We start from the raw sequence: 57671 nt of genomic DNA, 5'->3' as shown, positions 1-57671 counted from the left end.
CTCGGCGAGCAGGGCGACCACCAGGCTCGAGTCGATGCCGCCCGAGAGCAGCACCCCCACCGGTACGTCGGCGACCATGCGCCGCTCGACCGCCGTTCGCAGGCTCTGGATGACCGCATCCTGCCAGTCGCGCTCGGAGTAGTCGGCACGCGAACCGTCTCGGCTGAAGTCGGGGCGCCAGTAGACGTGCTCGCGGCTCTCGCCACTCGGCTCGATGACGCGCACCGTGGCGGGCGGGAGCTTCCGCACGCCCCGCAGGATGGTCAGCGGTGCCGGAACCACCGAGTGGAACGTCATGTAGTACGCGAGCGCCTCGCGGTCGATGGTGGTGTCGGTGCCGCCGCCCGCGATCAGCGCGGGCAGGCTCGAGGCGAACCTGATGCGGTCTCGCGTCTCGTCGAGGTAGAGCGGCTTGATGCCCAGGCGGTCGCGGGCGAGCATCAGGCGGCCGCTCTCGCGCTCGACGATGGCGAAGGCGAACATGCCGAGAAAGTGGTCGACGCAGTCGGTGCCCCACTCGGCGTACGCCTTGCCGATGACCTCGGTGTCGGAGGTCGAGAAGAACGAATAGCCCTTGCCCTCGAGCTCGCTGCGCAGGTCTTTGTAGTTGTAGATGCAGCCATTGAACGCCACCGTGAGCCCGAGCGCCGAATCGACCATCGGCTGCGAACCGGCCGGGCTGAGGTCGATGATCGAGAGGCGGCGATGGCTGAGCGCCACCGGCCCGTGCGCCCAGAAGCCGTCGCCGTCAGGCCCGCGGTGCACCATGCAGGCGTTCATGCGGGCGACGGCGCCGAGATCGGCGCTGCGGCCGTCGAGGCGGTATTCGCCGGCGAGTCCGCACATGTCAGGCCTCCGTCACGTTCTCGACCGGACCGGTGCGCAGGTGACCACCCGATTCGTGGGCGCCCGAATCGGGGGAGAGAATCCAGGTGTCTTTCGCGCCGCCGCCCTGCGACGAGTTGACGACCATGCTGCCCGCGGGCGCTACGCGGGTCAGGGCCAGGTCGCCGACGACGGCGTCGTCGGGGCCGGTGCCGCGCACATAGACGAAGGCGCGCAGATCGACATGGCGCGGCTCGAGGGCGGTGCCGTCGAACGTGGGCAGCGAAGACAGCGCCACGAGTTCCTGCGCCACCCACACCTCGGGGTTGGCCGCGATCTCGGTTCTGCGCTCGGCGACCTCGGCGGCCGGGGCCGACGGACCGATGAGCACCCCGCGACCGCCCTGCCCGTCTACCGGCTTCGTGACGAGTTCGCCGACGCGTTCGAGCACGGTTCGGCGTTCGCTCGGATCGCTGGTGCGGTACGTGGGCACCGACTCGAGAAGCGGCCGCTCGTCGAGGTAGTAGGCGATCAGGTCGGGAATGTTGCAGTACATCGCCTTGTCGTCGGCGATCCCGTTTCCGGGAGCGTTGGCCAGAAAGACCCCGCCCTGGCCCGCGACCTGCATGATCTGCTGCCCGATCGGCCGGCCGGCGCTGTCGGTGAGGTCGACCAGCTCGGGGTCGAGCCTCAGGTAGAGGGCGTGGATGACCGTTCCGGTGGCCTTCTCGACCACCTCAGGTACATCTCCGGAGCCCTCCGCGGGCCGCACCTCGAGGTCGTCGGCCGAGACGAGCAGGAGTCCGGCGCCCTCGGCGAGACGGGAGTGCTCGAACCACGCCGAACTTGCCGGCCCGCTCGAGAGCAGCGCGGCCGTCGCGGTCGATCCGGGCTCGTGGCGGGTGGCCGCGGCACCGGCAAGCAGGGTCTCGCGCAGGGTGGCGAGGGCCGCGTGCGGGTCGAGCAGCCCTGCCGGCCGGGGCAGCTCGGGCACCGTGGCATCCATCAGCCGCCGAGCGGCCATGGCGTAGGCGGCGCCGCTCGGCGCGCGAACGTTGTCTTCGAGCACCCGCCAGCCGCCGAATTCGTTGCGCACGAGATCGAACCCCATCACGGCGGCGCGCACGGTGCCCGGGGCGATCGAGGTGGCCTCGTCGCGCCAGCCGGGCGCCCTGGCGATGGTGGCGGGCAGGATTCCGTCGGCGACCACGCGCTGCTCACCGTAGATGTCTTGCAGAAAGGCCTCGATGGCCCGGGCGCGCTGGGCGAGCCCCGTCTTCAGCTCGGCCCACTGATAGGCGCTGATCAGGCGCGGAAACAGATCGACGTCGAAGTTCTGCGCCTCGCCGTTGACCCCGAACGTGAGGCCCTCGTCGTCGGTGAAGCCGGTGCGGGCCTCTTCGCGCTCGGTGAGCTCGGCGGCGGGGAGCGCCCGGTAGTAGTCGATGACGTCGTGGTAGGCCGGGCGCGGCACCGAGCTGGGCCCGACGGCCTCGTCGCCGGCCCGGGTGCGGTACGAGCGCATGGCCGAGACGGCGCGGGCGGTGCCCGAGGCGGGGCCGTGCGTCTCCTGCACCACGAGCTCGACCACGTCGCGCAGCTCACCTCGTTCGGCGAAGGCGGCGCGCTGGCGGTCGGCGGAGTTTCCGCGCGCGAGGGTCATCTCGCTCAGCTCGCGCACCTCGTCGTAGTCGCCGAGCTCTTCGAGCTGCGGCCGCAGCCGAGACACGAGGTCGCGCACGGCCCAGGCCGCCGGCACAGGCTTGGGGTGCGAGGTCTGGTCGAGCAGGTGCCCCGAGAGCCCGCCGCGCGCGGCCTGCCACATGGCGGCGCGGTGCAGGGGAGCCCGCAGCGTGACGCCCGGCCGGCCGGCCTCGATGTCGAGCTCGGCGGCGCGCACCGAGGCACGAAAGAGCCCGGCGATCAGAATGGCGTCGTCGACCACCGGGCAGGCGTCGCAGACGCGCAGTTCGAGGGTGGGTTCGTGGGCAGACGGCCGCACATCGAAGTAGGCCATTTTGGCGTCGGCGATGACGCCGCTCGCGATGAGGTCGGAGAGCAGCTCGTCATATTCGGCGGCCGAGGCGAGCTCGCCGGTCGCACCGGCACTGGGCCAGCGCTGCCAGATGGTGGTACGGATGCTCGCGTATCCGGTGTCGTGACCGTTCAGAAACGGCGAGCTCGCTGAGAGAGCCAACAGAATCGGCAGGTCGCGTGACACGCGGCCGGCGATCTGCACCGCGAGGTCGCGGTCAGAGACGCCGACGTGAATCTGGGTGCCGCAGATCAGTTGCTCGTCGACCAGCAGGCGGTACTGCTCCTGCATGCGGCGGTAGCGGCCGGTCGCGGTCAGCTCGAAGTCGGCGAAGTCGGAGTGCGGCGCGGTGCCGACGGCGGCGACCCCCAGACCGAACCGCGCGGCCTCGTCGATCAGCCCGCTGCGCAGGCGCACCAGCTCGTGGCGGAGGCCCGACAGGGTGGAGGTGACGGCGGTGTTCGTCTCGACCGTCGTGCGCTGGATCTCGGCCGAATAGCTGCTCTCGGGCAGCCGGGCGAGCAGTTGTGGTGCACGGGCCGAGAGCTTTCCACTCTCGAGATCGATGAGATGCAATTCTTCTTCTGCACCGAGGGTCAACTCCGCACTCATTTTTTCAACCTACTGCCGGGGGCCGCGCTTCGCGGGCAAATCGGGCAAATCCATGGGGAGTTGACAAGAGTTAACACAACCGACACAGATTGGCGGTGCAGACTGGGCAGATGTTCGGGGTGCGGCGATGAGACGTTTCGCATGAGCGCCCACGAGCTCAGCCTGGCCGATGGGCGCCGACTCGCCTACTACCGCTTCGGCGCCGAGAACGGCACGATCGTGATCAACTGCCACGGCGGGTTGGTGAGCGGGCTCGACGTGGGGCTGGCCGATGCGGCGGCGCGGGCAGCCGGAATCACGATCATCTCGCCCAACCGCCCCGGCATCGGGCACAGCAGCCGCAAGGCCGGTCACGGCATTCTGAGCTGGGCGCGCACCGACCTCGTCGAGCTCGTCGATGCGCTCGGCGTCGACCGGTTCGCCGTGATGGGCTGGTCGGAGGGCGGCCAGTACGCCCTCGCCGCCGGTTTCGCGCTGTCGTCGAGAGTGAGCCGCGTCGCGGTGATCGCCGGGGCGCTTCCGCTCGACGACGCGGGGGCGTTCGGCGAGCTCAACACGACCGACCGGCGGCTGTCGGGGCTGTCGCGCCGGGCTCCGCTGCTGGCTCGCGGCTACTTCGTGGCCAGCCGGATGCTCGCCGGCGCCTCACCGCACGTGGTGGCCCGGGTGGCGGCCCGTACCATGGCCCCCGTCGACGCGCGCATCGTCGAAGACCACCACGGCTGGTTCGCCCAGTGCGTGGTCGACGCGGCCATCAACGCGCCGGGAGCAGTCGACGAGTATGCGGCGTTCGTGGCGCCGTGGGGCTTCGAGCTCGAACAGGTCGGGGTGCCCGTCGATCTCTATCAGGGCTCGGCTGACACCCTGGTTCCGCCGCACTGGGCGCGCACGATGGCCGACCGGCTGCCCGACGCGGTGCTGCACGAATACCCGGGTGAGGGGCACTTCATCGCGGTGACGCGGCGCGCCGAGGTGATGGGCGCGCTCGTGCCGGCCGCCCCCTAGGGCGTTCAGTACGAGTACGAATGCGTGGTCGCCGCGGCCGCGCCGATGATCACGACGATGAAGACCACGTAGGCGATGATCGCGAGCAGAATCAGCGCGGTCAGCGAGTAGCCGATGATCGTGCCGGCGAGCGCCATGCCGTGGCCCTGCTCACCCGTGCGCTTGATCTGACTGAGCGCGATGTGGCCGAGCACGATTCCGCCGATGGGAAGGATGAACGACACGACCAGTGCGATGATGGCGAACACGTTCGTGGGCGGTGCGGCGGGGTAGGGGTTCTGGCCGTACTGCGCCGGGGGGTACTGGGCGGGCTGCTGGTACGGGGCGGGCTGCTGGTACGGGCCCGGCTGCTGGTACTGCCCCGGCTGCTGGTACGGGCCGCCGGCTGGATACTGGCCCGGCTGCTGGTACGGGCCGTCGGCTGGATACTGGCCCGGCTGCCCTGGTGCAGAGCTTCCCGGCTGCCCGGCCGTCGGATACGGTGTGGTGGGTTGGTACTGCGCCGGCTGGGCGGGGGGCTGCTGGTCTGCGTACGGGGTGGGGTCACTCATGGAATGGATGCTCCTTCGCGCTGCGCCGAAGCCCGCAGCGGTTCGCGGGCCGTAGCGAAATACTATTGCGAAGGAGGAGGCCGCATGGCATCGAGGTTGTTCATCGGGCGCATCACCACGATGGTCGACGGTGCCCCGGCGCCGGAAGCAGTGCTGGTCACCGGCGACCGCATCGCCGCGGTCGGCCCGGCCGACGAGCTGCGCATGCTCGCGCCCGACGGCACCGACATCGTCGAGCTGGGTGCGAACTGCCTGATGCCCGGCCTGATCGAGCCCCACGGGCATCCGACCGCCGCCGCCGTTCTGCTGAGCGACGACGTGCTCGACATCAGACCGGTGACGCTCGCCACGGCCGACGAGGTGATGGCGGCGCTCGCGACCGCTGTGGCCCAGTCGCCCGGTGGGGTGCTGGCGAACGGCTGGGATCCGCTGCTGCAGAAGGGGCTGGTCACGCCGACCATCCAGAGTCTCGACGCACTGGCCGGCTCGACGCCGCTCGTCGTGCTGCACAACTCGGGGCATTCGGTGTACTTCAACACGGCAGCGGCGCGGGCGGCGGGTGTCACCGACGAGACAGCCGACCCGGCCGGCGCGAGCTTCGAGCACGACGAGAACGGTCATCTCACCGGGCTGGGCCTCGAGTCGGGCGCGGTGTTCCTGGTCTGTGCGCCGGTGCTGCAGCGCGCAGAGGCCGACTTCGTGCGTGTGTTCGGCGACGAGGTCGGGCGCATCAACGCGGCCGGCGTCACCACCATCGCCGACCTGTCATGGCAGGCCGCCACGCGCGTCGGGCTCGAGGCACTGCAGGCCGAGCATCCGCTCACCGTACGCCTGCGTCTCTACGAGATGTCGGCGCCGGGAGCGCATGCCACGGTGCCCCGCGAGAACGGCGACGACCTCGTCAAACAGATCGGCGTGAAGACCTGGGCCGACGGGTCACCGTGGGTAGGCAACATCGCCACGTCGTTCCCGTACCTCGACACCAAGGCGACCCGGGTGATGGGCCTCGAGCCGGGGCACCGCGGCGGCCTCAACTTCGATCGGCAGCAGATTGTGGTGATCGCCCGGCAGTACGCCCCAGACGGCTGGCAGCTCGCCTGCCACGCGCACGGCGACCTGGCGATCGATGCGACGCTGGATGCCTGGCAGCAGGTCATCGACGAGAACGGTCTGCGCGACCACCGCTTTCGCCTCGAACACGTGGGCGCCATGACCGCAGCGCAGTTCGAGCGGGCGGCGCGGCTCGGGGTGAGCGTCAGCGTGTTCACCGACCACCTCTACTACTGGGGAGACGTGCTGGTCGACGATCTGTTCGGGCCCGAGCACGGCGGCCGCTGGGCCGACACGGCGAGCGCACTGGCGGCCGGGCTCGAGCCGACGTTCCACAACGACGGAACGGTGACGCCGCTCGAGCCGTTCCGCAACATGGCCGTGGCGATGACGCGTCAGAGCCGCAGCGGGCGCGTGGTCGGCGGCGCAGACGAAGCGGGCGGTCGTGCAGCGGTCGCGGTGGGCATCGGCATCGACGACGCGCTGCGGGCGCACACGACGTGGGCCGCGAAGCAGCTGTTCGCCGAAGACATCGTGGGCAGCATCGAAGTGGGCAAGTACGCCGACCTGATCGTCATCGACCGTGACCCCTACGCGGTGACGCCCGACGAGCTGGCCACCACCCGAGTGCTCGCGACCTACTTCGCCGGCGACCTCGTCACGCCCGCCTGAGCGTTTCGGCGAGTGTCAGACCGGTCGCTCGACCGTCTCGAAGGCCTGCCACATCGTGGCGTAGCGGCCGCCCTGCTCGAGGAGGTCGTCGTGCGAACCCACCTCGGCGATGCGGCCGTCGTGCAGCACCGCGATGCGGTCGGCCGCGCGGGCAGTCTGCAGGCGGTGCGCGATGACGATGGTCGTGCGGCCCTCGGAGACCCGCTGCATGGCGGCCGACACCCGCGCCTCGGTGGCGAGGTCGAGGTTAGAGGTCGCCTCGTCGAGCAGCAGAATGGCCGGGTCGACCAGCTGGGCCCGGGCGAGGGCGATCAGCTGGCGCTGGCCGGCCGACAGCGAGCGCCCGCGCTCGGTGAGTTCGTGCCCGTACCCACCGGGCAACTGCGCTACGAATTCGTCGGCGCCGACCGCTCGCGCGGCGGCCTCGACCTCGGCGTCGGTGGCGGTGGGGCGACCGTAGGCGATGTTCTCGTGCACGGTTCCGGTGAAGAGAAACGCCTCCTGCGGAACGTAGCCGAGCTGGCTGCGGAACGCCACGAGATCGAGGCCGCGAACATCCCGGCCGTCGATGAGAACCTGGCCCTCATCGACGTCGTAGAACCGGGCGAGCAGCTTCATCACGGTCGACTTTCCGGCGCCGGTCTCGCCGACGAGTGCCAGGGTCTCGCGCGGCGCGATGTGCAGGTCGATGCCCCGGAGGGCCTCGGGCGGTTTCGTGAAGGCGGCGTCTTCGCTCACGATCGGGCGGGCATCCGACGGCCCGAGCGCCGGCGTCGAACGACCACCGGGTCGTTCGAGGGGGGCCGACGGATAGGCGAAGCGCACGTTCGCCAGGGTCAGCGCCCCCTGCAGCCGGCCCGGGTCGACCGGATGCTCGGCCTCGGGTGTCAACGTCTTCAGCGCCATCAGGTCAGAGATGCGGCCGACCGAGACCCTCGTCTGCTGCCACGAGTCGAACACCTGCGACAGCTGCTGAATGGGCGAGAAGAACATGTCGATGTACAGGATGAACGCGATGAGCGCACCCGACGAGAGCTGGCCCGAGGCGATCAGCCCTGCGCCCACGCCGAGCACGATCACGTCGGCCACCCCGGAGAGGAACTGAACGAACGGAAAGTAGGTCGCCACCAGTCGCTGCGCCGCCACCCGCGATTCGAGATAGCTGCGGCCGAGCCCGTGGAACCTGGCCTTCGTCGCGGTCTCGTGCACGAAGGCCTGCGACTCGCGCACGCCCGACAGGCTCTCCTGGAAGTCGGCGTTCACGATCGCGATGCGCTCACGCGATACGTCGTAGAGCCGTGACGACCGATGCCGGAACCAGACGGTCGCGATGGCCAGCGGCACCACCACGGTGAGCGTGCAGAGCCCGAGCTCGAAGTTCACCGTCAGCAGCGCTGCCCCCACACCGACGAAGGTGACCACCGAGACCAGTGCCGACAGCAGCCCGTTCTGAATGAGCGACTCGAACTGGTCGACGTCGGTGGTCATGCGGGTCATCACCCGGCCGGCCATCTCGCGCTCGTAGTAGTCGAGCGACAGGCGCTGCAGCTGCGCCCAGATGCGGATGCGCAGCGACAGCATCACGCGCTGGGCGATGCGGCCCGTCACGAACGTCGACGCCACCTGGTCGAACAGGTCGGCGAGCGTCACCAGCAGATACAGAGCGGATGCCCCGAAGAGCACTGCCGCCGAGCCAGCCTGCACGCCGCTGTCGATGCCCGTCTTGACGAGCACCGGGCCGAGCAGGCCGGCGACAGCGTCGATCACCACCAGCACGAGGCCGACGGCGAGCGGGCGGCGAAACTCCTTCAGCAGCCGGGGCAGGCTGAACCTCGGGTCGTGCGCCGTCTCGTGCGCCACGTCGATGACGGGCACGTCACGCAGGGGTTCGAGTCGCGCGACGGCCTCGAGCAGTTCGGGCGTGGGCGCGAGGAACGACGCCATTCCGCGGCTGGTACCGCGGGCCCCACCGCGGCCCCCGAGCCCGGCGCCGAGGCTGCCCGGCGGCGTCGTGGTTCGCGGGCGCGCGGAATCGGCGCCGGCCGTGGCGCCGGCCCGCGGTGCGTCGTGCGACGCCCGTTGCTCGGGCTCGCCGACGGCGAACTCCCACTGCGCCTCAGCCACCGAGGTGCCGTCGGCTGTGAGGTCGGCCAGCACCTCGATGCGGCCGTCGGCCACGGCGGCCAGCGTGTCGTCGTCGAGGCCCGAGAGAAGGCCGCGGTAGGCGGAGTTGCGCTCGCGCAGCTCGTCGTGGCTGCCCTGGTCGGCCACGCGGCCGCCCGCGATGAAGGCGACACGGTCGGCGAGGTGCAGCGTCGACTCGCGGTGCGCGATCACCAGCACCGTGCGCCCGGCGAGGGTTTCGCGCAGCCCGCTGTGGATCAGTTCCTCGGTGGTGGCGTCGATGGCACTAGTGGCGTCGTCGAGAATCAGAATCGCCGGGTCGCAGAGAATCGCCCGGGCGAGCGCGATGCGCTGCCGCTGGCCGCCCGAGAGGCTGAGCCCGCGCTCGCCGACGACGGTGTCGTAGCCGCGCGGCAGCCGGGCGATGAAGGCGTCGGCCTGGGCGATGCGCGCGGCCGCCTCGATCTCGGCGTCGCTCGCGTCGGGCCGGCCGTAGGCGATGTTCGAACGCACCGAGTCGGAGAACAGAAAGCTCTCTTCGAAGACCACTCCGATTCGCCCACGCAGTGAGCCGAGCGTCGCCGCACGCACGTCGACGCCGTCGACCCTGACGCTGCCCCGTTCGGGTTCGTAGAAGCGCGAGACGAGGGCCGCGATGGTCGACTTGCCGCTGCCGCTCGCCCCCACCAGGGCCAGCCGTTCGCCGGGCGCCACGTGCAGGTCGAAGCCGTCGAGCACCGGATGCCCGGGGGAGTACCCGAAGGTCACCGCGTCGAAGTCGATGCCGCTGCCGCCCCGGTTGCGGGTGGCGGCGGGCCGGGTGACCGGGCCGGTCGCGTGCCCGGGGGTAGCGTCGGGCGAGGTCGCGTCGGCGGCGTCGAGGTCGATCGCGTCGGGAGCGTCGACGATTGCGGGCTCGCGGTCGAGCAGCTGGAAGATGCGCTCGATGCCCACCCGGGCCTGCTGGCCGATCGTGAGCACTCCGGCGAGCATGCGGGCCGGAGCCATGAGCTGCGCGACGTAGGCCGAGAAGGCGAGGAACGTACCGAGACTGAGCTGCCCGTTCAGCGCCAGCCAGCCGCCGAACGCCAGCACCGCGACCTGCGCCAGCACCGGCACGGCCTCGAGCAGCGGCTGGTACCGCGACTGGATGCGCACCGCGCGCATCTGCGAACCGTAGAGGGTGCTCGCCACGCCGACCATGCGGTCGACCTCGTGCTTCTCCCGACCGAACGCCTTCACCACGCGCACACCGTTGACGTCTTCGTCGACGATCTCGGCCACCTCGCCCTCGTGCTGCTGGGCATCCCACGTCGCCGGAAAGACGCGGCTGCGCAGACGGTATGAGATCAGCACGAGCAGAGGAGTGACGACCAGCGCCACCAGGGCGAGTGGCCACGACAGCACGAACATCACCACGAGCGAGAGCACCATCAGAATGACGTTGCCGCTCATCAGGGGCAGCATGTTCAGCAGGCTCTGCACGAGCGTCGAGTCTGAATTCGCCCGCGAGACGATCTGGCCGGTCGACATGCGGCCGAGGCTCGTGAAGTCCATGGACTGCAGGTGGTCGTGCATGTCGTTGCGAAGGTCGTTCTGCACCTCGAGGGCGACCTCGCCCCCGCGGTACCGGCGAACGTAGGCGAAGCCGAACACCGCGGCCGACAGGGCGAGCAGCAGCCCGAGCCAGGGCAGCAGGGGGGCATCCTGAACCAGAATCACGTTGTCGACGATCTGGCGCGCCACCAGCGGAATCACGACCTGGCATGCGCTGCCGAGCAGTGCGGCGCCGAGCGACAGGTAGAGGCTGCGCCGGTGTCGCAGCATGTACTGCCAGAGGCGCCGCGGCCAGCCGGGTTCGGCGGGTGGGGCGGGCTCGGCAGACATCGATCAAGTCTACGTCGGTCGTCAGGCCGACGAACGGCTTCGCGAGAACTGCGGATGCCCCGCGAAACCTGCACGAAATAGACGTGTGGCTTCATGGGAGCATGACCCCGCTCATTCTCGGCATCTTCCAGTACATCGGCCCCAACGGAACCGTCGGTTCGGCGTGGCAGCACCCCGCAGACACCTCGGCCGACTTTCTGAAGATCAGCCACTGGACGACCCTCGCGCGCACCTTCGACCAGGCCGGGCTCGACTTTCTGTTTCTCGCCGACAGCTACGGCTACCCGGCGCTGAACGGCGAACTCCTCGAAGCATCGGTGCGTGAAGGGCGCGGCATACCGCACGGCGACCCGATGCCGATCGTGACCGCGATGGCGGCGGTCACCGAGAAGCTCGGCTTCATTCTCACCACGTCGACCACCGTCGAAGCGCCTGCCGCCAATGCGCGCCGGTTCGCCACGCTCGACCACTTCACCGACGGCCGCATCGGCTGGAACATCGTCACCGGGTCGTCGGGTGCCACAGCCGCCGCGTTGATGGGCAAAGAGCTCATCTCGCACGACCTGCGCTACGACATGGCCGACGAATACGTCGACGTCAACCTCGCGCTCTGGGAGGGGTCGTGGGCTGACGACGCGCTGGTGCTCGACAAGGCGGCCGCTGTCTATGCCGACCCCGCGGGGGTGCGCCTGGTGCACTACGAGGGCCGGTACTTCGCCACCGACGGGCTGCTGAACGTACCGCCGTCGCCGCAGCGCACCCCGCTTCTGGTGCAGGCCGGGGCATCCGGTCGCGGGCGCCGGTTCGCCGGCCGCAATGCCGAGGCAGTGTTTCTCGCCGGGGGCGACCCGGCCGTCGTGCGTGCGAACATCGAGGGCATCCGCGCCGCCGCGATCGCCGAGGGGCGCGGTGCCGAGGCGATCAAGATGCTCGTGGGTGCCCTGTTCATCACGGCTCCGACTCATGACGAGGCGGTCTCGAAGTACGACGAGATGCTCGCCATGTCGACCCCCGAGGGTGCCGCGGCCATCTACGCGGGCAACACCGGAATCGACCTGCTCGCACTCGACCCCGATCTGCCGTTGCAGCAGCTCAACACCGAGATGGGCCAGAGCAACCTCGAGCGCTACCTCGGTTCTGACGGTCGGCCGGCGCCGCTGGTTCGCGACATTCTCGAGAACTTCAGAACCACGGGCATCAACGGCAGTGTGTTCGTCGGTTCGCCCGACGAGGTCGTCGACCAGGCCGAGGCGTTCATCGCCGAGACCGGAGCCGACGGGTTTCTGCTGCAACCCCACCTCACGCCGCAGACCTACGACGACTTCATCGGGCTCATCCTGCCGGTCATGCGGGCCCGTGGGCTCGCGAAGCCGGCACTCGAGGCCGAGACGCTGCGCGAACGGATGTTCGGGGCGGGCCCGCACCTGCCGCCCGACCACCACGGACGGCGCTTCGCCTTCGGCGCCTGACGCCGTCGGCCCCGGCTGGCCGCGGCGGCCGCCACCCCCGTGCAGGCACTCTCGGTCACCCCCTGCCGCGCCGCATCTCACATACCCCCGCGAAGTGGGGGTGAGGGCAACCACGAATTCACCCGGATGCTGCGTGTTCGCTGATAGGGTTTCGGCAACCGGAGCATGTGCTCTCCTCCCCTTTCAGCAAGAAGGACTTCCATGACGACAGCCAGGCCCCGGCGTGCCCAGACGTTCCGACGATTCGGGGGAGCCGCGGCCATCGTGTCGGCGGTCGCCCTGGCGACATTCGTGAGCGTTCCCGCCGCCATGGCGGCGTCGGCCGCACCGGCGGCCGCTGCACTGCCCACCGCCGGCTTGAACTACGTGGCGATCGGCGACTCGTACTCGTCGGGGCTCGGCGTCGACCCGCAGACCGATCAGCCGGTCGCGGGGTGCGGCCAGTCGTCGAACAACTACCCGCACCAGGTGGCGGCCGCGCTCGGCATGAACCTCACCGACGTGACGTGTGCTGGGGCGCAGGCGTCGAACGTGACCACCGACCCCCAGCAGACCTACAACCCCGACGGCACCCCGCTGGCGGTCGCTCCCGTGCAGCTCGACAGCCTCTCGGCCGACACCGACGTCGTCACGATCACCGTGGGCGGCAACGGACTGAAGTTCACCCAGATCGCCCTCGCCTGCGCCGCAGCCACGGCCGACGGCCCACTGCTCTTCAACAACCCGCCTGCGCCCGCCCCGCCGAACACGACCTGCGAGCCGAGCGTGTCGGCGCTGTTGACCCCGGCCTTCCAGGCTCTCGCGAAGTCGCTCGCCGACACCTACGCGGCGGTTGCGCAGGCTGCCCCGAACGCCAAGATCTTCGTGCTCGGCTACCCGAGCATCGCGCCCGACGTCATTCCGCCCGCCGGCTGCTTCTCGTCGGTGCTCACGCCGAACTCCTTCCCGTTCACCACCGCCGACACGCCCTTCCTGCACGGTGTCGAGACGAACCTCGACAACCTGGTGCAGAAGACCGCGGCCGGCGCCGGCTTCACCTACGTACCCACGTTCGCCGACTCGATCGGGCACAGCGCGTGCGCTGCGCCTGCCGACCAGTACGTGAACGGCGTGTTCGTCTCCTTCGTGACCGACCCCACCACCCACGAGACGGTTCCGCTGATCGATGAGAAGTCGCTGCACCCGAACGCCAGCGGCGTCGACTTCATGGCGGCCGAACTCGAGCCGCAGATCGAGGCCGCCTTCCCGGTCATCGACACGCCCACGCCCACCCCGACCCCGTCGGTCACGGCCACGCCCACGGTGAGCCCCACCGACACCCCCGCGCCCACCTCGTCGGCCACGGCCACGGCGGTTCCGGCAGCGCTCGCCTCCACCGGCCTATCCGAGCCGTTCATCGCGGGAGCAGGTGTGCTGGCGCTGCTCTTCCTCGGGGCGGGCATCAGCGTGGCGATCGTGCAGCGCAGGCTGGCGGCGGGCCGGCGCTGAGGTCGCGCTGAAGTCGGCGCGAACGTCGGCGCAGAAGTCGGCTCTGCCCGAGAGTCACACCCCGAAGGCTAGGCGCCGACCGCCGTGGCCCGGCCGCCCACGGCCTTGGCGCGGCGCAGACGCCGGGCCTTCGCGGCTGTGAGCACGAGCCCGGTGAGCACACCCAGCGTGGCGCCGATGGTGTTCGAGACGATGTCGCGCACGTCAGACACCCGGCCCGGAAGGAACAGCTGCGCCGTCTCGATGCCCACCGTCATGACGAAGCCCACGATGATGGCCAGCCACCACTGCCGCCGCCCGAACAGCAGCAGCAGAAACAGGCCGATGGGAAAGAACATCGCGACGTTGGCGGTGAATTCGACGCGGTCGTAGGTGATCCAGTCGAGGGAGGCGTGCCGGCCGAAGAACCGCAGCAGCTGATGCAGCAGGCCTTCAGACTTGTTGTCGAGCGGCTGTGGGCCGAGCGTCACCCAGCCCACGACGGCGAGGTAGCCGAACGTGAAGAGGCTGAGCAGCGGATGCCGACGGAACATGCATCAAGAATGCCCGAATCGGCTGGGGCTTGGGTGAATGCCCGCTGTGGGCATCCGTCGCCTCTGCGGGCTGCCCTACCCGCCGCTCGTCGGGTCTGGGGTGGGCGTCGGGGTCGCGGTGCTCGCCGGCGTGGCGGCGGTGTAGGTGTCGCTCACGAACGACTCGAACGCGGCCGAGTCGGTGGGGCTGCCGGTGTAGCTCTTGCCGTCGATGAGTACCAGCGGAACCGTGGTGAGAGCGGCGACGTCGGAGTTCGGAACGCTCGCCTTCGCCCGCGCGGTGGCGTCGCTCACCCAGTTGTCGAAGTCGTTCGAGGTGATGCACTTCGACACCGCGGCGTCGGTGACGCCGGCCTTGGTGACGAGCGCCACCAGGTCGTCGTCACTCAACCCGGCGCTCGCGATCGTCGCCTGGTCGGCGATGAGCGCGTTGTGCACCGCGAGCACCTGGTCTGGCTCGGAGTTCGCCACGCAGGCGACCGCGTTGGCGGCCCGGGTCGAGGCATCGTTGCCATCGGTGCTGTCGAGTGCGACCGGGTGGATCTCGAGGGTGGCATAGCCCTGGCCCACCCAGCCCTGCACGTTCGAGGCGTTCGTCGTCTCGAAGCTGGCCACGTCGGCGTTGGCGTAGTCGACGTACTCCACGACGCTGAGCACGCCGTTCGACGTGTCGAGCACGGTCGGGGTGGGCGACTGGCCGACCTGCAGCGCCGCCGAGGTCGCTGCCGTGGTGGTGGCGGTGCCCGACTCGGCAGAGCCCGAGAAGACGATGCCGTCGCTCGCCATGTTGGCGGGGCCGACGAGGCCGGCGCGCACGGTGTTCACGATGACTAGGGCCGCGATGGCGAGCAGGGCGACGCCGGCGGTGATGAGGCTGGTGCGCAGAATGATCGTGTTGCGCTTCTTGCGCTTGCGTTCTTCTTCGCGCTTCAGGCGGGCGAACTCACGCTGCAGGGCCTGGCGTTCTTTCTTCGGCAGGCCGCGCAACTGCTCTTCGTACACATCGACCCGCACGAATGCTCCTCATGATCACAACTGGCGTTTCCAACCTCCGACCGTAGGGCCAAAGTCTATGAATCAGCTGCGGGCGCGGTTGCGGCGCAGAATCACGACGACCGAGCCGGCCACGAGGATGGCCCCGGCCAGCAGGTAGAGCAGCTGCGCGCGGTGCACGGTCGTGAAGCACGCAGCGACCATCAACAGGTAGTCGGCCACCAGCAGGCCCGCCCACGCCGTGAGCAGCCGGTCGAGTCGCGGAACACTGCGCACGAACTGCCCGAAGCGCGCCCCCGCCGCGCGCCGCATACGCAGCACGTACACCAGGATGATCACGCCGGAGACGAGGGCGACCCCGCCGAGGAAGTCGCTCCAGATGACGCCGTACGCCGGCGATCCATCGGGCTCGCTCGCACTCGAGAACGCCACCGTCACCACGGCGAATGCCACCCACAGAATGAAGTGGATGTGCCGCAGTGCGACGGCCGCCACCGCTCGCAGATTGCGCACCGCCACCTCGGAGTCGGGGTCGGTCGACAGGATGTCGACGAACCCTGCGGCCGCGCTGCCGGCCCTGCCGCGGCGCAGCATGACGAGTGACAGGTTGTTGCGGGCGGCGGCGTGCCCGGGCTCGAGGCGCAGGGCAGAGCGGAACGACGACTCGGCGTTCGCCCAGTCGTTCTGGGCGAGGGCGACGTTGCCGGCCGTGAGGTGGGCGTCGGGTTCGAGGGGGGCCAACCGGGTCGCCTCGCGGGCGGCGTGCTGCGATTCGGGGGTGATGCGCTTCGCCGCGATGTCGACCTGCGCCACCTGGGCGTGCGTGACCCAGAGCTGCGGCGCGATGGCCTGCGCGTTGGCCGCAGCGGCGCGCGCCTCGGGGTGGTGCCCCAGCTTCGAGTACGACAACGCCACGAGGCGCCAGGCCCACTCGTTGTCGGGGGTCAGGGCCGCGGCGTGCTGGGCGGCGTCGAGCGCGCGGGCGGCGTCGCCCGACACGAGGTGCGCCTGGCTGGCGAGGCAGAGCCCGCGCTCGTCGTCGGGGTGCGAAGCCAGGTGGGGCGCGAGCGCGGCCAGGGCGTCGGCCGGTTTGCCGAGCGAGAGGTAGGTGCGCGCGTGGGTGAGTGCGGCATCCTCGTGCTTCGCCGCGTCGCTCGTCACAGGCGTTTGGCTTTCTTCAGGTAGGCCTTCAGTTCGGCGTAGGTGCCGTCGTCGTCACCGAACAGCACCACGTTGCGGGCGCTGTCGAGCCAGCTCGACGTCGAGGGCGTGACCTCGGCCAGGGCGTCTGTGACGTCTCTCATCGAGATCATGCGCACGACACCGGTGTTGGCGCTGTCGATCAGGGCTCGCTCTGCCGCCACCTCGCACACGTAGGCGATGTCGGCGCCCGAGAGGCCGGCGGATGCCCTGGCCAGCGGCTGCAGCTCGATTCCCTCGACGGGGCGGTGCTGCAGGTGGTAGCGGAAGATCGATTCGCGGGCCTCGAGGTCGGGCGGCAGCACCAGCACCGTGCGGTCGAAGCGGCCGGGGCGGCGCAGGGCCGGATCGACATCCCACGGCTGGTTGGTCGCGGCGAGCACGAAGACGCCCTCGTTCTGGTCGGCGACCCCGTCGAGCTCGGTGAGCAGCTGGTTGACGGTGCCGCGCAGAGCGCTGTTGCGCGTTTGGCTGCGGCGCTGGCCGAGCGCGTCGATCTCGTCGAAGAAGATCACGCACGGGGCTTCCCGCCGGGCCAGCTCGAACGCCTCATGCACGTTCTGCTCGCTGTTGCCGAGCATCGGGTCGAGAATGTCGGCGAGGCCGATGGTCAGGAAGTGGGCGCCGAGCTCGCCGGCGATCGCCCGGGCGATGAAGGTCTTGCCACAGCCGGGCGGGCCGTACATGAGCAGGCCGCCCTTCAGGCTCTTGGCGTACAGCTTGCGCAGGTCGGGGTTTCGCAGCGGCGCGAGGAAGGCGGCGTTCAGCCGGTCTTTGACGCTCTTCATGCCGCCGACGTCGGCCAGGGTGATCACCGAACGCTCGATGTCGAAGGCAGAGCCGGGGGCTGTGGTGGGGGTGGAGTCGACGAACATCGGCTGGGCGAGTTCGTGCACGTCGCTCTCGGCCGCGCTCCAGTCGAACTCGGGTTCGGGGGTGACGGCAGCGGCGCCGGGGGTGGCGGCAGCGGGCTCGGCTGAGGTGGGGGGCGCCGGGGTGTCGGCGGCGGGCTCGGCAGGGTGGGGCACAGCAGGGTGGGGCACCACCGGGGGTTCGCTCGGTGGTGCGGCCGCGACGGGCTCGGCCGCGACGGGCTCGGCCGCGAGAGGCTCGGCGGTGGCCGGGGCGGCGAAGGCGTCGTTCATGAGCTGCCGGGCATCCGTGTTCGCCGGTGCCAGCTGCAGGATGCTCGCCGCCTGGCTGATCGCCTCGGCGGTCGCGCCGGCCTTCAGCAGCAACTGGCCGAGCAGCAGCCGCAGGTGGATGTCGTCGGGCGTGGCCTCGACCGCGCGACGGAGGGAGCTGATCAGTGGCTCATCCATGGCGGGCACATCCATGCAGTGAGTTTAGTGCGCCGAACCTGACGCTGAGCTCGGCGTTCACCCAGTGGGGGCGAGCGACTCCAGCAGGTCGTTCGAGGGCACGAAGAAGGTGGTGCCGGTGACCGCGGTCGAGAAGTCGAGAATGCGGTCGTAGTCGCCCACCGGGTCGCCGATGAACATGCGCCGCAGCATGTGGTCGATGACCCACAGGTTCTTCGCGTAGCCGATGAAGTAGGTGCCGAACTCGCCCTGGCCGGGCCGGCCGAACGGCATGTTGTCTCGCAGGATGTCGTGCTCGACGCCCTGCTCGTCGACGATGGTGTTCAGCGCCTTGTGCGACTTGCGGGGCGCGTCGTCGTCGTCGAGTTCGACGTTGTCGGCCTTGGTGCGGCCGATGACCGCCTCCTGCTGCTCGGTGCTGAGGGTCGCCCACGCGGTGAGGTCGTGCAGGTACTTCTGCACGACGACGTAGCTGCCGCCGGCGAACTCGGGGTCTTCGTCGCCGATCAGTGCGGCATCCAGCATCGCCGACCCCGTGGGGTTCTCGGTGCCGTCGACGAAGCCGAGCAGGTCGCGCGAGTCGAAGTAGCGAAAACCCTGCACCTCGTCGACGACCGTGACGGCCGTGCTGAGCTTGCCGAGCAGCAGCCGCTCGAGCTCGAAGCACTGGTCGGCGCGCTCGGCGCGAATGTGGAACAACAGGTCGCCCGGCGTCGACACCGCTGTGTGCCTGAATCCCGGAATGGCGTGGAAGCGATCGAGCTGGGCCGGCTTCGACGCCTGCCCGAACCGGGCCCACGCGGCCGCGCCGATGCCGACGTTGCACGAGAGGTGCCCGGCGAGGTCGCGAAAGCCCACCGTTCGAACGAGCCCGCCGATGTCGCTGATCACGTCGCGCACCGTATCGACCGCACCGGCTTCGTCGTTGATGGTCACCACGAGAAAGATCGCGGCCCGCGACAGCGGTGCGTTGACGCTCTGCGGCTCGATCGGCGCACGGCCCCACGTCTGGTCATCCATGCCCACACGTTACCGTGTCGCCAGACCAGGTCGCCAAGACCGTCGTGGCCCGCCGAGGGCCAGGCTCCGGATGCTCAGCGAGCGATCGCCCGCACCGAGTTGTTGCGCGCGTCGTGCGTCAGCTCTGCCAGCCCGAGGGCCTCGAGCAGCGGCGGCAGATACATGCCGAACCGGCCCCGGTAGCCGGCGCGCAGCCCGTACCAGCCGCCGAGTGGGTTCTCGGCGGAACGGCCCCAGGCTTCGACGCTGCCGTCGGCCGCCTTCTTCTGCTCGTCGGCCGCCCCGAGCGGCACCCAGTCGCCGCGTTCGAGCAGCCAGGCGTGCAGGTCGTCGACGGCGCGGGCGTCGTAGGTGAGCTTCGTGCTGCCGACCTGGCACACCAGTATCGGTGGCACGGCTTCGTCATCGCGGTACATCGCGTAGCTCGACGAACCGGGCGCCGTGGTGAGTCGCCAGGGATCTTCTCGGGTTCCGGCGCCGTCGCTCATGCCTGCAGTATGGCATCGGCCGCGATGCGGCGGAAGTACCCGGGCTACAGGGTGGCGATGGCGCTCGAGTCGAGCGCGGCGAGCAGCGCCGCCACGTCGTCGTAGACCTCGATCGCACCGGCGTCACGCAGCTCGGCAGCACCGATGCCACCGCTCTTCACGGCAATGCAGCGCACACCGGCCTTCGACGCAGCCTCGATGTCCCACACCGTGTCGCCGACCATGATGGCGCTGCCCGGTTCGACGCCGGCCTTCTGCAGGGCGACCGTCACCACGTCGGGTTCGGGCTTTGCCGTCTCGACGTCGTCGGCAGAGGTGACCGCATAGAGCGCATCTTCGCTGTCGAGCGCCGCACGGAGCTTCTTCAGCTCGTCTTCGGGCGCCGAAGTGGCGAGTACGACCCGCACGCCGCGGGCGGCGACGGCCTGCAGCAGGGCACGGGCATCCTGGAACGGCCGCAGCTCATCGGCCAGCGAGGAGTACCGCTCGCTGTGGCCATCGCTCGCCTTCTCGCCCAGACGGTCTTTCTCGTTGCCCAACAGGGCGTCAAGGAGTTTCGACGAATCCATGCCGATACCGGCATGAATACGCCAGTCGTCGACCGGATGCCCGAGGTCGGCCAGCGCGAGGCTCCACGCGTGCACGTGCAGGTAATTCGAATCGACGAGCGTGCCGTCGATGTCGAAGAGAACGGCAGTGGGCGCGCCCTCGCCGGCTACGATACGTTCCCCACAGCGATGGGTGGCACCGTCTCGGAGAAGCTCTGGATGGCGTGCTCGAAGTCGGCGTAGTACAGCAGGTTGCGGGTCGACGACAGCTTCATGACCTCGTAGAAGCCGCCCGTCTTCTCCACATAGCCCAGAACGCATTCGGCGTTCGTCTCGGGGATGCGTCGATCGCAGATGCGCCACTCGTGGTCGGAGAGGATCGAGATGCGGATGTCGCTCGCGTGCGGTTCGTCGAGGGGCCAGCGGTTCGCCGCAGACGGAGTCGACAGGGAGCGGAGCGACGGTGCTCCGGCAGAAGCAGGGGGAGTGAGTTCGATGGTCACATCAACCTCCTTGGTTTGGTGCTTGTTATCAGGCAACCATCGGCGGTGCAGAGCGGCAAGGGCTTGACAAGGTGGCTGGCAAGGGGCTGGCAGGCGGCTGCAAACGAGACATACTGATGCCATGAGCGAGGTCGATGTCGTAGTGGTGGGCGCGGGGCCCAATGGGTTGGCGGCGGCCGTCACGATGGCCCGCGCCGGCCTGTCGGTGCGGGTCTACGAGCGGGCCGACACGGCGGGCGGGGGAGCCCGCACGGCCGAACTGACGCTGCCCGGGTACCTGCACGATGTGTGCTCTGCCGTGCATCCGATGGCCCTCGCATCAGAGTTCTTCCGCCGGTTCCAGCTGGCCTCGCGCATCGAGCTGCGTACGCCCGAACTGGCCTACGGGCATCCGCTCGACGGCGGCCGGGCCGGCCTGGCCTACCAGAGCCTCGACGAGACCGCCCGGGCGCTCGGCGTCGACGGGCCGGCATGGAGGCGGCTGTTCGAGCCGCTGGTGACGCACTGGCGCGAGCTGGCGCAGTTCACCGGAACGTCGCTGCTGCGCATTCCGCGGCACCCGACGCTGGCCGCCGGTTTCGGCCTGCGTGCCTTCGAGCAGGGCAGCCCGCTGTGGAGCCTGCGGTTCGAGAGCGACGTGGCGCCGGCCCTGCTGAGCGGGGTGCAGGCGCACTCGATCCTGCCGTTGCCGGGCCTCGCGCCGGCCGCCGCCGGGCTGGTGCTCGGCACCTACGCCCACGCCCTCGGCTGGCCGGTTCCGGTGGGCGGCAGCCAGGCGATCGTGAACGCGATGGTGGATGATCTGCTGGCCCACGGCGGCGAACTGGTCACCGGCACCGAGGTCACCTCGCTCGACGAACTGCCGACCTCGCGCGCGGTGCTGCTCGACGTGGCGCCCAAGGCCCTGCTCAGCATCGCAGGCGACCGCATTCCGGCCCGCTACGCCCGGGCCCTCGGGCGCTTCAGGTACGGCAACGCGGTGGCGAAGCTCGACCTGGCATTGAGCGACCCGGTGCCGTGGGCCAACCCCGAGCTGCGCACGGCGGGAACCGTGCACGTGGGCGGCACGCACGCCCAGATCGCGCGCAGCGAGGCCATGGTGGCGTCGGGCCGCCACGCCACTCGGCCGTACGTTCTCGTGGCGCAGCCGACGGTGGTCGACCCGTCGCGAGCGCCGGAGGGCAATCACACCCTCTGGGCGTACACGCACGTTCCGGCGCGCAGTGACGTCGACCAGAGCGAGACGATCATCGCGCAGATCGAACGGTTCGCCCCCGGCTTTCGCGACACGATCATCGCCACCAGCGGCCAGACCGCGGTTGAGGAGGAGCTGGGCAACCCCAACTACGTGGGCGGCGACATCTCGGCCGGGGCGGCGACCTTCCGCCAGCTGCTGCGGCGGCCGACGCTGTCGCGCTACCCGTGGCAGACCCCGATCGCGGGCGTGTACCTCTGCTCGTCGTCGACGCCGCCCGGGCCAGGGGTGCACGGGCTCGGCGGGTGGCACGCGGCCCGTCGCGCGCTCGCGGTCGAGTTCGGCATCCGCCGGGCGCCCGACCTGCGGCCCGGGCGTTGAGGCGGCTTCTAGACTGAGGGCATGACAGATGGCGTGACCCGCACCGCTCCCGTTCGCCGCCCCGCCCCCACCCGCACCATCGTTCTCGCCGCCGTGATCGACGTCGTGCTCGTGCTGGTGTTCGTGCTGATCGGGCGCAGCAGCCACAGCGAGGGGTTCAGCCTCGGCGGCACGCTCGTGACCTTCTGGCCCTTCCTCGTCGGGCTGATCGTGGGCTGGCTGGCGACCAGGGCGTGGCGCTACCCGCTGCGGGTCGTGCTGCCGGGCATCCCGGTGTGGCTGTTCACCGTGGTGGTCGGAATGTTCCTGCGGGTACTGAGCCTTCAGGGTGTCGAGGTGAGCTTCGTCATCGTGGCCCTCATCGTGCTGGGCGTCTTCCTGCTGGGCTGGCGGCTGATCGCACAGGCGGTCACGCGGCGATCGGGGCGTAAGAGCGGCTCTGGCTCGGCCGGTTCGGGGTCGGCCAGTTCGGGGTCGGCCGGTTCTGGCTCGGCCGGCGCAGGCGCGAGCGGCGGCGGGGTCGCCCGGTGAGCGCATTCGACGCACTGCTGCCGAAGATCGGCGTCAACATCACCCAGTTCTCGCTCATCCATGCCCTGATGGCCGGGTTCTACGACGGTGTCTTCCCGGCGCCGCAGGTGCTGGCGAAGGGCGACTTCGGCCTCGGCTGCGGGCATGCGCTCAACGGCGAGCTGGTGTTCGTCGACGGCCAGATCTTCCGCTGCACCTCTGACGGGTCGGTGAGCCCGGCCGACGAGAGCGAGCTGATTCCGTTCGCCGAGGTGGTGAACTTCGACCCGAGCATCCGCGTGCCCATCGGAGCAGCCGAGGGCGCGCCGGCCGCGTTCGACGGTGGGCCAGACGGCTCGCCTGTCACCCGAGACCAATTCGAGAGCCTCGTCGGCGGCATCATGCCGAGCCCGAACATGTTCTACGCCATCAGGGTCGACGGCGTGTTCGACCGGATGCGCGTGCGCGAGCCGATTCGGCAGCACCACCCGTTCCGGCCCCTCGTCGAGGTCATGCAGACGCAGAACGAGAGCGAACTCGGCCGAACCTCCGGCTCGCTGGTCGGATTCTGGGCGCCCCAGATCTACCAGGGCGTGAGCGTCGCCGGTTTTCACCTGCACTACCTCGACGACGACCGCGCCGTGGGCGGCCACAGCCTCGAGTACTCGATCGAGTCGGCCACGCTGTCGATGCAGGCGATCTCGAGCCTGACCCTGCGGCTGCCGCACACCGACGAGTTCGCGACGGCCGACTTCACGCAGGCCGACGCCGACCTGGCCATCCGCCGAGTCGAGAGCTCGCGCTCGTAGCGCGCGCTGGGCCCCCGTGCTCGGGCGTCACCAGGCCGAGGGCTTGTAGTCCTTCAAGAAGACCCCGCTGAGGTCTTCGCCGGCCTCGCCGCGCACGATCGGGTCGTACACCCGTGCCGCGCCGTCGACCAGGTCGAGCGGCGCGTGAAAGCCCTCTTCGGCCAGCCGCACCTTCGTCGGGTGCGGGCGCTCGTCGGTGATCCACCCCGTGTCGACGCTCGTCATCAGAATGCCGTCGGTCAGCATCTCCTTGCCGCTGGTGCGGGTGAGCATGTTGAGCGCGGCCTTCGCCATGTTGGTGTGCGGATGCCCGGGGCCCTTGTACCCGCGGGCGAACACGCCCTCCATGGCCGACACATTGACGATGTAGCTCCGGCCCGATGCCGCCGCGCTCGCCGCGGCCGCCATCACGGGCCGCAGGCGTGACACCAGCAGGAAGGGTGCCGTCGTGTTGCACAGCTGCACCTCGAGCATCTCGAGCGGGTCGACGTCTTGCACCGCCTGCGTCCAGCTGTTCTCGTGGTGAGTGTCGGGTACGAGCCCTCCGGCGTCGATCGCGGTTCCGGCCGCGAGGCGCTCGAGCGACGACGACCCGGCCGCCATCGCGAGCCCCGAGAGCTCGTCGGCGCTCAGCTCGTCGGGGGAGAGTCCGGCGTCGAGCAGCGCCGCGTCGAGCAGTGCTGAGCCCACCAGTTCGGTGTTCGCATTGACGTTCGACTGCGCGAGATCCGGCCGTGCAGCGCGCCTCAGCAGCGGGTGCGCCGCAACGGACGCAGCCAGGGCCTGGGGATGAGGATCGTCGGTGTGCCCGAACGTGATCATCTCCGGCAGCGGCCCGTCGGGTAGCGGGGCCAGCTCTGCCTCGGCCAGCGGAGCGTACGAACCGGGAGAGCGTTTCACGGTCTGCGCCGCGTTGTTGATGAGGATGTCGAGCGGCCCCGCCTCGGCCACCGTCTCGGCCAGCCCGATCACCTGGGCCGGGTCACGCAGGTCGATGCCGACGATGCGCAGCCGGTGCAGCCACTCGGCCGCGTCGGGCAGGCTCGAGAACCGGCGCACTGCGTCGCGGGGAAAGCGCGTGGTGATGGTGGTGTGCGCCCCGTCGCGCAGCAGCCGCAGGGCGATGTACATGCCGATTTTGGCGCGGCCCCCGGTGAGCAGGGCGCGCTTGCCGGTGAGGTCGGTGCGGGCATCCCGTTTCTGGTGGCTCGTCGCCGCGCAGTCGGGGCAGAGCTGGTGATAGAACGCGTCGACCTGCGTGTAGTGCTGCTTGCAGATATAGCACGGGCGAGACTTGATCAGCGTGCCGGCCGTGGGCGCGCTTGTGGTGATGGCGAGAGCGATGCCGCGGGTCTCGTCGTCGATGCGGTCGGGTGCGCCGGTGGCGGTGGCGGCCACGACGCTGCGATCGGCGGCCTGGATGGCCTCGCGCTTCTCGTCGCGGCGGCTCTTCTTGACCGACTTGAACATCTTCGCGGTGGCTCGGCGCACGGCCACGAAGTCGGGATGCTCGTCGTCGAGCTCGTGCAGGCTCGCCAGCACGCGCAACGCCACCTCGAGGTCGTCGGGTGCGATGCCGTGTGCGGTGGGGAGTGCACTCTGCGCGGGCGATTCGTTCTGATTCATGGGCCGAGCCATTCTACGCGACCGCTTCGGCCGCCCGCCCGGGTGGCTGCGCCACGCGTCGAATGTCGTAGTATCTGCGTATGGATGCAGACAAGCAGATTTGCGGACGCAAGCCCGACAGCCAATTCGTCGAACTCGCGGTCGAGATCTTCGCGATGCTCGCCGACGCCACCCGGGTGCGACTCATTCTCGCGCTGCGCGACGGCGAGCAGTCGGTCAACGCGCTCGCCGAGCTGGTCGACAAGAGCCCTGCCGCCGTTTCGCAGCACCTGGCCAAGCTTCGGCTCGCGCGCATCGTGGCCACCCGGCAGCACGGCCAGAAGGTCTACTACCGCCTCGAGAACGAGCACGCGTCGACGCTGGTCAGCGACGCCATCTTCCAGGCCGAGCACTCCCTCGGCGGCACGCCGCGCCACCACCACGCCGAGGCGGCCGAATGACCGTCGACCCGGATGCCCGGCAGCAGCCCGTCGCGCACACCCACCCCCACCCCCACCCCCACGAGCACGACGGGCACACCCACGGGCACGACGGGCACACCCACGGGCACGACGGGCATACCCACGGGCACGACGAGCAGAACGACGGGCACGACGGCCACCCCCACGAGCACGACGGGCATACCCACGGGCACGACGGGCACACCCACAGCCACCCCACGGGCATCCGCGGCTTCTTCTACGCCCTGTTCGTGCCGCACAGCCACGACGCGACCGACTCGATCGATGACGCCCTCGAGGCCAGCACGCGTGGCGTGCGGGCGCTGAAGATCAGCCTGTTCATCCTGCTCGGCACGACGCTCGTGCAGTTCGGCATCTTTCTCGCCAGCGGGTCGATCGCCCTGCTGGCCGACAGCATCCACAACTTCTCGGATGCCCTGACCGCCGTTCCGCTCTGGATCGCCTTCGTGCTCGGCCGCCGGGTCGCCACCACGCACTACACCTTCGGCTTCGGCCGCGCCGAAGACCTCGCCGGCCTCTTCATCGTCGCCGTTGTGGCCCTCTCGGCGATCGTGGCCGGCTGGGAGGCGATCATGCGGCTCCTCCACCCCGCCACCGTGTCGAACCTCGGCTGGGTGATGCTGGCCGGAGTCGTCGGATTCGCCGGAAACGAGCTCGTCGCGCTCTACCGCATCAGGGTCGGCCGGCAGATCGGTTCGGCCGCGCTCGTCGCCGACGGCGTGCACGCCCGCATCGACGGCCTCACCTCGCTCTCGGTCGTACTCGGCGCCCTCGGCGTGATGCTGGGCTTCCCGTTGGCCGACCCGATCGTGGGCCTGCTGATCTCCGTCTCGATCCTCCTCCTGCTCTGGGGAACGGTTCGGAGCATCGGGCGCCGCTTGATGGACGGCATCGAGCCGCACCTGGTGCACCGCGCCGAAGACGCCCTCGCCGAGACCCCCGGCGTGCTCAGGGTGTCGAGACTGCAGCTGCGCTGGGTCGGCCACCGCCTGCAGGGCGCCGCCGAGATCGCCCTGGCCGACACCTCGGTGGCCGACGCCGAGACCATCGTGCACCACGCCCGCCAGCAGCTGACCCGCGCCCTCCCGAACCTCGACGACATGGTGATCGCCGTCGCCCTCCACCACTCCTGAATCCGCTCCACTTCGGTAGATGCGCACCTGCTCGAAAGGGCGCGCATCTGCCGCAACGGTGCGCCGCCGACGGGTCGCGTACGCTCGAAGAATGGATGCCCAGCTCGACTCGCTCGTTTCGCTGGTCAACTATCTGCCCGAGGCCCCGAGCCCGGCACCCCGAGACACCGCCGGCGAGCGGGCATCCGGGGCCGACGAGCCCGCCGAGCCCGCCGACCCCGACCTGGTCTTCGAACGCTTCACCGAGTACACCGCCTCGCGCGGTCTCACCCTGTATCCGGCGCAGGAGGAGGCGATCATCGAGATCGTCTCGGGCGCCAACGTCATTCTGAGCACGCCGACGGGCACGGGCAAGTCGCTGGTCGCGGTCGCCGCGCACTTCGCCGCACTGGCCGACGGTCGGCGCACGTTCTACACCGCCCCCATCAAGGCGCTGGTCAGCGAGAAGTTCTTCGCCCTGGTCGAGATCTTCGGGCCGACCAACGTGGGCATGGTCACCGGCGACTCGAGCGTGAACGCCGACGCCCCGATCATCTGCTGCACGGCCGAGATCCTGGCGAACATCGCGCTGCGGCACGGGGCGGATGCCCCCGTCGACCAAGTCGTGATGGACGAGTTCCACTTCTACTCCGACCCCGAGCGCGGCTGGGCTTGGCAGGTTCCGCTGCTGACGCTGCCCCGCGTGCAGTTCATCCTGATGTCGGCCACGCTCGGCGATGTCGACTGGCTGTCGAAAGACCTGAGCCGCCGCACGAACCGTGAGACGGCGGTGGTCACCGGCGTCGAGCGGCCGGTTCCGCTGCACTACTACTACGCGACGACGCCGGTGCACGAGACGGTCGAAGACCTGCTGAAGACCGCCCAGGCACCGATCTACGTGGTGCACTTCTCACAGCTCGCGGCGCTCGAACGGGCCCAGGCGCTGTCGAGCGTGAAGATCGTCAGCCGCGAGCAGCGAGACGAGATCGCCGAGGCGATCGGCGACTTCCGCTTCACCACGAACTTCGGCCGCACGCTGTCGCGGCTGATCAGGGCCGGTATCGGCGTGCACCACGCCGGCATGCTGCCGAAGTACCGCCGGCTGGTCGAGCAGCTCGCCCAGCGCGGCCTGCTGCGCGTCATCTGCGGTACCGACACCTTGGGCGTCGGCATCAACGTGCCGATCCGCACGGTGCTGCTGACCGCGCTCACCAAGTTCGACGGCACGCGCATGCGCCAGCTCACCGCCCGCGAGTTCCACCAGGTGGCGGGCCGGGCGGGCCGCGCCGGCTACGACACCGCCGGAACGGTGGTCTGCCAGGCGCCCGAACACGAGACCGAGAACGCCCGGCTGGTGGCCAAGGCCGGCGACGACCCGAAGAAGCTGAAGCGCATCGTGAAGAAGCGGGCTCCCGAGGGCTTCGTGTCGTGGGGCGAGCCGAGCTTCAACCGCCTCATCGCGGCCGAGCCCGAGACACTGACGAGCAGCATGCAGATCAACCACGCGATGCTGCTGAACATCATCGGGCGCGGGTCAGACGGTGCCGCGGGCGACCGCCCCGGGCATCCGTTCGACGCGTTCGCGGCCGTGCGGCACCTGCTCGACGACAATCATGAGCCGCGTTCCCGGCAGCTCGAACTCGAGCGTCAGGCGCTGGCGATCTACCGCACGCTGCGCACGGCGGGCATCGTCGAGCAGCTGCCGCCCGACGCGAACGGGTTCGTGAGCATCCGACTCACCGTCGACCTGCAGCCGAACTTCGCGCTCAACCAGCCGCTGTCGCCGTTCGCCCTGGCCGTGTTCGACCTGCTCGACGCGGATGCCCCCACCTATGCCCTCGACATGATCTCGGTTCTCGAGGCCACCCTCGACGACCCGCGCCCGGTGCTCTCTGCGCAGCAGTTCCAGGCCAAGGGTGAGGCTGTCGCCGCGATGAAGGCCGAGGGCATCGAGTACGACCAGCGCATGGAGATTCTCGAACAGATCACCCACCCCAAGCCGCTCGAAGAGCTGCTGGCGGCCGCCTTCGAGACCTACCGCGCCTCGCAGCCGTGGGTGGGCGACTTCGAGCTCAGCCCGAAGACGGTGGTGCGCGACCTCTACGAGCGCGCGATGACCTTCAACGACTACATCGGGTTCTACAAGCTGAACCGGTCGGAGGGGCTGGTGCTGCGGTATTTCTCCGACGCGTTCAAGGCGGCACGCTCGACGATTCCCGACGAGGCGAAGACGGTCGACCTGGTCGACCTCATCGAGTGGCTGGGCGAACTCGTGCGCCAGGTCGACTCGAGCCTGCTCGACGAGTGGGAGGAGCTGACGAATCCGGCCGATGTGCAAGACGAGGCAGACCTGGTCGCCGGCGCGGGCCGCGGGGTGACGGCCGTGCTGCCGCCCGCGCCGCACAGCGTCGTGTCGAACCAGCGGGCCTTTCGCATCCTGGTGCGCAACGAGCTCTTCCGCCGGGTGCAGCTGGCCGCGCTCGAGAAGGTCGACGAGCTGGGCGAGCTCGAAGCGGCCACCGGTTCGGGCTTCACCGCCGAGAACTGGGCGGATGCTCTCGACGCCTACTTCGCCGAGTACGACTTTCTCGGCACCGGCGCGGCGGCCCGCAGCGCGTCGATGCTGAGCATCACCGAGCAGCCCGACGTGTGGGTCGTGCGGCAGACGTTCGACGACCCCGACGCAGACCACGACTGGGGCATCGATGCCGAGGTCGACCTCACGGCGTCGGCCGAGCAGGGTGTCGCGGTCGTGCGTGTGCGCGGCGTCAACCGCCTCTGACTCCGCTTCACGCGATCAGGGACGAGCCCGAGAGGGCGAGGCTGAGCACGGCGAGCAGCGCGCTGGCGATGATGAGGCGAAAGAGCAGCCGGGCCGGTGGGCGCGTCAGCACCAGCCACACGCCGCAGGCCGCGATCAGCACGTCGAGCGCGAAGGCGACGAGCGGCACCGCCTCGGGCATCCGGCCCGCCCCGAAGGTGGCCAGAGCGGCCGCGACCAGCAGCGCGCCGAATGCGAACAGACCAGACGCCACGCGGCCGAGCCGGTGCGGCAGGCCCCGCACGCCGGTCGCGCGGTCGTCGTCGAGGTCGGGCAGCACATTGGCGAAGTGGGCGGCGACCCCCAGCAGGGCTCCGGCGGCGACGACCCACCAGCGGGCCAGGCCGGGCGGCGCGGCCGCGAGCGTCACCACCACCGGCAGCAGGCCGAAGCTCACCGCGAACGGCAGCCACGACAGGGCGGTCTTCTTCAGCCCGAGGTTGTAGGCGAGCCCCGATGCGACCAGCACCAGGTGCGCCACCGCGGCCGCAGCGCCCAGCAGGAGCGATAACGGGATGACCGCCACAACCGCCACGATGAAGGCTGTTCGAACGGTCTCGGGCCGCACGGCTCCCGTCGCCGTCGGTTTGTCGGTTCGGCCGACCTGGGCGTCACGGCGGGCGTCGAGCCAGTCGTTCGACCAGCCGATCGACAGCTGCCCGGTGAACACTGCGAACCCCACCTCGAGCAGCCTGGCCACCGGCAGCCCGATGGCGACGCCGAGCACGAGCGACAGCACCGTGACGGCCACGGTCGGCCCCGGGTGGCTCGCCCCCCACAGCCCGGCGACCACGCCCCCGTCTCCACCGGCGCTGCGGCCGGCTGCTCCAGCCGTGTCACCCGCGCCACCAGCGCCGACGGTGTCACCCGCGCCACCGGGCACCGGCGTCTCGCGGAATTCGTCCCCCGAAGTGGGGGAGGGCAGATCTGTCACCGCCGGGCCTCCGGCCGATAGTGTTTCGACGTGGATCGCCGACTGTTTCTCACGATAGCGGCTGCCGGTGCATCCGCGCTGACGCTGAGCGCGTGCGCGCGCGAGTCTCCCGTCGTGTTCGCCGCCTCATCGAGCACCGCCCGGCCGACGCCGACGGCCCGCGCAACCCCGACCCCGACTCCCAGCCCGACGCCGACGCCGACTCCCACTCCGACCCTGCTGCAGACCCCGCCGGCGCTTGAGCGGGTGCCGCTGCCCGACGGCGTCATCTCCGACCTTCCCGGCGACGGCAACCTGCTCGCCTGGACGGTCGACGACGGCACGAGCGGCGACGTCATTCGCAAGTACGTCGAGTTCGCGGCATCCACCGGCACCCGGCTCACGTTCTTCGTCAACGGCACCTACTCCGGCTGGACAGAGAACGCCGCCCTGCTGCGCCCCCTGGTCGCGAGCGGCCAGATACAGCTCGGCAACCACACCTGGGATCACGCCGACCTCACCTCGATCAGCGACGACGACGTCATCGACGAGCTGCAGAAGAACCACGACTTCATTCTGAGCACCTACGGGGTGGATGCCCGCCCCTACTACCGGCCGCCCTACGGCTTTCGCAACCACCACACCGACAGGCTCGCTGCCAGCATCGGCTACACCGCCCCGGTGCTCTGGTACGGCTCGCTCTCAGACTCGTCGCTGATCACCGACCAGCAGGTGGTCGACTTCGCGACGCAGTGGTTCCTGCCGCAGCACGTGGTGATCGGGCACCTGAACTACGGCCCGGTCACCGAGGTGTTCGGGCAGCTGATGCAGATCATCCAGAGCCGGGGCCTGCAGACGGTGACGCTGAACGACGTGTTCACGGCCTGAACAGGGAAGAGGCCGCCGCCGCGCGGGCTCAGTACCAGTGCGGGTTCGTGTTCTGCGAGTGCGCCCAGGCCCCGCACGGTGTGCCGTAGGCCCGCGAGATGTACGACAGGCCCCAGTTGATCTGGGTCTGCGCGTTGGTGCGCCAGTCGGCGCCGGCCGTCGCCATCTTGTTGCCCGGCAGCGACTGCGGGATGCCGTAGGCGCCACTGTCTTCGTTGTAGGCGTTGACCCGCCAGCCAGACTCGCGGTTCCACAGGCTGACCAGGCACGAGAACTGGTCTGAGCCCCAGCCCATCGCCGAGACCCGCGAGGCGGCGTAGGCCTGGGCCGACGACGGATTCACGTCGACCGAGCCCGGCGGCAGCCCCTCGCTCGACCCCGAACCCGAATCAGACCCCGCGTTCGCTGCCGCCTCGGCGGCCTGCTGCTGGGCGAGCGCGGCGGCCGCAGCGATCTGGCCCTGGCGGTACTGCTCTTCGACCTCGGCCGTCGAGTTCTGCAGCGAGGCCAGCTGCGCGTACAGCACGTCGCTCTTGGCCTTCTGGTCGACGACCTGGGCGTCGGCCGCCTCCTGCGCGGCCTTGGCGTCGTCGGCGGCCTGCTGCGCGGCGGTGGCGAGCTGCTGCCGCGCCGTCTCGGCCACGGTCGCCTGGGCGTCGAGCGTCGCGGCGAGGTTCTGCGCCGACGCGGCGATCTCATTGAGCCGGGCAGACTGCGCGGTGAGCTGGCTCATGGTGCCGAGCTGGTAGAGCAGGGAGTCGGCGGTGCCGCCGCCGCCGAGCAGCAGCGAGGCGGTCGTGTCGCCGCCCGAGCGATAGAGCGAGGCGGCGAGCGCCCCCACCTGCTGCTTGGCGGCGGCCGCCTTCGTGTCGGCGTCGGTCGCGCGCTGGGCGGCGGTGGTCGCCACCTGCGTCGCCGACTGCAGGGCGGCGGCCGCCTTGAGGTAGTCGTTACCCGCCTTCACCGCGGCGTCGCCGAGCTCGGCCGCCTGGGCCTCGAGGCTCGTGAGCAGGCTGTTGATGTTGTCGACCTCGGCCTGCTTGGCGGCCTCATTCGCCTTGGCCGCGTTCACGTCGTCCCAGCTGGGGTAGTCGGTGAGGATGACCGTGCCGAGCCCCTGAGCGCTCGCCGAGCCCGGGCCGGTCGCTGTCGTGGCCGCGTTCGCAGCGGATGACGCGGTGGCGCCCGCAGCGGCGCTCGCCGTGGATGCCGCACTCGCCGTGAGCGGCGACACGAGGGTCGCCGCCACCACGAGAACGGCACCGGTGAGCAGGCGCGCCGAACGTGTCATGGCTCCACGCTAAGCGACCTTCGAGAAAAACCGCGGCGCGACGCGGCGCGCCCAGAGCACGCCCAGAGCACGCTCAGCTGAAGTCGGGGCCCCGGGTGCGGCTGCGCTTCAGTTCGAAGAAGCCGTCGTACGAGGCGGCGGCGACCACTCCGTCCCACAGCGTCAGCGCCATCTCGCCCTTCGGCGCCGGCGAGATCACGGGGCCGAAGAAGGCCACGTCGTTCACGCTGATGATGGGCGTTCCCACGTCTTGGCCGACGAGGTCGATTCCGCTGCGGTGCGAGGCGCGAAGCTGGTCTTCGAACGCATACGGGTTCGCCTCGGGGTCGGCAGGGGCGTTCTCGATGAGGTCGGCGGGCAGCCCCACCTCGGCGAGCGACTCGGCCATCACCGCGTCTGCGTCGGTGCGCTGGCCGAGGTGGATGCGCGTACCGAGAGCGTCGTACAACGGCTTGACGACCTCCTGGCCGTGCAGCTCCTTCGCGGCGGCGATCAGCTGGGCGTACCGCAGCGCGCGCGGAAAGAAGGCCCGGTACTCATCGGAGACGTCGGTGTTCTCATTCAGGATCGCCAGGCTCATGATGTTCCAGGTGACGTCGAGGTCGCGATGGGCCGAGACGTCGTCGACCCACCGGCTGGTCATCCAGGCCCACGGGCAGGAGGGGTCGAACCAGAAATCAACGCGAGTCGGTGAATGTGCCATGAACAAACTCTCTCACCCGTGGGAATAAACCCGCGACTCGATACATTTGTATTGACACGGGCCGCAATGCTCGTATCCCTTTCGGTTAGACAGAGAAGAGACACCATGACTGACACCTACACGATCCCCGGTCACAAAGCCGGCACCTGGACCATCGACCCGTCGCACAGCGAGGTCTCGTTCAGCGTTCGCCACCTGCTCATCAGCAAGGTCAAGGGCAAGTTCGAGAAGTTCGACGCGACCTTCGTGACCGGTGAGAGCCCCCTCGACACCAAGCTGACCGCGACCGCAGAGGTCGAGTCGATCAACACGGGCGACGCGAACCGCGACGGCCACCTGCGCACCAACGACTTCTTCAACGCTCCCGAGTTTCCGACCCTCAGCTTCGTCTCTGACAGCGTCGTCGCCGAGAAGGACGACCTGCTCGTCACCGGCGACCTGACCATCAAGGGCGTCACCAAGAAGGTCACCTTCACCGTCGAGTTCGGTGGCTTCGGAAACGACCTGTACGGCAACTACAAGCTGGGGCTGACCGCGAAGACGGTCATCAACCGCAACGACTTCGGCGTGAGCTGGAACGCTCCGCTCGAGGCCGGTGGCGTTCTCGTCGGCGACGACGTGACCATCAACATCGACCTGCAGGCCTCGCTCCAGGCGTAACCTCCCGGTTTCGAACGCCGGCCCGCGACCAGCTCGCGGGCCGGCGTTCTGTCGTTATGGCCGTGGCGGCGGGTGTCAGCCGAGCGGCAGACCGAGATAGTCGGCGTACCGGGCGGCCCCGGCCGCGAATCCACTCCGCTGCGCCGCCGTCAGCTCGCCGAACGCGTCGGCCGTCACCGTGACCTTCTTCGGCCCCGCCTTGCGCGACCACGTGCCCACCACGCGCCCGCCCGCCACGATCGTCGGCAGAAACATGCCGTTGCTGCCCGGAACGATGCGTTCGAAGTGCCCGGCGTCGAGCGCGGCGCCGCGGTCGGTGTAGCCGAGCAGATACTCGTCGAAGCCGGGCAGCAGGTGTACCGACGAGCGCGCCGTCGCGGTGTCGGCGTCGAGATCGGCGTCGAGCGACCCGGCTGCCAGCCAGTACGTGGCCCCGTCGACATCGATCGACTCCAGCTCACCGCGGGCGAGCTCGAGGCCGGCTCGGGCCTCCGGTACGAGCACCTTCGACCACCAGAGAAAGTCCTTCAGCGTCGCCGGACCGTGACTCCTCATGTACCGCAGCACGAGTTCGCCGAGGCTCTCGTCACGGTCGAGGCGACGCGGATGCCCGACCCACTCGTCGAGCAGCACGAGTGCCTGCTGCCTGCCGACCATCGGGCCGAAGCAGAGCACCTTGGTGTGGCTGAGGTACCACAGCAGGTGCGCCCCGCGCTGCCCGTCGGTCGCCACCCCGTTCGCCTGGAACGCCGCGAAGAGCTCGTCGCGCGTCAGCGCCGTTCCACCCGCCAGGGCCTTCTCGGCGATCGCGCGGGCAGCGTCGAACGTGGCCGTGTCGAGGCCGAGACCGCGGTGCCTCGACGCGGCACCGGCGATGGTTCGCGTCGCGGTCAGGTCGAGCATCCAGCCGAGGTCTTCGCCTGCGACGAAGTGCAGGGTGCCGCGGAACGGCCACGACCGCACGAACTCGCCGCGGTCGAGCGCGACGTCGACGTCGGCCGCCGTGAGACCCGCCGAACGCAGGGCGACAGACCACTTGGCGCCCGGCAGGTCTTGGGCCTGGCTGGCGGTCATCCAGCGCACCAGCTCGGCCGCCGTGGTCTCATCGCCCGACCCGATGCGCTGACTCGCCAGTCTCAGGCGGGCCAGGCGCGAGCGATCGGTGGGCTTCATGGTCGCGGGGTCAGACCAGGCCGGCCGACCGCAATTGCTTCGCGAGCCCGGCGCCGTCGGGTGCATAGACCCAGAGCGCCTGCGACTTCTCTGACATGTCTTCGGCCTTCGACCGGCCGCCGGCCAGCACCGCCTCGCTCGGCGAGAGCTGCCTGATGGCGATCGCCGCGACGTTCTCGGGGTGCAGGTCTTCGAACTCGCCGTAGATCTCTTCGTCGTGCTGGCCGTCGTCGCCGACCAGCAGCCACTTCACGTCGGGGAACTCGGAGGCGAGCCGGTGCAGGTTGTCGCGCTTGTGCTCGCGGCCGCTGCGGAACAGCCGGTCGTGCGTCGGGCCCCAGTCGGTGAGCAGCAGAGCGCCCGACGGGTAGAGGTTGCGCGAGAGAAAGCGGGTGAGCGTGGGCGCGACGTTCCAGGCGCCCGTCGAGAGGTAGATGGTGGGCGAACCCGGATGCCCGGAGGCGAGCCGGTCGAGCAGAACGGCCATGCCCGGGGTGGGCATGCGCGCGTGCTCATCGAGCACGAAGGTGTTCCAGGCGGCGAGCAGCGGACGCGGCAGGGCGGTGACCATGACCGTGTCGTCGATGTCGCTCACGACCCCGAACTTCGCGTTCGGGTCGATGACGAAGATGGGGGCATCCACCGCCTGCGAATCTTCGGCCTGCAGCGTGATGGTGTGCCAGCCGGGCTGGAGGCTCACCGGCACCTCGACGTCGACGACGCCGCCGCGGTCGGCTTTCACCAGGTGCACCGAGCCGTCGACGGTGACGGTGACCTCGACCTCGTTCACAGGCACGCTGGTGAAGCTGCGCCAGCCGCGCACCGTCTCGTCGCGTCGGCCGATGATCGGCAGGCGGCGGCGCTGTTTCTTGTCGCGGGTCAGCAGCACGCGGCTGAGCACCCTGATCCAGGTGGTCGAGCCGTAGCCGGTGTAGGGGATGACCGTGGTGTGGTACCCGCGTTTGCGCGCCCGGTTCTCGCGGAACTCGTGGAACGCGTCTTCGATTCGCGCGGCCCTGTGCAGGATGAGTTCAGGAGTGACCTTGGGCGGGGAGAAGGTCTGTTCTGGCTCGGGGGACACCCGCACAGTCTGTCAGATGAGGCTGTCAGGCACCGGAACGGCCGGGGGCGGTGACGGAAAACAATGTAAGTTCTAAGATTTCCGACGGCAATTCCTGTCAAATGCTAGGGAATTTACAAAGACTCATTCGCCGAACACCGAGGAATCGTCTGCTGCGAGTAACATGAGGTTACTTGCAACAACGAAGGGGATGGCTAAGAAAGTGTCGCTCAGTAAGCTCATCGACGAAACCCTGCTCGAGATGGTCAACGTTCGCAACGAGCCGGTTCAGGTTCGCAGTTCGACCCGTATCTCGGCCCTCGTCGACGCCGCGGCCGAGGTCGTCGAAGAGGTCGGTGTCGAGCGCATGACCACGGCCATGGTGGCCGAACGCGCGGGCGCGTCGATCGGCACGGTCTACCGGTACTTCCCCGACCGCATCGCCGTTCTGTCGGCGCTCAGCCTGCGCAGCATGGATCGCTTCCTGCGTCAGACCCGCGAGAACATCCTGCGCGACAAGCCCGCATCGTGGATCGATCTGCTGATGATCTCGTTCGACACCGGCGTCGAGATGCACCGCACCGAGGTGGGCTTCACCTCCATCCGCCTCGGCGACCTGGTGTCGTACCCCGAGGTCGAGCCTGCGAGCATCCGTTCTGCCCGCATCGCGAAGGCGTTCGCGGCGATCATCAGCGAAGACTTCGGCGTGGTCGAGACCGACGAGCTCACCCTGCGCATCGAGATGTCGGTGAACATGACCGACGCCCTGCTCACGCGTGCGTTCGTCACCGACAAGAAGGGCGATGCGGCCATCATCGCCGAGGCCCGCAAGATCGTGCACTCGTACCTCACGTCGGTGAGCGACGACGCGGTCGTCGAGGCCGACTAGGGCCTCCGCGGTCACCGCTTCTCACCGCCGCGCCCGCGTGCGCGGCGAATGTCGGTAGTACGCGAAACAATTCGTCAAGGGACGGCCCAGGCTTTGCCAACGCCGTTCAGAGATGTTTTGCTTGGCGCACACCTTAACCCGACGAAGAGGGCGACGACATGATCGAATTCCGCACGGTCACCAAACAGTTCCCCGACGGAACTGTCGCCGTCGACGAATTCAGTCTGGTGATTCCGGCGCGGCAGACGACCGTTCTGGTGGGGTCGTCGGGCTCGGGCAAGACCACCATCCTGCGCATGATCAACCGCATGGTCGACAAGACCAGCGGCGAGATAGAGATCGACGGCGAGAGCATCTACGCGCTGAACCCGGTGAAGCTGCGCCGCAGCATCGGCTACGTCATGCAGAACTCGGGCCTGCTGCCGCACCGCAAGGTGATCGACAACGTCGCCACCGTTCCACTGCTGAACGGGGTGAAGAAGGCGGATGCCCGGGCCTCCGCCCTGGCCCTGCTCGACACCGTCGGGCTCGACCGTTCGCTCGCCGACCGCTACCCGAGCCAGCTGTCGGGCGGTCAGCAGCAGCGCGTGGGCGTGGCACGCGGGCTCGCCGCCGACCCGAACATCCTGCTGATGGACGAACCGTTCGGCGCCGTCGACCCGATCGTGCGTGCCGAACTGCAGCAGGAGCTCATCCGCATCCAGCGCGAACTCGGCAAGACCATCGTGTTCGTGACCCACGACATCGACGAGGCCTTCCTGCTCGGCGACCAGGTCGTGCTGCTCGAGAAGGGCGGCCGCATCGCCCAGTCCGGCACACCGGCCGAGATCCTGTCGAAGCCCGCGACCGACTTCGTGGCCACCTTCATCGGCGCCGACCGGGGCCGGCGTGCCCTGCGCGTCGAGGTCGTCAACGGCCGAAACGTCGTCGTCGACGACGACGGGCGCCCCACCGGGGTGCTGACCTCGTGAACTGGGTCGCCAACAACCTCGGCCTGGTGTGGAGCCTGACGCTCATCCAGGTCGCGCTCGCCATTCCGCCGATCATCCTCGGCTTCGTCATCTCGCTGCCGCTCGGCTGGCTCGCCAACCGGTTCCGCGTCACCCGGGGTGCGCTGCTCACCATCAGCGGGCTGCTCTACACGATTCCCTCGCTGCCGCTGTTCATCGCGCTTCCGGCCATCATCGGTACGGGCATCCTCGACCCCGTGAACGTGATCGTGGGGCTCACGATCTACGCCGTGGCGCTCATGGTGCGCCAGACGGCGGATGCCCTGGCCTCGGTCGACCCCGATACCAAGCAGGCCGCCACCGCCATGGGCTTCTCGGGCTGGAGCCGGTTCTGGAAGGTGGAGTTCCCCCTCGCCGGCCCCGTGCTGCTGGCCGGGCTGCGGGTCGTCTCGGTCAGCACGGTCAGCCTGGTCAGCATCGGCTCGGTCATCGGCGTCACCAGCCTCGGCTACCTGTTCTTGAACGGCCTGCAGCGCGACATTCCGGGCGAGGTGATCAGCGGCATCGTGGCCACCCTCGTGATCGCGATCGTGTTCGACCTCATCCTGGTGGGCATCGGCCGCCTGCTGATGCCCTGGACGAGGGCCGACCGGCGAGCCGGCCGTCGGCATGCTCGCCGCCTGCCCGTTGCGGCGGTGGGCGCATGAACTTCATTCTGCAGGGCATCGACTGGATCTTCGATCCTGCGCGCTGGAGCGGCCCCGGCGACATGCAGAGCCGCATCCTCGAGCAGCTCGCCTACACCTTCGGGGCCGTGGCGATCGCCGCCATCATCGCCATCCCGCTGGGCCTGCTGATCGGGCACACCGGCAAGGGCCGAGACCTCGCCGTGTCGCTCTCGGGCGGCCTGCGCGCGCTGCCGAGCCTCGGCCTGCTCATCATCTTCGCCCTGCTCATCGGCATCGGCTTCAAAGCGCCGCTGCTGGCGTTCGTCATCCTGGCGATTCCGCCGGTGCTCTCGGGGGCGTACGCCGGCATCGAGGCGGTCGACAAGCGCACGGTCGACGCTGCCCGTGCCATGGGCATGACCGAGTGGCAGGTGCTGACGAAGGTGGAGGTGCCCCTCGGGGCGCCGCTCATCGTGGCGGGCATCCGGTCGGGCATCCTGCAGGTGGTGGCGACCGCCACACTGGCCTATTTCGCGAGCGGCGGCGCGCTCGGTGTGTACATCAACGACGGCCTGGCCACCCGCAACTACGTCGAACTGCTGGGCGCATCGATCGTGGTCACGGCACTCGCATTGATTCTCGAGGGCATATTCGCCCTCGCGCAGAGGTTGATCGTGCCACGCGGTGTCACCGCGGGGCAGGTGAAAGACGTTCGTTCGCGGCCAGTCCGGTCGCGCGCGACGGTGGGATCCCCCATCCAAGAAGGGAAATAGCAATGTTCACAGCAGGGAAGAAAGGCCGTATCGGCGCCATCGCCGCTATCGCGGTCAGTGCGGCAGTCGCACTGGCAGGGTGTTCCTCGAGTAGCACTCCGCTCGGCGGGGGCTCGACCGCCTCGGGCAGTGCAGGTGCCGGCACCATCGTCATCGGCTCGCAGGCGTACTACTCCAACGAGATCATCGCCGAGATCTACGCTCAGGCTCTCGAGGCCAACGGCCAGACCGTGACCCGGCAGTTCAACATCGGCCAGCGCGACGCGTACATGCCGTCGGTCGAGAACGGCACCATCACGCTGTTCCCCGAGTACACGGGCAACCTCCTGCAGTACCTCGACCCGTCGGCGACCGCCACGACGTCTGACGACGTCTACGCAGCGCTGCAGAAGGCTGTTCCGGCAGACCTCGAGGTGCTCGACCAGGCCCCGGCCGCCGATCAAGACGCGTATGTCGTCACGAAGGCGCTCGCCGACCAGTACGGGCTGACCACCATCGCCGACCTGTCGAAGGTGCCGAACGCCACCCTGGGCGCCAACCAGGAGTTCAGCACGCGGCCCTACGGCCCCGACGGCGCGAAGAGCACCTACGGTGTGACGCTCGCCTTCACGCCGATCGGTGACTCGGGCGGCCCGCTGACCGTCAAGGCGCTGCTCGACAACACAGTGCAGGTGGCCGACATCTACACCTCGTCGTCGGCGATCACCACGAACAACCTCGTGGTGCTGCAAGACCCGAAGGGTCTCATCCTGTCGTCGAACGTGGTGCCGATCATCAACAAGTCGGCCGCGACGCCCGAGGTCACCTCGGTGATCAACAAGGTCGACGCGGCGCTGACGTCGTCGGAGCTCGCGGCGCTGAACGATGAGAGCACGGTCGACCAGAAGTCGTCTGCCGACATCGCGAAGGCGTGGCTGGCGAAAGAGAACCTCTTCTAAGAGGCGTTCTCGCGTGAACCGGGTCGTCTCCTTCGGAAGGCGGCCCGGTTCTGTCGTGCGGCTCTGCCGGCACCGGCCCGGCTGCTTCCCGCTAGGAGGCCAGCAGGAAGACGGTGGGAATCGCCAGCAACACCACGGCCAGCCCCACGATGAACGCGCGTGCGCCGATCGAGAGCGGGGGCTGCGGATGCACGAGCCGCTCGACGCGCGCCGACACCGGGTCGAGCGCCTCACCCGCGCGCGCCGGGGGCGCCGTCGTCGGCCGTTCTGCCACCGCCAGCGCGGCGAGTCCGCCGCCGCGACGCTGCACGATCGTCTCGGTCTCGGCAGAGCCGACGATGGTGATGGCCTCGGCGAGGGTGAGGTCATCCGTGTTTCTGCGGCTCTGGTCGTCGGCGAGCATCTCGACGAGTACTGATACGGCGACCTGGGCCCGTGTCGCGATCGGGAACCAGGGCAGCGCGCTGCGCCACGATTCGAACGCGACCAGCACGATGTGGTGCTGCTGGCGCAGGTGGCCCTTCTCGTGGGCGATGACGGCCTCGAGCTGGTCGGTGCTGAGCCGGGTGACCAGCCCCTCTGAGAGTACGGTGACGGTGCGCGCACCGGGCAGGCAGTAGGCGACGGGCGCGGGGGAGTCGATGATGTGCGTTCCGGGCCGGCCGAGCAGGGGAGTGCTGAGCAACTCGACCAGCGAACGGTGCCGGCGGCGCTGGCGCTCGGTGCGAACCGAGGTGACGACGAGGTTCAGCACGAGGTGGGCGGCGAGCAGTGCTGCGCTGCTGAGGGCGAATATGTCGATGAGCCCGACGTCGGGCGGCAACGGGCCGCTGAAGACCAGCGGCGGCAGCGCGGCCAGGCCGTGCACCAGGCTCGAGCTGAACGGCGCGAGGCCGAAGGTGACCAGCGAGCCGATCATCGAGAACCCTCCGGCCAGGGCGATGGCAGACCAGGCAGCCAGGGCGACACCGGGTGAGCGTGAGGGCCAGTGCGCCTTGGCGAGCAGCACGGGCACCGGCCAGGCCAGCAGCACCGCGAGCACTGCGAGCGTCGCAGAGGCGACGAGCATCGAATTCAGCACGCGCTCACCTCACCGATCACCCGCCCAGCGTACTCGCCGCCCCTGACCCGGCTCAGAGGGAGGTGGGGGAGGTGGGAGTGTCAGGCTGTTGGTTGGCGCGGTCATCCAGGAGGCGGCGCAGTGTTGCGGCCTCTTCGGGGCTGACGGTGCCCACGAAGTGCGCCAGCGCGGCGGCACGGTCGGGTTCGCCGCCGAGCGCCTGCTGCAACAGCTCGGCCGTGTGGTCGGCGCGGGTGGTGACGGCGTAATAGAGGTGCGGCCTCACCTTGCGGTTGCGGTCGACGAAACCCTTGCGTTCGAGCCGTGACAGCACGGTGAGCATGGTGGTGAGAGCAAGTTCATTGCCGGCACTGGTCTTGTGCGCCAGCTCGTCGCGCAGCTCGGCGGCCGAGACCGGCTCGCCCGTCGACCAGAGGCGCTCCATGATGGAGCGTTCGAGTTCACCCAGAGTTGCCATTGCCCCAGATTACCGCCTTTCGTGAAATTGTTCTACGCCGGGTAGAAAAGTGTTCTACACTCAGTAGAAGATGCTTTTCTACACAATGTAGAACTACCCGATGCACCCGGGAAATCGCATAATGGTAGCTCAGAAATCACTGAGCGGTTGACACGCGGAGGCGCTGTGAACGACCTGCTTGATCCACTTCTGCTGTCACGCTGGCAATTCGGCCTGACCACGATCTACCACTTTCTTTTCGTGCCCCTCACCATCGGGCTCTCGGTCACGGTCGCGCTGTTCCAAACGGCGTGGGTTCGCACCGACAAGGCGAAGTACCTGCAGCTGACGAAGTTCTTCGGCAGGATCTTCCTGATCAACTTCGCCATGGGCGTGGTGACCGGAATCGTGCAGGAGTTCCAGTTCGGCATGAACTGGTCTGACTACTCCCGCTTCGTCGGCGACGTGTTCGGCGCCCCGCTCGCTCTCGAGGGCCTCCTCGCGTTCTTCCTCGAGGCGACCTTCATCGGGTTGTGGATCTTCGGCTGGGACAGGCTGCCGCGAAAGCTGCATCTCGCCACCATCTGGGTCACGGCCGTCGGCGGCGTGCTCTCGGCCTACTTCATCATCGCGGCCAACGCCTTCATGCAGAACCCGGTCGGCTACGAGATCAACCAGGCCAAGGGCCGCGCCGAGCTGACCGACATCTGGGCCCTGCTGACCAACAAGGTCGCGCTGGCCGCCTTTCCGCACACCATCTTCGCCTGCTTCATGGTCAGTGCCGCGCTGATCATCTGCGCCGCCGCCTGGCACCTGAAGAGAAGACAGCACGTCGACACCATGCGCCCGGCGCTGAAGTTCGGGCTCTGGATGATGGTGGGAGCCGGCATCCTGACCATTCTGTCGGGCGACCAGCTGGGGCTCGCGATGGTCTCGACGCAGCCCATGAAGATGGCCGCCGCGGAGGCGCTCTACAACACGGCCACCGGCGCGAACGCCTCGTTCTCGCTGTTCACGCTCGGCACACCCGATGGCGTGAGCGAGCTGTTCTCGATTCGCATACCGTACCTGCTGTCGTTCCTGTCGACGCACACGTTCGACGGAACGGTCGAGGGCATCAACGATCTGCAGGCCCAGTACTCGCAGCTGTACGGCCCCGGCGACTACACGCCGATCATCTGGGTCACCTACTGGGCGTTCCGCTACATGATCCTGTTCGGTGTGGTGTCGATCGCCATCGCCGTGGCCGGCCTCTGGGCCACCCGCAAGGGTCGCGAGCCCAAGCGCTGGATGTGGAACGTGGCCATCTGGGCGGCGCCCCTGCCGCTCGCCGCGATGATCGTCGGCTGGGTCTTCACCGAGATGGGCCGGCAGCCGTGGATCGTGTTCAGCCTGCTGAAGACGTCTGACGCGGTGTCGCCGAACACGACCGGGCTCGAGGTGCTCATCTCGCTCATCGCATTCACCCTCATCTACGGCACCCTGGCCGTCGTCGAGTTCAAGCTCATCAAGAAGGCCATCCAGAAGGGGCCCGACGAGCCGCCGATACCCGACAAGACCACCGGCGAGATCAGCCACGAAGCGACGGTGTACTGATGGATCTGCCCACCCTCTGGTTCTTCGTCATCGGCTTCTTCTTCATCGGGTACTTCGTGCTCGACGGGTTCGACTTCGGCGTCGGCATGACGCTGCCGTTCCTCGGCCGCGACGATACCGACCGCCGCGTGCTCATCAACACCATCGGGCCGATCTGGGATCTCAACGAGACCTGGGTGATCGTCGCCGGGGCTTCGCTGTTCGCCGCCTTCCCCGAGTGGTACGCGACCCTGTTCAGCGGCTTCTACCTGGTCATGCTCGCGATTCTGCTGGCGCTCATCCTGCGCGGAGTCTCGTTCGAGTACCGGCACCAGCGCCCCGAGGCTGCCTGGAAGAGACGCTTCGACCGGATGATCGTGATCGGCTCTGCAGTGCCCGCCTTCCTGTGGGGCCTGGTGTTCTCGAACGTCGTTCGCGGTGTGCCGCTCGATGCTGGGTTCAACTTCACCGGCAGCGTGCTCGACCTGTTCAGCCCCTACGCGATTCTCGGCGGACTCACCACACTGTTGCTCTTCTTCACCCACGGCGTCATCTTCGTCTCGCTCAAGACCGACGGCCCGATCCGTGAGCGGGCCCGGGCGCTCGCCGTTCGGTCGGGGCTGCTCACGATCGTCGTCGCGGCCGCCTTCCTGGTGTGGACGACGGTGTCGTTCGGCACCGTCTGGTCGGGCATCCTGTCGGCCGTCGCTGCCGTCACGCTGGTCGGGGCGTACCTGCTGAACCTGCGCGGCGCAGAGCGCTGGTCGTTCGCCCTGATGGCGGCCACCATCGGCATCGCCGTGTTGAGCCTGTTCGTCTCGCTGATGCCCGACGTCATGCCGGCCACGAACGACCCGGCGCACAGCCTGACCATCCAGAACGCCTCATCGTCGGGGTACACCCTCACGATCATGAGCTGGGTCGCGCTGGTGTTCGTGCCGCTCATCCTGCTGTACCAGGGGTTCACATACTGGGTGTTCCGCAAGCGGCTGACCCGGGCATCCATCACCGGCGAGGCCGAGCCGGGTGCGGCCCACGGGTCGGCAGACGTGGCGGCAGGCGCCTGATGAAGCCCGTCGACAGGCGCCTGCTGCGCTACGCCGGAGCTGCGCGTGCCTTCTTCGCCGTCGGCGCGGTGCTCGCCCTGGGGCAGGTGGCGTGCATCGTGGCGTTCGCGTGGCTGGTGAACTCGGTCGTGGTGCGCGCGATCGGAGGCGCGGGGCTGGGGGAGCTGCTGCCCTCGCTCGCGGCGCTCGCCGGGGTCGTGCTGGCCCGCTCGGCACTCGCCTGGTTGACCGAGGTCAACGCGGCGCGCGGCGCGGCCATCGTCAAGAGCCAGCTGCGGCGCGAGGTGCTGGCGGCCCTGCCGTGGCTCGGGCCGTCATGGCTGGCGACGCGCAACAGCGTGGCCATCACGACCGTGATCACGAGCGGATTGGATGCCCTCGACACGTACTTCGCGAAGTACCTGCCCCAGCTCATCCTGACCGTCGTGGTGATGCCGGTGCTCGTCGTCGTACTGTTTCTGGCCGATTGGCAGAGTGGACTCACGGTGCTGCTGACCCTGCCGCTCATCCCCGTGTTCATGGTGCTGATCGGCCGGGCCACCGAGAAGGCGCAGGCCGACCAGTGGCAGCAGCTCAGCCGGCTGGCGACCGGGTTCCTCGACGTTGTCGAGGGGCTCTCCACGCTGAAGGTGTTCGGGCGCGAGAAGCGGCAGGCGGCGCGCATCCGTTCGGTGACCGACGAATACCGCTCGACGACGATGAAGGTGCTGCGCCTGTCGTTCCTGAGCGGATTCGCGCTCGAGCTGGCCGCGAGCCTGTCGGTCGCGCTGGTCGCGGTCTCGATCGGCCTGCGGCTGGTCGACGGGTCGCTGGCGCTCGGGGTGGGGCTGTTCGTGCTGATGCTCGCGCCCGAGGCCTTCCTGCCGCTGCGCCAGGTGGGGGCGCAGTTCCACGCGGCGGCAGACGGCGTGGCGGCCACCGACGACGTCTTCGAGATTCTCGATGCGGTGCCGTCGGCCGGCCCGGCCGCGCCTGCCGTGGCGGCTGAATCGGCTGCGGGGCCGGCTGCGGGAGTGACCGTGGTGCTCGATGCGGTCACGGTGCGCCACGGCGACGACGTGGCCGTCGACGCGTTCTGCGGCGTCTTTCCGGGCGGCGCGCTGACCGTCGTCTCCGGCCCGAGCGGAGCCGGCAAGTCGAGTCTCGTCGCGGCGATGCTCGGCTTCGTGCCGTTCTCCGGCGCGATCACGACCTCGAGCCGGAACGCCGCGGGCGTCACCGCACCCGGTGGTGCGGAGGTCGCCGCCGGCGCTGCGAAGGTCGCCACCGGGGCTTCCGGGCTCGCCACCGGCCCCACGGGGGCCTCCGGCGCGGCCACCGCGGTCGCCACCGGCGCGGAGAGACGGCTCAGCCTCGACGACATCGCATGGGCGGGCCAGCGGCCCGGCCTCCTCGCGGCGACCATCGCCGACAACATCACCCTCGGCACCGCGGCCCCCGCACCCGCGCTCGTTGAGCGGGCGATGAGACTGGCCGCCGCCGACGACCTCGACCCCGCCACCCTGCTCGGCGTGAACGGATGGGGCCTCTCGGGCGGCCAGGCGCAACGCGTGGCCGTCGCCCGCGCGTTCTACCGCGCTCTCGAGCGCCACTGCCCGGTCGTCGTGCTCGACGAACCGAGCTCGGCCCTCGACGCCGCCACAGAAGGGCGACTGATCGCGGGCCTTCGCGAGCTCGCCGCCGCCGGAACCACCGTCGTCGTGGTCTCGCACCGCCCTGCCGTCGTCGCTGCCGCCGGCCACCGCGTCACCCTCGCGCGCCCCCTCTCGTCGGCCAGCCAGCCGGCGGCGGCCGCTGAGCCGGCGGCGGCCGGCGACCAGGCGGCGGTCACGCGCGGATCGGTCGCGGCCCGCGAACCGGTGGCCACGCGCGAGCCGGCGGCTACCCGCGAACCGGTAGTACCCCGCGAGCCGGCGGCTACCCGCGAACCGGTAGCGCCCCGCGAGCCGGTTACCACCGCCGAGCCGGTGGCGGCCGACCGAGAGGCGGTGCGCTGATGCAGACCGCCGAGGTACTGCGCCTCGCCCAGCCGCGCTGGAAGTCGTTCGCCCCCGGACTGCTGTTCGGCGTGCTGCGTGCGGCGGCCGCGGTGGGGCTGCTCGCGACATCCGCCTGGCTCATCACGAGGGCGGCCGACGAACCGCCCATACTGTTTCTGTCGGCCGCGATCGTCGGTGTTCGGGCCGCGGCGCTCGGGCGGGCATCCTTTCGGTATCTCGAGCGGCTCGCGAGCCACGACGCCGCGTTCCGCGGGCTGGCCGACCTGCGGGTGGGTATCTACGAGCGGCTGGTTCCACTCGCGCCCGACGGGCTGCGCGGCACGCGACGCGCCGACCTGCTCGCGCGGCTCGTGGGCGACGTCGATGAGCTGCAGAACCTTCCGCTGAGGGTGGTGCAGCCCCTGCTGGTGTCGCTCGTGGTGTGCGTCGCCGCCGTGGTCGGCACGTGCATCCTGCTGCCCGCCGCCGGAATCGCCCTCGCCGTCACCCTCACCCTCGCCTTCGCGCTCGGCACCCTCGTCAACCTCCGTCTCGCGGGCCGCGCCGAAGCCGACCTCTCACCGCTGCGCGCCGACGTCGCCGACCGCGCCCTCGACGTTGTCGCAAACCTCGACGTTCTGGTCGCCTACGGGGCGGTGGATGCCCGCCTCGCCGGCCTGCGCGAGGCCGACGCCCGGCTGACCGACGCCGCGCTCGGCAAGGCGTCGGGGGCCGGGGCGGTCGCCGCTGTCGTGTCGCTGCTGGCCGGAGCCGCGACGCTCATCGCGCTGCTCGTCGGAGTTCCCGCGCTGGGTGTGCCGCCGACCGGTGCCGCCGCCGTCGCCGCCGCGGCCGCCGGTGCCGGATCGGGCACGCTCGCAGGCGGTATCACCGGGCCCGTGCTCGCGATGCTCGCGCTGGTGCCGATCGCGGTGTTCGAGGTGTTCGGCATGGTTCCGCTCGCCGTCGGGGCGTGGCGGCAGGTGCGTGTGAGCGCGGCCCGGGTGGCCGACGCGGTGCCGGCCGTGGCGCCGCCGGAGATCCCCGTGGACGGGACCACCGGCGCGCAGCCCTGGGGCACCCCGCACCTCGGCGCCCCGCTCGTCGAGCTGCGGAACGTGTCGGTGCGCTGGCCCGGCGCCGCGGCACCGGCCATCGAGGGGGTCTCGCTGAGCATCCGGCCCGGCGACCGGGTGCTGGTCACGGGAGCGAGCGGGGCGGGAAAGACCACCCTCGCCCACGCGCTGGTGCGCTTTCTGGAGGTCGACGGCGGCTACACGATCAATGGGATCGACGTTCGTACCCTGCCGCAGGCCGACGTACGCTCGATCGTCGGACTCTGCGAGCAGCAGCCCTACCTCTTCGACGAGAACCTGCGCCAGAACCTGCTGTTCGCCGACGACACGGCGACCGACGACGACCTGCTCGACGTGCTCGACCGTGTCGGCCTGCTCGACTGGGCTCTCGAACGCGGAGGACTCTCCGCCCCGCTCGGCGAGCACGGCGCCCTCGTCTCGGGCGGACAGGCCCAGCGCATCGCCCTGGCCCGCGTGCTACTGGCCGACTTCGCGGTCGTGGTCTTCGACGAGCCCACCGCGAACGTCGACCCAGAGCGCGCCGACCTGCTGCTCGCCGAGCTGCTGGCTGCCGCCGGCCCTGAGCGCTCGGTGGTGCTCATCTCGCACGCCGCCGTTCAGCCGGCCCTCGTCACGCAGACCCTCCGTCTGCCCTGACCGCCCCTCACCCGACCTGCCGCGACGCGCCCTGCCCCGCCTTGCCTGACCTCGCTTGACCCCGCCTGGCCCCGCCTTGCCTGGCCCCGCCTGGCCTGAGCTCGCTTGACCCCGCCCGGCCCGGCCTGGCCTGATTCTTCAGCACATCCTGGTCGACGCGCGGCCTACCCATGCGACGCCGAACATTCGCTGAAACCGCGGGCCACTCAGGCCAGCGGCCGCGCCAACTGGCCGAGCCGCCGCTGCCACTGGGCCGCACGGGCCTCGTCGGCGGCCACCGCAGGCCCCCCGGCCCACTCCGTCACCGACCGGATGCCGTACAGCGCATTCACCGCCCACACCTCGCACCCGCGCAGGTCGGTAGGTGCCGCCCGCTCCTCGACCACCGGCACGCCCAGCGCCTGCGCCAGCACCCGGATCGTGCGCGCCGTCACGCTGTCGACCCGCGCGAGTGCCGCGGGCGGCACGTGCAGCTCGTCGCCGCGCCACCACAGCAGGGCGGTCGTGGTTCCGTCGACGATGGCTGCGTCGCCCGCCAGAATCACGAGATCGTCGATCCCGCGCTCGCGGGCCGCGTTGCGCAGCGTAGTGAGCCGTTCGAGGTCGGGCCCCTTCACGCTCGGGATGCTCCGCGGCTCTTCCCCGAGGTGAGTGCCCAGCACGGCAGTACCCGCCGGCGCCGGGGCGAGCCGCACCAGCACCGACAGCTCGAACCCGCCCGCCGTCCCGTCTCCCGCCGTTCCGTCTCCCGCCGTCCCGTGTCCCGCCGTCCCGTGTCCCGCCGTCCCGTGTCCCGCTGTTCCGTCTCCCGCTGTTCCGTGTCCCGCCGTTCCGTCTCCGGACGCAGCGCGACCCGGTCGCGACACGGCGCTCGGCCCGCCTCCTGGGGTCGCCCACAGCTCCACGCGCGGAAACCACCGGTGCACGGGCGGCAGCGCCCCGAGCGCCGACGCCCAGAAGGCGTCGAGGGTGGCGCGGTCGGAGTATCCGCTCGCGAGACACGACCCCACGAACCGGTCGCGGTGTAGGTCGATGGCGCGCACGCGGCCGTGGTCGACGAGCCACGAGTCCGCGACGAGCAGGCGCCGCCGGGCATCCGGAGCCCCCTGCTGCAGCCGCAGCTCACCGTCACGAAAGACGAACCGCCGCTCGGCCTCATCGGGGCTGCTCTGGCCAGCACTCACGTCACTCACCCCGTCAACGCTACCCGGGCGGATGCCCGGTCGCGCCGAGCACCGGCCGCCCCCCGCCCCCCACCCGCTGTCAGCTGAGGGCGTACCGCCCGCCGACCCACGGTTCAGCATCGTTTAGTACGCTTGAGTGTTGGAGCTGCGCGGGGCTGATGTCTGCCCGTACGCGAGCCGCCCCATCCCGACGAATTGAGACCTACGTGACTATCGAACGCGATGCCGCCGTGCGCGCAAACGGCGACGGCGCCGAATCTTCTGACGAGGGTGCCACCGGCGGCGCCCAGCGTTACGACTTCACCGCCATTCAGAACAAGTGGCTGCCGCGGTGGGACGCGCTCGAACCGTTCCGCACCGACCTCGACGGTGACAAGCGGCCGCGCAAGTACGTGCTCGACATGTTTCCGTACCCCTCGGGCGACCTTCACATGGGGCACGCCGAGGCCTACGCGCTCGGCGACGTCATCTCGCGGTACTGGCGCCACCAGGGCTTCAACGTGCTGCACCCGATCGGCTGGGACTCGTTCGGCCTGCCCGCCGAGAACGCCGCCATCAAGCGCCAGATCGACCCCCGCGAGTGGACCTACGACAACATCGACCAGCAGAAGGCGAGCTTTCGCCGCTACGCCGGCTCGTTCGACTGGTCGCGCGAACTGCACACGAGCGACCCCGAGTACTACAAGTGGAACCAGTGGCTGTTCCTCAAGATGTACGAGAAGGGCCTGGCCTACCGCAAGGCGAGCTGGGTCAACTGGGATCCGGTAGACCAGACCGTTCTGGCCAATGAGCAGGTTCTGCCCGACGGCACCTCCGAGCGCAGCGGCGCCGTGGTCGTGAAGAAGAAGCTCACGCAGTGGTACTTCAAGATCACCGACTACGCCGACCGCCTGCTCGACGACCTGAAGCAGCTCGAGGGCACCTGGCCGGCCAAGGTCATCTCGATGCAGCGCAACTGGATCGGCCGCTCGATCGGCGCCGACGTCGACTTCGCCATCGAGGGTCGCGACGAGAAGGTCACCGTCTTCACCACGCGCCCCGACACGCTCTACGGCGCCACCTTCATGGTCATCGCACCCGAGAGCGAGCTGGCGGCAGAGCTCATCGCCGGCCCCGAAGTCTCGGCCTCGGCGCGCGACGCGTTCGCGACATACCTGACCGAGGTGCAGAAGAGCACCGAACTCGAACGTCAGGCCACCGACCGCCCCAAGACCGGCGTCTTCATGGAGCGCTACGCCATCAACCCGCTGAGCGGCGAGCGGCTGCCGATCTGGGCAGCCGACTACGTGCTGGCCGACTACGGCACCGGCGCCGTCATGGCCGTGCCCGCCCACGACCAGCGCGACCTCGACTTCGCCCGGGCCTTCGACCTGCCCGTTCGCGTCGTGCTCGACACGAACCAGCCGGTCACGGGCGCGATTCCGGTGTTCCCCGACGGCGAGATCCCGGATGACCTGCCACCCCTCGATCCGTTCTCCACCGGCAAGGCGCTGACCGGCGACGGTCGCCTCATCAACTCGGGCTCGCTCGACGGGCTGTCGAAGAACAAGGCCATCGCGCGGGTGATCGAGCAGCTCGAGGCCGCCGGAACCGGCCGCGCCGCCAAGAACTACCGCCTGCGGGATTGGCTAATCTCACGCCAGCGGTATTGGGGAACGCCGATCCCGATCATCCACGGCTCTGACGGCGCCGAGATTCCCGTGCCCGAAGACCAGCTGCCCGTTCTGCTGCCGCCGACCGAGGGGTTGAACCTGCAGCCCAAGGGCACGTCGCCGCTCGGTGCGGCATCCGACTGGGTGAACGTGCCAGACCCGCGCGACGGTTCGCCCGCCCTGCGCGACGCCGACACGATGGACACCTTCGTCGACAGCTCGTGGTACTTCCTGCGCTTCCTGTCACCGAACGACGAGACGAAGGCGTTCGACCCGCGCGAGGTCGACAAGTGGGCCCCCGTCGACCAGTATGTCGGCGGCGTGACCCACGCCATCCTGCACCTGCTGTACGCCCGCTTCATCACCAAGGTGCTGTTCGACCTCGGCTACGTCTCGTTCACCGAGCCGTTCAGCGCGCTGCTGAACCAGGGCATGGTGCTGATGGACGGTTCGGCCATGTCGAAGTCGAAGGGCAACCTGGTGCGCCTCTCCGACCAGCTCGACGAGCACGGTGTCGACGCCGTGCGCCTCACGATGGCGTTCGCCGGGCCGCCCGAAGACGACATCGACTGGGCCGACGTGTCGCCCGCGGCGTCGGCGAAGTTCCTGGCGCGGGCGTGGCGGCTCGCGGGCGACGTCACCAGCGCGCCCGAAGTCAACTGGCGCGACGGCGACATCGCCCTGCGCCGGGTCACCCACCGCTTTCTCGCCGAGGCTCCCGGCCTCATCGAAGCGTTCAAGTTCAACGTGGTCGTCGCGCGCATCATGGAGCTCGTCAACGCGGCCCGCAAAGCCGTCGACACCGGGCCCGGCGGCGGCGACCCCGCCGTGCGCGAGGCCGTCGAGACCATCGCGCTCGGCCTCTCGCTCTTCGCCCCCTACACGGCCGAAGACATGTGGGAGCGCCTCGGCTACCCGCCCTCGATCTCCAGCTACGGCTGGCGCGGGGCCGACCCGGCGCTGCTGACCGAGGAGTCGGTCACCGCCGTCGTACAGGTCGACGGCAAGGTGCGCGACCGTCTCACCGTCTCGCCGAAGATCTCCTCGACCGACCTCGAGGCGCTCGCGCGTTCGTCGGCCGCCGTGGAGCGTTTTCTCGGTGACCGCGAGATCGTGAACGTGATCGTGCGCGCGCCGAAGATCGTGAACATCGCGACGAGGCCGCGCGCGTAGGGCTGTCTGCGGGGAGCGCGGCGCTCTTCGCGCAGAGTCGGGGCCGGGCGGATGCTCGGCCCTTTCTCGTCTGGGGTCAGGGTTCCGGCACGGTCGGGTTGTTCGTGGTCGGGTCGTCCTCCACAGGCTGAGCTTCGGTCGCGTCGTCCACAGATTCGTGCAGTGCCGGATGCTCGACCTTTTGTGATTCCTAGATTCGGGGCATGACCCCACTTCCTGCTCAGCCCTCCACCTCCCGCCCACGATCGGCCATCGCCGACTCCACCGCCATCACGATTGCCACCGACACCGACACCGACACCGACACCGACGCCATCGCCCCGGCCACCGACGCCCCGCTCAGCCGTCGCGATGCTCGATCCGCCCGCGCTCGATCGACGGCGGTGGCTTCGACGCACGTAGACGACTCGGTGAGTGTGAGCACCCGCGCCATGCCGAGCAGGAGCGAGATCGACACGTGGAATCGGCACAGCGCCGGGGCGGAAGCCACGGAGGAGCTCGGCATGGTGGGGTCGGGCGACAAAGGGTCAGGCGACGCGCTGGAGCTGGAGCTGGAGCTGGAGCCGGAGCCGGGTCCGGGTCCGCAGCGGCCACGAGTGCGGGTAGGGATCGGAGCGGCGGTCGTCATCTGCATCCTGGCCCTGGTGTGCGCCGTTCTGGTCTCGGTCTTCACCCCGCGGGGCCAGAGCGACACAATCGCGCTCTCGGCCGGCGGCGGAACACGGATCGCAGCATCCGGGTCGCCGAGCGCCACTCCCGGCGTCAGCTCGAGTGCTGGCAGCGCAAATGATCACTCCAGCAGCGGCACCGACGGTCCCGGCAGTGCCGGTGCAGCAAGCGGCACGTCATCAGCAGCGACATCTGCGTCAGCGTCGTCGACCTCGACCACCTCGGCGGCCGGGACGCAGGCGGGTACGTCGCAGTCCGGCGCGGTGATCCTGGTTCACGTGCTCGGGGCTGTGGCCAAGCCCGGCCTCTACCAGCTGCGGGTCGGTGACCGGGTCATGGATGCCGTGACCGCAGCCGGTGGGTTCGCCCCGAACGCCGACCAGGGCCAGCAGAACCTCGCGCGGGTACTGAAAGACGCCGAGCAGGTCGTGGTCCCCGAGACCGGTGCGGCCCCTCCGCTCGGGTCGGTCGCCGCCGCGACCAGCGGAGCGTCGGCGGGCGCAGGCTCTTCGAGTGCGGGCGCAGGTGCGGCATCCGGTGGCGGCTCGGCCGCATCGGCGGGCGCTCCGGTGAACATCAACCTGGCCGACGAGCCGACGCTCGAGACGCTGCCGCACGTGGGGCCGGCAATGGCGGCCCGCATCATCGCGTGGCGCACGGAGAACGGACCCTTCACCCAGACAGACGACCTCAAGAACGTCTCGGGAATCGGCGACAAGACTTTCGCCGAACTCGAGCCCCTCGTGACCGTCTGATGTCGCCGGCTCGCCTAGCCTCGCGAGACGGTCTGGCGCCGTCGCCGTCGCCGTCGCCGTCGCCGCAGCCGCCGGCCCGCTTCGCCTCACGAGACGGTTTGATGTCGCTGGCTCGCCGCGCCTTGCGAGACGGTCGGCGCCGCCGCGGCCGGCCCGCCTCGCCTCACGAGACGGTTCGATGTCGCCTGCCCGCCGCGCCTCGCGAGACCGTCTAGCACCGGCCGACTGCCCATGCCCCGAAGACCGGCTGATGCCCGGCAATCGCCTAACCCATGGTGGCTGTGCCATCCCGTCCAGCCGGCCGAGCGTCGCTGGCGGCGGCGCGGCTGGCTCACGATCGACATGCAGGTTGCCACCCAGACGCCGCCACGGTGGCATCCGCGCGAAGCAGCACCGAATCTCTGGTGGGATGAGCGATGGCGCCTGATCTGAGATTGGTGGTGCCGGCGTCGGCGGCGTGGCTCGTCGCGGCGATCGTCGTCGGCGCGCCGTCGGAGTGGCTGGTCGCGTGGGCCGGTGTGCTTGCGCTCTGCGCGCTCGGGGTGATGGCGCTCCTCCTGCTTGTCGCCGCGGGGTTCTCCCGACCGGCCTGGAGCCGCCGTCGCCGTCGACATCACGGATCCCGCCGAGCTCACGAGCGCGGGTATGGCCGGAGCGGGGGCGCCCCGCAGTGGGTGGGTACCGTCGCCGTCGCCGTCGCGGCGGTGGTGGTTGTGCTGGCATCGGTGGGCGCTCAGGTCGGGGCGCGCAACCCGCCGAGCGTCGAAGGGCTCGCGGGTCACACCGTCACCGCGACCATCACCGTGGGGTCCGCAGCGGTCGAATCTGACGCGGTCGGATTCACGGGCACCCAGGCTTCGAGGCGCTTCACGGCGACGGCGACGCGCATCGTCGCTGGCGGCCGCGAAAACGACCTGCGGATCCCCGTGCTGGTCTTCGTGCGTTCCGACGACTCGACCTTTGCGCCCTCGGCCGCGAACGAGGAGCCCGACGACCCGATCCAGATCGGGGCGCAGCTGCGGGTGGTGGGAACACTGAAGGCGACCGACCCGGGGGAGAGCGTCGCCTATCTCGTCTTCGCGACCGGCGCGCCGGTGGTGGCCTCGCCCGCGCCGTGGTGGCTCGACTGGGCCAATCGGCTGCGCGACGGGTTTCGTGAGTCGGTACGTGGGCTTCCGGGCGATGGCGCCGAGCTGGTGCCGGGTCTCGCGCTGGGCGACGTCAGCCTGGTCAGCGACGACCTCGACTCCAGCATGATCGACAGCGGGCTCAGCCACCTCACCGCCGTCTCGGGTGCGAACTGTGCGGTCGTGGTGGCCGCGATCATGCTGCTCGGCGGGGCGATCGGGCTGTCGCGACGCTGGCGCATCGTGGCTTCGGTGCTGCTGATGGTCGCGTTCGTCGTTCTGGTGACGCCGTCGGCGAGCGTGGTCAGGGCGTCGGTGATGGCGGCCGTTGTGCTGCTCGCACTCGGCACGGGGCGAGCTCCGCGCGGGATGCCCGCGCTGGCGTTCGCGTCACTGGTCATGCTCACCGCCGACCCGTGGCTCTCACACAGTTACGGGCTGGCGCTCTCGGTGCTCGCGACGGCCGGGCTGCTCCTTCTCACACGCCCGATCCAGCAGGTGCTGGCGAAGTGGATGCCCGCGGGGCTCTCGCTCGTCATCGCCGTGCCGCTCGCCGCCCAACTGGCCTGCCAGCCCATTCTCGTTCTGCTGGCGCCGAAGATCTCGACCTACAGCGTGTTCTCCAACCTGCTCGCCGAGCCGGCCGCGCCCATCGCCACGGTGATCGGACTGGTCTCGTGCCTGGTAGGCGCGCTGATTCCGCCGCTCGCTCCGGTGGGGGCGTGGCTGACGTGGGTTCCGGCGTCGTGGATCGCCGGAGTGGCGACGTTCTTCGCCCATGCCCCGGGCGCGAGCATCCCGTGGCCCGGCGGAACCGCGGGGGTCGCTCTCGTGCTCACCCTGACGGCGCTCACGTTCGCGGCGGTCTTCCTGCGTGAATCGCCGGCGTACCGCCGCCGTCGTGCCGCAGATTGGTCATCCCGCAGGCGCCCCCGCCTTCGAACCCGCCCTCTCAGGCGGTCCCGCCCCCGCTCGCGCCTCCGCATGCCCGACCTCTCCGCGACGACCTGGCTGCGCCTCACGTCGGGCGCCGCCGTCGCGCTGACGATCACGATCTACGCTGGCAGCGCCCTGGGCTCAGCCGTCAGGCCGAGCGGCGGCTGGCCACCCGGCTGGACCATCGCCGCCTGCGACATCGGCCAGGGCGACGCCGTCGTCGTGCGCGACCCCGACACGGGCAGCATCGGTCTCGTCGACGTCGGCCCCGACCCGGCGTTGCTCACCACCTGCCTGCATCGCCTCAACGTCGGGGTGATCGACCTGTTGGTGCTGACCCACTACGACCTCGACCACGTGGGCGGCCTCAGCGCCGTGGTCGGGCACGTCACGACGGCGATGCTCGGGCCGCCCGACGACGATCACGACGGTGGTCACGACTCGAGTATGGCGAGCGAGTTGACGGCTGGCGGGGCCGAGGTCGAGCATCCCACCCGCGGCGACACCGGCACTCTCGGCGACCTCGCCTACAGCGTTCTCTGGCCCGAGGCAGGCACCGACCTGCGCGGCAACGATGCCTGCGTCACGCTGCAGTTCAGCGGTGCGATCAGATCTCTCTTCCTCGGCGATCTGGGTGAAGACGCGCAGAAGGCGATGATGGCCGTGAACCAGCTGCCGCACGAAGACGTCGTGAAGGTGGCGCACCACGGCAGCGCCGACCAGAGCGAAGACCTCTACCACGCGATCTCGGCGACGGTGGGTGTCATCTCGGTGGGAATGAACAATCGGTACGGGCATCCGACTGACCGTCTGCTGTCGATTCTGGGCCGCAGCCAGACGCTGGCCTACCGAACCGACCTGCTGGGCATGATCGTGCTGACCCCCACCGACGGCGGCATCGACGTGTGGTCAGACGGTGCGGCTAGGGTGGAGAAGAAGGAATGAGGTGACACGTGGCCGCAGCACGAGGTGCGCGTCCGACGCCCGCGCGCGGTGGTGCGAAGGGGTCGACGAAGTCTGCTGCGCCGGTGATCCCGCAGCTCTCGTGGGAGCAGATCCGCCCCGCCTCAGTGGTGCTCGTCTCCGGCACCGAGTCGTTTCTCGCCGAGCGCGCCATCCGCCAGCTGCGCGACCTGCTCAAGGCCGAAGACCCCAGCCTCGAGATCAGCGACATCGACGCCGCGAGCTACGCCCCCGGCGAGCTGCTGACCATGGCAAGCCCATCGCTGTTCGGCGAGCCGCGCCTCATCCGAGTCTCGTCGGTCGAGAAGAGCACTGATGCGTTTCTACTCGAGGCCATCGACTACCTCGGCTTTCCCGCCGATGACACCTACGTGGTGCTGCGGCACGCCGGGGGAGTGCGCGGCAAGCGCCTGCTCGACGCCGTTCGCGCCAGCACCGGCGACGTCATCGAGGTGGTCTGCGCCGAGCTGAAGAAGGATGCCGAGCGGTACGACTTCGCTGTCGCCGAGTTCCGGGCGGCCGGCCGCAGGGTCACTCCCAGTGCCGTGCGCGCACTGGTCTCGGCCTTCTCCGACGACCTCGCGGAGCTTTCCAGCGCCTGCACCCAGCTCATCGCCGACACCAGCGACGAGATCAACGAAGACACCGTGGCGAAGTACTACTCGGGCCGTGTCGAGACGAACGCGTTCGCAGTGGCCGACAGCGCCATCGCCGGCCGCTACGGCGAATCGCTGGCCCTGCTGCGGCACGCGCTGGCGACGGGGGCCGACCCCGTGCCGATGGTGGCGGCGTTCGCCATGAAGCTCCGCACGATGGCGAAGGTGCTGGGCACCCGCGGCGGCTCGGGGCAGCTCGCCGGGCAGCTCGGCCTCGCGCCCTGGCAGATCGACCGTGCGCGCCGAGACCTGCAGGGGTGGACGGGCGAGGGCCTCGGCCGCAGCATCCAGATGCTGGCCGAGACCGACGAGAACATCAAAGGCGGTGTCGGCCGCGACCCGGTCTACTCCCTCGAACGCATGATCGCCACCGTCTCCTCCCGCGGCGAGCGCTGACCTCCCAGTCGCCACCCACCCCGGGCACGACAAAAAGCCCCGCCGATCGACGGGGCTTTTCGAGACGCAGAAGTTCTGCTGAGCTCTCTACGACGAACGAAGCCGTCAGGCTTCGTGAGTCACAGGCTCTACAGCGCGGCGAC

The 57671-nt window shown here is 69.7% G+C and carries 47 protein-coding genes (2 of these 47 running past the window's edge); 25 read left to right on the top strand and 22 right to left on the bottom strand.

The genetic code is table 11. The annotated features are described in order from the left end of the window. Positions 1-846 carry the beginning of an N-acetylglutaminylglutamine amidotransferase gene (locus tag V3W46_RS05085; RefSeq protein ID WP_331782007.1) on the bottom strand. 939 nt of this gene lie to the left of the window's left edge, so 846 of the gene's 1785 nt are visible here — the first part of the coding sequence; its start codon is at positions 844-846; its stop codon lies off the left edge, out of view. A 1-nt stretch (position 847) separates the two neighbouring features. After that, the gene (locus tag V3W46_RS05080) at positions 848-3472 is read right to left on the bottom strand and encodes a carboxylate--amine ligase/circularly permuted type 2 ATP-grasp protein (protein ID WP_331782006.1); all 2625 of its coding nucleotides are present in this window, start codon (positions 3470-3472) and stop codon (positions 848-850) included. Positions 3473-3613: 141 nt separating this feature from the next. Between V3W46_RS05080 and V3W46_RS05075 the strand changes: the two genes are divergently transcribed. After that, the gene (locus tag V3W46_RS05075) at positions 3614-4477 is read left to right on the top strand and encodes an alpha/beta fold hydrolase (protein ID WP_331782005.1); all 864 of its coding nucleotides are present in this window, start codon (positions 3614-3616) and stop codon (positions 4475-4477) included. A 5-nt stretch (positions 4478-4482) separates the two neighbouring features. Here the strand turns inward: V3W46_RS05075 and V3W46_RS05070 are convergent, their stop codons facing one another. After that, positions 4483-5028, bottom strand: coding sequence for a DUF4190 domain-containing protein (locus tag V3W46_RS05070; protein WP_331782004.1), 546 nt, complete (start codon positions 5026-5028; stop codon positions 4483-4485). Positions 5029-5112: 84 nt separating this feature from the next. On the opposite strand from V3W46_RS05070, the gene V3W46_RS05065 reads away from it, so the two are divergent. Then, positions 5113-6750: an amidohydrolase gene (locus V3W46_RS05065; RefSeq protein WP_331782003.1), complete on the top strand. Its 1638-nt coding sequence runs from the start codon at positions 5113-5115 to the stop codon at positions 6748-6750. Between the two features lie 15 nt (positions 6751-6765). On the opposite strand, the gene V3W46_RS05060 is transcribed toward V3W46_RS05065, so the two are convergent. Further along, entirely contained in the window at positions 6766-10761 is a 3996-nt protein-coding gene (locus tag V3W46_RS05060) for an ABC transporter ATP-binding protein (RefSeq protein ID WP_331782002.1), read from the bottom strand. A 101-nt stretch (positions 10762-10862) separates the two neighbouring features. On the opposite strand from V3W46_RS05060, the gene V3W46_RS05055 reads away from it, so the two are divergent. Further along, entirely contained in the window at positions 10863-12230 is a 1368-nt protein-coding gene (locus tag V3W46_RS05055; protein WP_331782001.1) for an NtaA/DmoA family FMN-dependent monooxygenase, read from the top strand. 201 nt (positions 12231-12431) lie between these two features. Then, positions 12432-13718 carry an SGNH/GDSL hydrolase family protein gene (locus V3W46_RS05050; protein WP_331782000.1) on the top strand — a complete coding sequence of 429 codons (1287 nt, stop codon included), beginning with the start codon at positions 12432-12434 and terminating at the stop codon, positions 13716-13718. Positions 13719-13786: 68 nt separating this feature from the next. On the opposite strand, the gene V3W46_RS05045 is transcribed toward V3W46_RS05050, so the two are convergent. The 8 genes from V3W46_RS05045 to V3W46_RS05010 all read right to left on the bottom strand — a co-directional run bounded on the left by V3W46_RS05045 (position 13787) and on the right by V3W46_RS05010 (position 20325). After that, on the bottom strand, positions 13787-14251 hold the full coding sequence (locus V3W46_RS05045; RefSeq protein WP_331781999.1) for a VanZ family protein: 465 nt from the start codon (positions 14249-14251) through the stop codon (positions 13787-13789). Between the two features lie 75 nt (positions 14252-14326). Then, the gene (locus V3W46_RS05040) at positions 14327-15265 is read right to left on the bottom strand and encodes a DsbA family protein (protein ID WP_331781998.1); all 939 of its coding nucleotides are present in this window, start codon (positions 15263-15265) and stop codon (positions 14327-14329) included. Between the two features lie 63 nt (positions 15266-15328). Then, complete coding sequence (locus V3W46_RS05035; RefSeq protein WP_331781997.1) at positions 15329-16405, bottom strand: tetratricopeptide repeat protein; 1077 nt, start codon at positions 16403-16405, stop codon at positions 15329-15331. Beyond that, the gene (locus tag V3W46_RS05030) at positions 16402-17781 is read right to left on the bottom strand and encodes an ATP-binding protein (protein WP_331781996.1); all 1380 of its coding nucleotides are present in this window, start codon (positions 17779-17781) and stop codon (positions 16402-16404) included. The genes V3W46_RS05035 and V3W46_RS05030 overlap by 4 nt, the downstream gene beginning before the upstream one ends. 42 nt (positions 17782-17823) lie before the next feature. Continuing rightward, complete coding sequence (locus V3W46_RS05025; protein ID WP_331781995.1) at positions 17824-18786, bottom strand: Dyp-type peroxidase; 963 nt, start codon at positions 18784-18786, stop codon at positions 17824-17826. A 74-nt stretch (positions 18787-18860) separates the two neighbouring features. Beyond that, positions 18861-19274, bottom strand: coding sequence for a DUF6855 family protein (locus V3W46_RS05020; protein ID WP_331781994.1), 414 nt, complete (start codon positions 19272-19274; stop codon positions 18861-18863). Between the two features lie 44 nt (positions 19275-19318). Further along, complete coding sequence (locus tag V3W46_RS05015) at positions 19319-19996, bottom strand: HAD family hydrolase (protein ID WP_331782045.1); 678 nt, start codon at positions 19994-19996, stop codon at positions 19319-19321. Further along, complete coding sequence (locus tag V3W46_RS05010; RefSeq protein ID WP_331781993.1) at positions 19990-20325, bottom strand: hypothetical protein; 336 nt, start codon at positions 20323-20325, stop codon at positions 19990-19992. Before V3W46_RS05010 ends, V3W46_RS05015 begins: the two co-directional genes overlap by 7 nt. A gap of 121 nt (positions 20326-20446) precedes the next feature. On the opposite strand from V3W46_RS05010, the gene V3W46_RS05005 reads away from it, so the two are divergent. Genes V3W46_RS05005 through budA form a run of 3 tightly spaced genes read left to right on the top strand, consistent with a single transcriptional unit; the run spans position 20447 to position 23220 of the window. After that, positions 20447-21901, top strand: coding sequence for a phytoene desaturase family protein (locus V3W46_RS05005; RefSeq protein WP_331781992.1), 1455 nt, complete (start codon positions 20447-20449; stop codon positions 21899-21901). A gap of 21 nt (positions 21902-21922) precedes the next feature. Continuing rightward, entirely contained in the window at positions 21923-22432 is a 510-nt protein-coding gene (locus V3W46_RS05000; RefSeq protein WP_331781991.1) for a DUF3054 domain-containing protein, read from the top strand. Next, positions 22429-23220 (top strand): acetolactate decarboxylase, encoded by a 792-nt coding sequence (gene budA, locus V3W46_RS04995; RefSeq protein ID WP_331781990.1) that lies wholly within the window; start codon positions 22429-22431, stop codon positions 23218-23220. Before V3W46_RS05000 ends, budA begins: the two co-directional genes overlap by 4 nt. A 27-nt stretch (positions 23221-23247) precedes the next feature. On the opposite strand, the gene V3W46_RS04990 is transcribed toward budA, so the two are convergent. Then, positions 23248-24846, bottom strand: a complete 1599-nt coding sequence (locus V3W46_RS04990) for an SDR family NAD(P)-dependent oxidoreductase (RefSeq protein ID WP_331781989.1) — start codon at positions 24844-24846, stop codon at positions 23248-23250. An 80-nt stretch (positions 24847-24926) separates the two neighbouring features. Here V3W46_RS04990 and V3W46_RS04985 point away from each other — a divergent pair, with 80 nt between their 5' ends. The 3 genes from V3W46_RS04985 (at position 24927) to V3W46_RS04975 (ending at position 29201) form a co-directional block, all read left to right on the top strand. After that, positions 24927-25286, top strand: coding sequence for an ArsR/SmtB family transcription factor (locus tag V3W46_RS04985; RefSeq protein WP_331781988.1), 360 nt, complete (start codon positions 24927-24929; stop codon positions 25284-25286). Beyond that, a complete protein-coding gene (locus tag V3W46_RS04980) occupies positions 25283-26440 on the top strand; it encodes a cation diffusion facilitator family transporter (RefSeq protein WP_331781987.1) in 1158 nt (385 codons plus the stop codon). Before V3W46_RS04985 ends, V3W46_RS04980 begins: the two co-directional genes overlap by 4 nt. A gap of 91 nt (positions 26441-26531) precedes the next feature. Beyond that, complete coding sequence (locus tag V3W46_RS04975) at positions 26532-29201, top strand: DEAD/DEAH box helicase (RefSeq protein ID WP_331781986.1); 2670 nt, start codon at positions 26532-26534, stop codon at positions 29199-29201. Positions 29202-29208: 7 nt separating this feature from the next. Here V3W46_RS04975 and V3W46_RS04970 read toward each other — a convergent pair whose 3' ends face one another. Next, positions 29209-30174 (bottom strand): UbiA family prenyltransferase, encoded by a 966-nt coding sequence (locus V3W46_RS04970; protein ID WP_331781985.1) that lies wholly within the window; start codon positions 30172-30174, stop codon positions 29209-29211. A 30-nt stretch (positions 30175-30204) separates the two neighbouring features. On the opposite strand from V3W46_RS04970, the gene V3W46_RS04965 reads away from it, so the two are divergent. Further along, on the top strand, positions 30205-31041 hold the full coding sequence (locus V3W46_RS04965) for a polysaccharide deacetylase family protein (RefSeq protein WP_331781984.1): 837 nt from the start codon (positions 30205-30207) through the stop codon (positions 31039-31041). 28 nt (positions 31042-31069) lie between these two features. Here the strand turns inward: V3W46_RS04965 and V3W46_RS04960 are convergent, their stop codons facing one another. Both V3W46_RS04960 and V3W46_RS04955 read right to left on the bottom strand, forming a co-directional pair. Then, complete coding sequence (locus V3W46_RS04960) at positions 31070-32332, bottom strand: hypothetical protein (protein WP_331781983.1); 1263 nt, start codon at positions 32330-32332, stop codon at positions 31070-31072. Positions 32333-32405: 73 nt separating this feature from the next. Continuing rightward, positions 32406-33035 carry a mycothiol-dependent nitroreductase Rv2466c family protein gene (locus V3W46_RS04955; protein ID WP_331781982.1) on the bottom strand — a complete coding sequence of 210 codons (630 nt, stop codon included), beginning with the start codon at positions 33033-33035 and terminating at the stop codon, positions 32406-32408. 105 nt (positions 33036-33140) lie between these two features. Here V3W46_RS04955 and V3W46_RS04950 point away from each other — a divergent pair, with 105 nt between their 5' ends. Continuing rightward, on the top strand, positions 33141-33695 hold the full coding sequence (locus V3W46_RS04950; RefSeq protein WP_331781981.1) for a YceI family protein: 555 nt from the start codon (positions 33141-33143) through the stop codon (positions 33693-33695). Positions 33696-33770: 75 nt separating this feature from the next. Here V3W46_RS04950 and V3W46_RS04945 read toward each other — a convergent pair whose 3' ends face one another. Beyond that, positions 33771-34868, bottom strand: coding sequence for a winged helix DNA-binding domain-containing protein (locus tag V3W46_RS04945; RefSeq protein WP_331781980.1), 1098 nt, complete (start codon positions 34866-34868; stop codon positions 33771-33773). A 10-nt stretch (positions 34869-34878) separates the two neighbouring features. Continuing rightward, complete coding sequence (locus V3W46_RS04940; protein WP_331781979.1) at positions 34879-35949, bottom strand: App1 family protein; 1071 nt, start codon at positions 35947-35949, stop codon at positions 34879-34881. A gap of 190 nt (positions 35950-36139) precedes the next feature. On the opposite strand from V3W46_RS04940, the gene V3W46_RS04935 reads away from it, so the two are divergent. The 5 genes from V3W46_RS04935 to V3W46_RS04915 all read left to right on the top strand — a co-directional run bounded on the left by V3W46_RS04935 (position 36140) and on the right by V3W46_RS04915 (position 40146). Continuing rightward, a complete protein-coding gene (locus V3W46_RS04935; protein ID WP_331781978.1) occupies positions 36140-36817 on the top strand; it encodes a TetR family transcriptional regulator in 678 nt (225 codons plus the stop codon). Positions 36818-36975: 158 nt separating this feature from the next. Then, positions 36976-37788, top strand: a complete 813-nt coding sequence (locus tag V3W46_RS04930; protein WP_331781977.1) for an ABC transporter ATP-binding protein — start codon at positions 36976-36978, stop codon at positions 37786-37788. Beyond that, positions 37785-38474, top strand: a complete 690-nt coding sequence (locus V3W46_RS04925) for an ABC transporter permease (protein WP_331781976.1) — start codon at positions 37785-37787, stop codon at positions 38472-38474. Before V3W46_RS04930 ends, V3W46_RS04925 begins: the two co-directional genes overlap by 4 nt. Then, complete coding sequence (locus V3W46_RS04920; protein WP_331781975.1) at positions 38471-39208, top strand: ABC transporter permease; 738 nt, start codon at positions 38471-38473, stop codon at positions 39206-39208. The genes V3W46_RS04925 and V3W46_RS04920 overlap by 4 nt, the downstream gene beginning before the upstream one ends. 2 nt (positions 39209-39210) lie before the next feature. Beyond that, complete coding sequence (locus V3W46_RS04915) at positions 39211-40146, top strand: ABC transporter substrate-binding protein (RefSeq protein WP_331781974.1); 936 nt, start codon at positions 39211-39213, stop codon at positions 40144-40146. Positions 40147-40237: 91 nt separating this feature from the next. Here V3W46_RS04915 and V3W46_RS04910 read toward each other — a convergent pair whose 3' ends face one another. Continuing rightward, complete coding sequence (locus V3W46_RS04910) at positions 40238-41227, bottom strand: M56 family metallopeptidase (RefSeq protein WP_331781973.1); 990 nt, start codon at positions 41225-41227, stop codon at positions 40238-40240. 52 nt (positions 41228-41279) lie between these two features. Further along, a complete protein-coding gene (locus V3W46_RS04905) occupies positions 41280-41684 on the bottom strand; it encodes a BlaI/MecI/CopY family transcriptional regulator (protein WP_331781972.1) in 405 nt (134 codons plus the stop codon). A 165-nt stretch (positions 41685-41849) separates the two neighbouring features. Here V3W46_RS04905 and V3W46_RS04900 point away from each other — a divergent pair, with 165 nt between their 5' ends. From V3W46_RS04900 to cydC, 4 genes are read left to right on the top strand one after another with little or no spacing between them, the layout of a single operon-like run. Then, a complete protein-coding gene (locus V3W46_RS04900; RefSeq protein WP_331781971.1) occupies positions 41850-43259 on the top strand; it encodes a cytochrome ubiquinol oxidase subunit I in 1410 nt (469 codons plus the stop codon). Then, positions 43259-44305, top strand: a complete 1047-nt coding sequence (cydB, locus tag V3W46_RS04895; protein ID WP_331781970.1) for a cytochrome d ubiquinol oxidase subunit II — start codon at positions 43259-43261, stop codon at positions 44303-44305. Before V3W46_RS04900 ends, cydB begins: the two co-directional genes overlap by 1 nt. Next, positions 44305-46302, top strand: coding sequence for a thiol reductant ABC exporter subunit CydD (cydD, locus tag V3W46_RS04890; RefSeq protein WP_331781969.1), 1998 nt, complete (start codon positions 44305-44307; stop codon positions 46300-46302). The genes cydB and cydD overlap by 1 nt, the downstream gene beginning before the upstream one ends. Beyond that, entirely contained in the window at positions 46302-48017 is a 1716-nt protein-coding gene (gene cydC, locus V3W46_RS04885; protein WP_331781968.1) for a thiol reductant ABC exporter subunit CydC, read from the top strand. The genes cydD and cydC overlap by 1 nt, the downstream gene beginning before the upstream one ends. A 206-nt stretch (positions 48018-48223) precedes the next feature. Here cydC and V3W46_RS04880 read toward each other — a convergent pair whose 3' ends face one another. Next, on the bottom strand, positions 48224-49210 hold the full coding sequence (locus V3W46_RS04880) for an aminotransferase class IV (protein WP_331781967.1): 987 nt from the start codon (positions 49208-49210) through the stop codon (positions 48224-48226). Between the two features lie 149 nt (positions 49211-49359). Between V3W46_RS04880 and leuS the strand changes: the two genes are divergently transcribed. From leuS to holA, 4 genes are all read left to right on the top strand, one after another. Further along, complete coding sequence (gene leuS / locus V3W46_RS04875; RefSeq protein ID WP_331781966.1) at positions 49360-52026, top strand: leucine--tRNA ligase; 2667 nt, start codon at positions 49360-49362, stop codon at positions 52024-52026. Positions 52027-52229: 203 nt separating this feature from the next. Next, the gene (locus V3W46_RS04870; RefSeq protein WP_331781965.1) at positions 52230-53450 is read left to right on the top strand and encodes a helix-hairpin-helix domain-containing protein; all 1221 of its coding nucleotides are present in this window, start codon (positions 52230-52232) and stop codon (positions 53448-53450) included. 416 nt (positions 53451-53866) lie between these two features. Next, positions 53867-56458, top strand: a complete 2592-nt coding sequence (locus V3W46_RS04865) for a ComEC/Rec2 family competence protein (protein ID WP_331781964.1) — start codon at positions 53867-53869, stop codon at positions 56456-56458. A gap of 8 nt (positions 56459-56466) precedes the next feature. Next, positions 56467-57528 carry a DNA polymerase III subunit delta gene (gene holA / locus V3W46_RS04860; protein ID WP_331781963.1) on the top strand — a complete coding sequence of 354 codons (1062 nt, stop codon included), beginning with the start codon at positions 56467-56469 and terminating at the stop codon, positions 57526-57528. Positions 57529-57656: 128 nt separating this feature from the next. Here the strand turns inward: holA and rpsT are convergent, their stop codons facing one another. Next, positions 57657-57671: the 3' end of a 30S ribosomal protein S20 gene (gene rpsT, locus V3W46_RS04855; protein ID WP_331781962.1), read on the bottom strand. The gene runs 246 nt beyond the window's last position; 15 of the gene's 261 nt are visible here — the last part of the coding sequence; its start codon lies beyond the right edge, outside the window; it ends in the stop codon at positions 57657-57659.

The organism is Subtercola sp. YIM 133946, assembly GCF_036553535.1.
Taxonomy (GTDB): Bacteria; Actinomycetota; Actinomycetes; order Actinomycetales; family Microbacteriaceae; genus Subtercola.
The sequence above is the reverse complement of the archived record's forward strand: the minus strand, read 5'-3'. Positions and strand labels throughout refer to the sequence as shown.

Excerpts from the sequence above, each read along its gene's own strand:
- V3W46_RS05080 (WP_331782006.1), bottom strand. The coding sequence starts at position 3,472 with ATGAGTGCGGAGTTGACCCTCGGTGCAGAAGAAGAATTGCATCTCATC.
- V3W46_RS05075 (WP_331782005.1), top strand. The coding sequence starts at position 3,614 with ATGAGCGCCCACGAGCTCAGCCTGGCCGATGGGCGCCGACTCGCCTAC.
- V3W46_RS05070 (WP_331782004.1), bottom strand. The coding sequence starts at position 5,028 with ATGAGTGACCCCACCCCGTACGCAGACCAGCAGCCCCCCGCCCAGCCG.
- V3W46_RS05065 (WP_331782003.1), top strand. The coding sequence starts at position 5,113 with ATGGCATCGAGGTTGTTCATCGGGCGCATCACCACGATGGTCGACGGT.
- V3W46_RS05060 (WP_331782002.1), bottom strand. The coding sequence starts at position 10,761 with ATGTCTGCCGAGCCCGCCCCACCCGCCGAACCCGGCTGGCCGCGGCGC.
- V3W46_RS05055 (WP_331782001.1), top strand. The coding sequence starts at position 10,863 with ATGACCCCGCTCATTCTCGGCATCTTCCAGTACATCGGCCCCAACGGA.
- V3W46_RS05050 (WP_331782000.1), top strand. The coding sequence starts at position 12,432 with ATGACGACAGCCAGGCCCCGGCGTGCCCAGACGTTCCGACGATTCGGG.
- V3W46_RS05045 (WP_331781999.1), bottom strand. The coding sequence starts at position 14,251 with ATGTTCCGTCGGCATCCGCTGCTCAGCCTCTTCACGTTCGGCTACCTC.
- V3W46_RS05030 (WP_331781996.1), bottom strand. The coding sequence starts at position 17,781 with ATGGATGTGCCCGCCATGGATGAGCCACTGATCAGCTCCCTCCGTCGC.
- V3W46_RS05025 (WP_331781995.1), bottom strand. The coding sequence starts at position 18,786 with ATGGATGACCAGACGTGGGGCCGTGCGCCGATCGAGCCGCAGAGCGTC.
- V3W46_RS05020 (WP_331781994.1), bottom strand. The coding sequence starts at position 19,274 with ATGAGCGACGGCGCCGGAACCCGAGAAGATCCCTGGCGACTCACCACG.
- V3W46_RS05005 (WP_331781992.1), top strand. The coding sequence starts at position 20,447 with ATGAGCGAGGTCGATGTCGTAGTGGTGGGCGCGGGGCCCAATGGGTTG.
- V3W46_RS05000 (WP_331781991.1), top strand. The coding sequence starts at position 21,923 with ATGACAGATGGCGTGACCCGCACCGCTCCCGTTCGCCGCCCCGCCCCC.
- V3W46_RS04990 (WP_331781989.1), bottom strand. The coding sequence starts at position 24,846 with ATGAATCAGAACGAATCGCCCGCGCAGAGTGCACTCCCCACCGCACAC.
- V3W46_RS04985 (WP_331781988.1), top strand. The coding sequence starts at position 24,927 with ATGGATGCAGACAAGCAGATTTGCGGACGCAAGCCCGACAGCCAATTC.
- V3W46_RS04980 (WP_331781987.1), top strand. The coding sequence starts at position 25,283 with ATGACCGTCGACCCGGATGCCCGGCAGCAGCCCGTCGCGCACACCCAC.
- V3W46_RS04975 (WP_331781986.1), top strand. The coding sequence starts at position 26,532 with ATGGATGCCCAGCTCGACTCGCTCGTTTCGCTGGTCAACTATCTGCCC.
- V3W46_RS04960 (WP_331781983.1), bottom strand. The coding sequence starts at position 32,332 with ATGACACGTTCGGCGCGCCTGCTCACCGGTGCCGTTCTCGTGGTGGCG.
- V3W46_RS04955 (WP_331781982.1), bottom strand. The coding sequence starts at position 33,035 with ATGGCACATTCACCGACTCGCGTTGATTTCTGGTTCGACCCCTCCTGC.
- V3W46_RS04950 (WP_331781981.1), top strand. The coding sequence starts at position 33,141 with ATGACTGACACCTACACGATCCCCGGTCACAAAGCCGGCACCTGGACC.
- V3W46_RS04945 (WP_331781980.1), bottom strand. The coding sequence starts at position 34,868 with ATGAAGCCCACCGATCGCTCGCGCCTGGCCCGCCTGAGACTGGCGAGT.
- V3W46_RS04935 (WP_331781978.1), top strand. The coding sequence starts at position 36,140 with ATGGCTAAGAAAGTGTCGCTCAGTAAGCTCATCGACGAAACCCTGCTC.
- V3W46_RS04930 (WP_331781977.1), top strand. The coding sequence starts at position 36,976 with ATGATCGAATTCCGCACGGTCACCAAACAGTTCCCCGACGGAACTGTC.
- V3W46_RS04920 (WP_331781975.1), top strand. The coding sequence starts at position 38,471 with ATGAACTTCATTCTGCAGGGCATCGACTGGATCTTCGATCCTGCGCGC.
- V3W46_RS04915 (WP_331781974.1), top strand. The coding sequence starts at position 39,211 with ATGTTCACAGCAGGGAAGAAAGGCCGTATCGGCGCCATCGCCGCTATC.
- V3W46_RS04905 (WP_331781972.1), bottom strand. The coding sequence starts at position 41,684 with ATGGCAACTCTGGGTGAACTCGAACGCTCCATCATGGAGCGCCTCTGG.
- cydB (WP_331781970.1), top strand. The coding sequence starts at position 43,259 with ATGGATCTGCCCACCCTCTGGTTCTTCGTCATCGGCTTCTTCTTCATC.
- cydD (WP_331781969.1), top strand. The coding sequence starts at position 44,305 with ATGAAGCCCGTCGACAGGCGCCTGCTGCGCTACGCCGGAGCTGCGCGT.
- cydC (WP_331781968.1), top strand. The coding sequence starts at position 46,302 with ATGCAGACCGCCGAGGTACTGCGCCTCGCCCAGCCGCGCTGGAAGTCG.
- leuS (WP_331781966.1), top strand. The coding sequence starts at position 49,360 with ATGTCTGCCCGTACGCGAGCCGCCCCATCCCGACGAATTGAGACCTAC.
- V3W46_RS04870 (WP_331781965.1), top strand. The coding sequence starts at position 52,230 with ATGACCCCACTTCCTGCTCAGCCCTCCACCTCCCGCCCACGATCGGCC.
- V3W46_RS04865 (WP_331781964.1), top strand. The coding sequence starts at position 53,867 with ATGGCGCCTGATCTGAGATTGGTGGTGCCGGCGTCGGCGGCGTGGCTC.